The 45,065-nt window shown below is 71.2% G+C and carries 40 protein-coding genes, 1 tRNA gene and 2 pseudogenes (1 of these 43 running past the window's edge); 23 read left to right on the plus strand and 20 right to left on the minus strand.

The window, feature by feature from the left end:
- The 11 genes from prmC to ABT034_RS15735 form a co-directional block, all read right to left on the minus strand.
- Positions 1–57, minus strand: the 5' end (the start) of a protein-coding gene (gene prmC / locus ABT034_RS15685) for a peptide chain release factor N(5)-glutamine methyltransferase (protein ID WP_211270406.1). 825 nt of this gene lie to the left of the window's left edge; the window shows 57 of its 882 coding nt (coding positions 1–57); the start codon lies at positions 55–57; its stop codon lies beyond the left edge, outside the window.
- A 46-nt stretch (positions 58–103) separates the two neighbouring features.
- A complete protein-coding gene (gene prfA / locus ABT034_RS15690) occupies positions 104–1,180 on the minus strand; it encodes a peptide chain release factor 1 (protein ID WP_351215328.1) in 1,077 nt (358 codons plus the stop codon).
- Between the two features lie 99 nt (positions 1,181–1,279).
- Positions 1,280–1,501 (minus strand): 50S ribosomal protein L31, encoded by a 222-nt coding sequence (gene rpmE, locus ABT034_RS15695; RefSeq protein WP_030210647.1) that lies wholly within the window; start codon positions 1,499–1,501, stop codon positions 1,280–1,282.
- A gap of 136 nt (positions 1,502–1,637) precedes the next feature.
- Positions 1,638–2,744, minus strand: coding sequence for an LCP family protein (locus ABT034_RS15700; RefSeq protein ID WP_351215331.1), 1,107 nt, complete (start codon positions 2,742–2,744; stop codon positions 1,638–1,640).
- A gap of 204 nt (positions 2,745–2,948) precedes the next feature.
- Entirely contained in the window at positions 2,949–5,045 is a 2,097-nt protein-coding gene (gene rho, locus ABT034_RS15705) for a transcription termination factor Rho (protein ID WP_351215333.1), read from the minus strand.
- Between the two features lie 414 nt (positions 5,046–5,459).
- Entirely contained in the window at positions 5,460–6,377 is a 918-nt protein-coding gene (thrB, locus tag ABT034_RS15710) for a homoserine kinase (RefSeq protein WP_351215335.1), read from the minus strand.
- Positions 6,378–6,673: 296 nt separating this feature from the next.
- Positions 6,674–7,744: a threonine synthase gene (gene thrC, locus ABT034_RS15715; protein ID WP_351215337.1), complete on the minus strand. Its 1,071-nt coding sequence runs from the start codon at positions 7,742–7,744 to the stop codon at positions 6,674–6,676.
- 7 nt (positions 7,745–7,751) lie between these two features.
- Positions 7,752–9,050, minus strand: coding sequence for a homoserine dehydrogenase (locus ABT034_RS15720; protein ID WP_351215404.1), 1,299 nt, complete (start codon positions 9,048–9,050; stop codon positions 7,752–7,754).
- A 168-nt stretch (positions 9,051–9,218) separates the two neighbouring features.
- Positions 9,219–10,610, minus strand: coding sequence for a diaminopimelate decarboxylase (gene lysA / locus ABT034_RS15725; protein WP_351215339.1), 1,392 nt, complete (start codon positions 10,608–10,610; stop codon positions 9,219–9,221).
- A gap of 15 nt (positions 10,611–10,625) precedes the next feature.
- On the minus strand, positions 10,626–11,588 hold the full coding sequence (gene nrtL, locus ABT034_RS15730) for an ArgS-related anticodon-binding protein NrtL (protein WP_351215341.1): 963 nt from the start codon (positions 11,586–11,588) through the stop codon (positions 10,626–10,628).
- A gap of 137 nt (positions 11,589–11,725) precedes the next feature.
- Complete coding sequence (locus ABT034_RS15735; protein WP_351215343.1) at positions 11,726–12,241, minus strand: response regulator; 516 nt, start codon at positions 12,239–12,241, stop codon at positions 11,726–11,728.
- A gap of 159 nt (positions 12,242–12,400) precedes the next feature.
- Between ABT034_RS15735 and ABT034_RS15740 the strand changes: the two genes are divergently transcribed.
- Positions 12,401–12,472: transfer RNA gene (locus ABT034_RS15740), tRNA-Arg, on the plus strand.
- A 794-nt stretch (positions 12,473–13,266) separates the two neighbouring features.
- Here ABT034_RS15740 and ABT034_RS15745 read toward each other — a convergent pair.
- The 4 genes from ABT034_RS15745 to ABT034_RS15760 form a co-directional block, all read right to left on the minus strand.
- Positions 13,267–13,536, minus strand: coding sequence for a hypothetical protein (locus ABT034_RS15745; RefSeq protein WP_351215345.1), 270 nt, complete (start codon positions 13,534–13,536; stop codon positions 13,267–13,269).
- Between the two features lie 202 nt (positions 13,537–13,738).
- Positions 13,739–13,894, minus strand: a complete 156-nt coding sequence (locus ABT034_RS15750) for a DUF6131 family protein (protein WP_351215347.1) — start codon at positions 13,892–13,894, stop codon at positions 13,739–13,741.
- A gap of 361 nt (positions 13,895–14,255) precedes the next feature.
- Entirely contained in the window at positions 14,256–14,465 is a 210-nt protein-coding gene (locus tag ABT034_RS15755) for a hypothetical protein (protein ID WP_351215349.1), read from the minus strand.
- A 4-nt stretch (positions 14,466–14,469) separates the two neighbouring features.
- Positions 14,470–14,850 carry a DUF5994 family protein gene (locus ABT034_RS15760; RefSeq protein WP_502972931.1) on the minus strand — a complete coding sequence of 127 codons (381 nt, stop codon included), beginning with the start codon at positions 14,848–14,850 and terminating at the stop codon, positions 14,470–14,472.
- Positions 14,851–14,897: 47 nt separating this feature from the next.
- Here ABT034_RS15760 and ABT034_RS15770 point away from each other — a divergent pair, with 47 nt between their 5' ends.
- The 3 genes from ABT034_RS15770 (at position 14,898) to ABT034_RS15780 (ending at position 23,033) form a co-directional block, all read left to right on the plus strand.
- Complete coding sequence (locus ABT034_RS15770) at positions 14,898–15,962, plus strand: S8 family serine peptidase (RefSeq protein WP_502972932.1); 1,065 nt, start codon at positions 14,898–14,900, stop codon at positions 15,960–15,962.
- Between the two features lie 346 nt (positions 15,963–16,308).
- On the plus strand, positions 16,309–22,524 hold the full coding sequence (locus tag ABT034_RS15775) for a DNRLRE domain-containing protein (protein WP_351215408.1): 6,216 nt from the start codon (positions 16,309–16,311) through the stop codon (positions 22,522–22,524).
- A complete protein-coding gene (locus ABT034_RS15780) occupies positions 22,518–23,033 on the plus strand; it encodes a hypothetical protein (protein ID WP_351215351.1) in 516 nt (171 codons plus the stop codon). Before ABT034_RS15775 ends, ABT034_RS15780 begins: the two co-directional genes overlap by 7 nt.
- 192 nt (positions 23,034–23,225) lie before the next feature.
- On the opposite strand, the gene ABT034_RS15785 is transcribed toward ABT034_RS15780, so the two are convergent.
- Complete coding sequence (locus tag ABT034_RS15785; protein WP_351215353.1) at positions 23,226–23,621, minus strand: hypothetical protein; 396 nt, start codon at positions 23,619–23,621, stop codon at positions 23,226–23,228.
- 461 nt (positions 23,622–24,082) lie between these two features.
- Here ABT034_RS15785 and ABT034_RS15790 point away from each other — a divergent pair, with 461 nt between their 5' ends.
- Together ABT034_RS15790 and ABT034_RS15795 are read left to right on the plus strand one after the other, a co-directional pair.
- Positions 24,083–24,385, plus strand: a complete 303-nt coding sequence (locus ABT034_RS15790) for a hypothetical protein (RefSeq protein WP_351215355.1) — start codon at positions 24,083–24,085, stop codon at positions 24,383–24,385.
- A gap of 30 nt (positions 24,386–24,415) precedes the next feature.
- Complete coding sequence (locus ABT034_RS15795; protein ID WP_502972933.1) at positions 24,416–25,048, plus strand: HalD/BesD family halogenase; 633 nt, start codon at positions 24,416–24,418, stop codon at positions 25,046–25,048.
- Between the two features lie 82 nt (positions 25,049–25,130).
- On the opposite strand, the gene ABT034_RS15800 is transcribed toward ABT034_RS15795, so the two are convergent.
- Positions 25,131–25,922, minus strand: a complete 792-nt coding sequence (locus ABT034_RS15800; RefSeq protein ID WP_351215359.1) for a bestrophin-like domain — start codon at positions 25,920–25,922, stop codon at positions 25,131–25,133.
- A 377-nt stretch (positions 25,923–26,299) separates the two neighbouring features.
- Here ABT034_RS15800 and ABT034_RS15805 point away from each other — a divergent pair, with 377 nt between their 5' ends.
- From ABT034_RS15805 to ABT034_RS15815, 3 genes are read left to right on the plus strand one after another with little or no spacing between them, the layout of a single operon-like run.
- The gene (locus ABT034_RS15805; protein WP_351215361.1) at positions 26,300–26,764 is read left to right on the plus strand and encodes a hypothetical protein; all 465 of its coding nucleotides are present in this window, start codon (positions 26,300–26,302) and stop codon (positions 26,762–26,764) included.
- A gap of 47 nt (positions 26,765–26,811) precedes the next feature.
- On the plus strand, positions 26,812–27,357 hold the full coding sequence (locus ABT034_RS15810) for an RNA polymerase sigma factor (RefSeq protein WP_351215363.1): 546 nt from the start codon (positions 26,812–26,814) through the stop codon (positions 27,355–27,357).
- Positions 27,354–28,169, plus strand: a complete 816-nt coding sequence (locus ABT034_RS15815; RefSeq protein WP_351215365.1) for a hypothetical protein — start codon at positions 27,354–27,356, stop codon at positions 28,167–28,169. Before ABT034_RS15810 ends, ABT034_RS15815 begins: the two co-directional genes overlap by 4 nt.
- Here the strand turns inward: ABT034_RS15815 and ABT034_RS15820 are convergent.
- On the minus strand, positions 28,163–28,327 hold the full coding sequence (locus ABT034_RS15820) for a hypothetical protein (RefSeq protein WP_351215367.1): 165 nt from the start codon (positions 28,325–28,327) through the stop codon (positions 28,163–28,165). The genes ABT034_RS15815 and ABT034_RS15820 overlap by 7 nt on opposite strands.
- 251 nt (positions 28,328–28,578) lie before the next feature.
- Here ABT034_RS15820 and ABT034_RS15825 point away from each other — a divergent pair, with 251 nt between their 5' ends.
- Positions 28,579–29,097 carry a hypothetical protein gene (locus ABT034_RS15825; protein ID WP_351215369.1) on the plus strand — a complete coding sequence of 173 codons (519 nt, stop codon included), beginning with the start codon at positions 28,579–28,581 and terminating at the stop codon, positions 29,095–29,097.
- Positions 29,098–29,129: 32 nt separating this feature from the next.
- Here ABT034_RS15825 and ku read toward each other — a convergent pair whose 3' ends face one another.
- The gene (gene ku, locus ABT034_RS15830) at positions 29,130–30,215 is read right to left on the minus strand and encodes a non-homologous end joining protein Ku (RefSeq protein WP_351215371.1); all 1,086 of its coding nucleotides are present in this window, start codon (positions 30,213–30,215) and stop codon (positions 29,130–29,132) included.
- Positions 30,216–30,266: 51 nt separating this feature from the next.
- On the opposite strand from ku, the gene ligD reads away from it, so the two are divergent.
- From ligD to ABT034_RS15865, 7 genes are all read left to right on the plus strand, one after another.
- The gene (ligD, locus tag ABT034_RS15835) at positions 30,267–31,166 is read left to right on the plus strand and encodes a non-homologous end-joining DNA ligase (protein ID WP_351215373.1); all 900 of its coding nucleotides are present in this window, start codon (positions 30,267–30,269) and stop codon (positions 31,164–31,166) included.
- Positions 31,167–31,342: 176 nt separating this feature from the next.
- Positions 31,343–32,227, plus strand: a complete 885-nt coding sequence (locus ABT034_RS15840; RefSeq protein WP_351215375.1) for an ATP-dependent DNA ligase — start codon at positions 31,343–31,345, stop codon at positions 32,225–32,227.
- Positions 32,228–32,434: 207 nt separating this feature from the next.
- Positions 32,435–34,606, plus strand: a complete 2,172-nt coding sequence (locus ABT034_RS15845) for a PBS lyase (protein WP_351215377.1) — start codon at positions 32,435–32,437, stop codon at positions 34,604–34,606.
- A 223-nt stretch (positions 34,607–34,829) separates the two neighbouring features.
- The gene (locus ABT034_RS15850) at positions 34,830–35,570 is read left to right on the plus strand and encodes a hypothetical protein (RefSeq protein WP_351215379.1); all 741 of its coding nucleotides are present in this window, start codon (positions 34,830–34,832) and stop codon (positions 35,568–35,570) included.
- Positions 35,567–36,835, plus strand: coding sequence for an ATP-binding protein (locus tag ABT034_RS15855; RefSeq protein ID WP_351215381.1), 1,269 nt, complete (start codon positions 35,567–35,569; stop codon positions 36,833–36,835). Before ABT034_RS15850 ends, ABT034_RS15855 begins: the two co-directional genes overlap by 4 nt.
- A 60-nt stretch (positions 36,836–36,895) precedes the next feature.
- On the plus strand, positions 36,896–38,275 hold the full coding sequence (locus tag ABT034_RS15860) for an FtsW/RodA/SpoVE family cell cycle protein (protein WP_351215382.1): 1,380 nt from the start codon (positions 36,896–36,898) through the stop codon (positions 38,273–38,275).
- Positions 38,272–39,750: a penicillin-binding transpeptidase domain-containing protein gene (locus ABT034_RS15865; RefSeq protein ID WP_351215384.1), complete on the plus strand. Its 1,479-nt coding sequence runs from the start codon at positions 38,272–38,274 to the stop codon at positions 39,748–39,750. Before ABT034_RS15860 ends, ABT034_RS15865 begins: the two co-directional genes overlap by 4 nt.
- Before the next feature lie 67 nt (positions 39,751–39,817).
- Here ABT034_RS15865 and ABT034_RS15870 read toward each other — a convergent pair whose 3' ends face one another.
- The gene (locus tag ABT034_RS15870; protein ID WP_351215386.1) at positions 39,818–40,939 is read right to left on the minus strand and encodes a ferritin-like domain-containing protein; all 1,122 of its coding nucleotides are present in this window, start codon (positions 40,937–40,939) and stop codon (positions 39,818–39,820) included.
- 146 nt (positions 40,940–41,085) lie between these two features.
- Between ABT034_RS15870 and ABT034_RS15875 the strand changes: the two are divergent.
- The 6 genes and pseudogenes from ABT034_RS15875 to ABT034_RS15900 all read left to right on the plus strand — a co-directional run.
- Positions 41,086–41,430 (plus strand): annotated as a pseudogene (locus ABT034_RS15875) (diiron oxygenase); the annotation flags it as partial.
- A 70-nt stretch (positions 41,431–41,500) separates the two neighbouring features.
- Positions 41,501–42,223, plus strand: coding sequence for a TetR/AcrR family transcriptional regulator (locus tag ABT034_RS15880; protein ID WP_351215388.1), 723 nt, complete (start codon positions 41,501–41,503; stop codon positions 42,221–42,223).
- 25 nt (positions 42,224–42,248) lie between these two features.
- Positions 42,249–42,557: a DUF8847 domain-containing protein gene (locus ABT034_RS15885; protein WP_351215390.1), complete on the plus strand. Its 309-nt coding sequence runs from the start codon at positions 42,249–42,251 to the stop codon at positions 42,555–42,557.
- Positions 42,558–42,631: 74 nt separating this feature from the next.
- Positions 42,632–44,035, plus strand: a complete 1,404-nt coding sequence (locus tag ABT034_RS15890; RefSeq protein WP_502972936.1) for a C40 family peptidase — start codon at positions 42,632–42,634, stop codon at positions 44,033–44,035.
- 193 nt (positions 44,036–44,228) lie between these two features.
- Positions 44,229–44,900 (plus strand): DUF4097 family beta strand repeat-containing protein, encoded by a 672-nt coding sequence (locus ABT034_RS15895; protein WP_351215392.1) that lies wholly within the window; start codon positions 44,229–44,231, stop codon positions 44,898–44,900.
- Between the two features lie 44 nt (positions 44,901–44,944).
- A pseudogene (locus tag ABT034_RS15900) lies at positions 44,945–45,065 on the plus strand (ABC transporter); the annotation flags it as partial.

Below are 45,065 nucleotides of genomic sequence, written 5' to 3' on the forward strand. Positions count from 1 at the left end.
CTCGGCGAGCAGCAGACTTCGGGGGCCTGGGGGTCGCCCCCCAGAAAGTGACTGCACGCTGGTCCTCCGTGGTGCGGGGTGGGGCTTACGGAACTTACGCCACTTACGCCGCGGCGAGCTTGGCGGCGGAGTCGGCGTCGACGCACGCCTGGATCATGGAGTCCAGGTCGCCGTCGAGCACCTGGTCCAGGTTGTACGCCTTGAAGCCGACGCGGTGGTCGGAGATCCGGTTCTCCGGGAAGTTGTACGTACGGATCTTCTCGGACCGGTCGACGGTGCGGACCTGGCTGCGGCGGGCGTCGGCGGCCTTGGACTCGGCCTCCTCCTGCGCGGCGGCGAGCAGCCGGGACCGCAGGATGCGCATGGCCTGCTCCTTGTTCTGGAGCTGGCTCTTCTCGTTCTGGCAGGAGGCGACGATGCCGGTCGGCAGGTGGGTGATGCGGACGGCGGAGTCGGTGGTGTTGACCGACTGGCCGCCGGGGCCCGACGAACGGTAGACGTCGATGCGCAGGTCGTTGGCGTGGACCTCGACCTCGACCTCCTCGGCCTCGGGCGTGACGAGCACACCGGCGGCGGAGGTGTGGATGCGGCCGGCGGACTCGGTCGCGGGCACGCGCTGCACGCGGTGCACCCCGCCCTCGTACTTGAGGCGGGCCCAGACGCCCTGGCCGGGCTCGGTGGCGCCGTTGCCGCCCTTGGTCTTCACGGCGACCTGGACGTCCTTGTAGCCGCCGAGCTCGGACTCGGTGGCGTCGATGATCTCGGTCTTCCAGCCGACGCGCTCGGCGTACCGGAGGTACATGCGGAGCAGGTCGCCGGCGAAGAGGGCGGACTCGTCGCCGCCCGCGCCCGCCTTGATCTCCAGGATGACGTCCTTGTCGTCGCTGGGGTCGCGCGGGACGAGGAGCAGGCGGAGCTTCTCGGTGAGCCCTTCCCTGTCCTTCTCCAGCTGCTTGACCTCGGCGGCGAAGTCGGGGTCGTCCTGGGCCAGCTCGCGGGCGGTCTCGATGTCGTCACCGGTCTGCTTCCAGGCCCGGTAGGTGGCGACGATCGGGGTCAGCTCGGCGTAGCGCTTGTTGAGCTTGCGCGCGTTTGCCTGGTCGGCGTGGACCGAGGGGTCCGCGAGCTTCGTCTCCAGGCCGGCGTGCTCGCCGACCAGTTCCTCGACCGCCTCGAACATCGGGGGGCTCCTGGTCTGTTTCGTCAGTTGCTACGGGGACGGCAAAGCGCCGGTCCCGGCCACCCGCGCGGGGCGACCGTGGACCGGCGCAGGGGCTCGCTACTTCGCGGCGGAGCCGGCCTTGCCGAAGCGGGCCTCGAAGCGGGCCACGCGGCCGCCGGTGTCGAGGATCTTCTGCTTGCCCGTGTAGAACGGGTGGCACTCGGAGCAGACCTCGGCACGGATGGTGCCCTCGGTCAGGGTGCTCCGGGTGGTGAACGACGCGCCGCAGGTGCAGCTGACCTGGGTCTCGACGTACTCGGGGTGGATCTCGCGCTTCAAGGTGTCTCCTAGTTTCGGGAGGGCTCCGGGTCGCCGCCGCGGGTTGCAGGCAACGTGAACCGGGGCCGACGTACCAGTCTGCCAGGACCGGCCGTATCTCCCAAAACCGGGGTCGGGCCGGAAGTATTCCTGAGGCCTACCGGGGCTGCTGCACGACGCCGCCGGCCTTGCCGGTGGCCGCGTCCTTCGTCGCCGTGGCGGGAATCGGCCGGTCGTTCTTCAGCGCCGTCCAGACCTGCCGTGCCTGGGCTTCCAGGGGTATGACGCGGTTGCGGTCCCGGGGGTCGTACTCGACGGGCAGGGTGGCCATGTGGACGTCCTGGGCGCCGATGCCGGAGAGGCCCTTCGCGAAGCCCATCAGCTCCTGGACCGAGTCGAGTTCGGAGTCGGGGGTGATGGCCTTGGTGGCGGCGTCGGCGAGGTCGAGGAGCTTCTTCGGGTTGGTGAGGACGCCGACGTCCTTGACCTGCTCGACGAAGGCCTTCATGAAGGCCTGCTGGAGCTGGATGCGGCCGAGGTCGCTGCCGTCGCCGACGCTCTTGCGGGTGCGGACGAGGCCGAGGGACTGCTCGCCGTCGAGGGTGTGGGTGCCCGGGGCGAGGTCGAGGTGGCTCTTGTCGTCCTTGATGGGCGCGGTGGTGGTGATCTCCACCCCGCCGAGTTCGTCGATGAGCTTCTTGAAGCCGGTGAAGTCGACCTCGACGTAGTGGTCCATGCGGATGCCGGACATCGTCTCGACGGTCTTGACGGCGCAGGCGGGGCCGCCGACCTCGTACGCCGTGTTGAACATGGCGCGCTGCTCGCCGGCGACGGTGGCGCCCTGGTCGCCGGTGCACGTGGGCCGGGTGACGAGGGTGTCGCGCGGTATGGAGACGACGCTCGCCTTCTTGCGGCCCTCGTGGACGTGGACGACCATCGCGGTGTCGGAGCGGGCGCCGCCCTCGTCCTTGCCGTAGGTGTCGTTGTCGCCGGAGCGCGAGTCGGAGCCGAGGACGAGGATGTCCATGGAGCCGTCGTCGACGTCGTCGGGGCGGTCGTTGCCCAGCTGGGCGTTGATGTCGACGGCGTCGATGTTGCCGTCGAGGGAGAGGTACACGTATCCGAGTCCCGCGCCCCCGAGGACGAGGACCGCGGCGGCCCCCGCGACGAGGATCGCCGGGCCCCGGCGTCGCTTGGCGGGCGGCTTGCGGCGGCTGCCGCTTCCCGCGCCGCCTATTCGGCCGCTCTTGCTCTGCTCGGTCATCGTCTTCCTTCGGCCCTCGGTTCACCATGTGTGACGGCGAAGCACCCGAAAGAGTTGCATAGGGACCTGTGAGGTTTCGGTGAGCGGCGGCGGAGACAGCACTGCGCCCACCGTGCGGGGCACGGTGGGCGCAGTGGTTCACGCAGGTCACGGCGGGGGCACGGGCACGGGGCCCGGGTCTCGTCGTGTGACGCAGGTCTCGCGTCAGTCGTCGTTCTTGCCGCCAGGCGTCGTCTTCTGGATCTGGAGCAGGAACTCGCCGTTCGACTTCGTCTGCTTCATCTTGTCGAGCAGCAGCTCGATCGCCTGCTGCTGGTCGAGCGCGTGCAGCACGCGACGCAGCTTCCAGGTGACGGCGAGCTCGTCGGCGCCGAGCAGGATCTCTTCCTTACGGGTACCGGACGCGTCGACGTCCACCGCCGGGAAGATGCGCTTGTCGGCGAGCTTCCGGTCGAGCTTGAGCTCCATGTTGCCGGTGCCCTTGAACTCCTCGAAGATCACCTCGTCCATGCGCGAACCGGTGTCGACCAGCGCGGTCGCGAGGATGGTCAGCGAGCCGCCGTCCTCGATGTTGCGCGCGGCACCGAAGAAGCGCTTCGGCGGGTAGAGCGCGGTCGAGTCGACACCACCGGACAGGATGCGGCCGGAGGCCGGCGCCGCGAGGTTGTACGCGCGGCCCAGGCGGGTGATCGAGTCGAGCAGGACGACCACGTCGTGACCCAGCTCCACGAGACGCTTGGCGCGCTCGATGGCCAGCTCGGCAACCGTGGTGTGGTCCTCGGCCGGACGGTCGAAGGTCGAGGAGATGACCTCGCCCTTGACCGACCGCTGCATGTCGGTGACCTCTTCCGGACGCTCGTCGACCAGGACGACCATCAGGTGGCACTCGGGGTTGTTGGTGGTGATCGCGTTGGCGATCGCCTGCATGATCATGGTCTTGCCGGTCTTCGGCGGAGCCACGATCAGACCGCGCTGGCCCTTGCCGATCGGCGACACGAGGTCGATGATCCGCGTGGTCAGCACGCCCGGGTCGGTCTCCAGACGGAGCCGGTCCTGGGGGTAGAGCGGGGTCAACTTGTTGAACTCGGGGCGGCCGCGGCCGGAGTCGGCCGCCATGCCGTTCGCGGAGTCCAGGCGGACCAGCGCGTTGAACTTCTCGCGGCGCTCGCCCTCCTTCGGCTGCCGCACGGCGCCGGTGACGTGGTCACCCTTGCGCAGACCGTTCTTGCGGACCTGGGCGAGGGAGACGTACACGTCGTTCGGACCGGGCAGGTAGCCCGAGGTCCGGATGAACGCGTAGTTGTCGAGGATGTCCAGGATGCCCGCGACGGGGATCAGGACGTCGTCGTCCGCGACCTGCGGCTCGCCGGCCTGGAAGTCGTCACGCCCGCGGCGTCCGCGGCGGTCGCGGTAACGACCGCGGCGCCCGCGACGGCCGCCCTCGTCGTCGTAGTCGTCCTGCGGACCGGCCTGCTGGCCGCCGCCCTGCTGACCCTGGCCCTGGACCTGCTGGCCCTGGCCGCCGCCCTGCTGGCCCTGGCCCTGGCCGCCCTGGCGCTGACGCTGGCCGCCCTGGCCACCGCCCTGCTGCTCGTCGCCCTTGCCGCGGTCGCGCTGACGGTCACGGCGGTCACGGCGCTCGCCGCGCTCCCCGCGCTCGCCCCGCTCGCCGCGGTCACGGCGGCCACGGCCCTCGGCGCCGTCGACGGCGGCCTCGGCCTTGGTGTCCGTCCCCGCGTCGGCCTTGGCCTCGGTACGGGTCTCGGTGCGGGCCTCGGTACGGGCCTCGGTCTTCACGGCCTGCGCGGCCTCGGCCTTGGCCTCGCCGTCCGGCGAACCGGCCGGGGCGGTGGCCCGACGACGACGGCGCTCACCGGCCGGCTGGTCGTCGGACGCCGGCTGGCCCGGGATGTCGATCTGCTGCTGGGCGACGGCCTTCTCGGCCTTGTCCACCTTGGGCTCGGTGGCCTCGGCAGCGGTCTCGCCCGTACGGGTCTTGGCGGTGGCGCGGCGCTTCGGCTTGGTCTCGGCGGCGTCGGCGGCCTTGGCGGGGGCGGCGGAACCGCCACCGGCCTGCGCCTCCTTGATGACCTCGATCAGCTGGCTCTTGCGCATCCGCGCGGTGCCCCTGATGCCGAGGCCGGACGCGACCTGCTGCAGCTCGGCCAGGACCATGCCGTCGAGGCCGGTGCCGGAGCGGCGGCGCCGTGCGGTGCCGCCGGTGGCAGCACCTGCGGCGGGCGCGGCGGTGTCGACACTGCTGTCGGCAGTCACGCCCATCAGATCGGTGGTGTCGCTCACGAAGGGTCCTTCCCTGGAGCGGACGTCGGCCATCTGGCTCGGCGACCGGTTGTGCTGTCCGGCAGCGGTCCCATGTGGGTGGACCGTGTCCGGGGCGGTGGTCCCGCCGGGTACGGCGGAGAGAGAAACGTGCTGGGGTCCGGCCCGAGCGCCCCCTGCTCGGCCCTCACTGCAGAAGAGCGAGGGGTGTCGTGCCGGTTCCGGAGCGTGCTCGAAACTGCTCAGGCAGGCTGCTCAGGCAGTCGGGGAGGCTCCCGGAAGAAAGGGTGGTCCCTGAGGGGACACTCCGCACCGCTCCACAAAGAGGTCAGGTGCAGACTTGAGGTTAACACTACCGGCTCCAACAAACATTCCCCCTCTCCCTCACCGGCAATCTCCTGTCCCGGACGCTGCCCGGCGTCCGGTCCGCGGCGCCTAGGGCGCCAGCGGCAGGACGGCCGCTCCGGCGGCGTCGAGGTCGAGCCGGTTCGCGGCCCAGCCCTCGCCCGCCAGTCGGGAGACCTTGTCGGCCGTACCGTGTTCGGCCAGCGCGAGCACCGTGGGGCCCGCGCCGGAGATGACCGCGGGGACGCCGTCCGCCCGCAGCCGGTTCACGAGGGCGAGGCTCTCCGGCATCGCGGGTCCCCGGTACTCCTGGTGCAGCCGGTCCTCGGTGGCCGCGAGCAGCAGCTCGGGGCGGCGGGTCAGGGCCTCGACGAGGAGAGCGGCACGCCCGGCGTTGGCCGCGGCGTCCACGTGCGGGACGGTACGCGGAAGAAGGCCGCGGGCGGTCTCGGTGAGCACCGGCTTCCCGGGGACGAAAACCACCGGAACGATGGAATCGGAGGGGTCCATCCTGATCGCCCGCGCGGCGCCGGACTCGGTCCAGGCGAGCGTGAATCCGCCGAGCAGACAGGCGGCGACGTTGTCGGGGTGGCCCTCGATCTCGGTGGCGAGTTCGAGCAGGGCGGCCTCGTCGAGCTTGGCGTCCCCGCCTATCGTCACGGCGCGGGCGGCGACGATACCGGCGCAGATGGCGGCGGAGGAGGAGCCGAGGCCGCGGCCGTGCGGGATGCGGTTGGCGCAGACGACCTCGAGGCCGCGCGGCTGTCCGCCGAGCAGGTCGAAGGCCGTGCGCAGGGAGCGTACGAGCAGGTGGCTCTCGTCGCGCGGGAGCGTCTCGGCACCCTCGCCGGCGATGTCGACGTGCAGCCCGGAGTCGGCGACACGGACGACGACGTCGTCGTAGAGGCCCAGCGACAGGCCGAAGGCGTCGAAGCCCGGCCCGAGATTGGCGCTGGTGGCGGGGACGCGCACCCGTACGGCGGCGGCGCGGAACGCTGGACCGGCCATCTCTCGATGACTCTCCTTGATTGCGGCAACGGGTATGTCAAGCAGGTGTTTCAGACGGGCACTTCACAAGAAGTACACGGGAACCCGGGGGACCGTTTCGGCCTCGGAGGCGACAACGGCGACGACACCGCGCATATGCGTGGGGGCGGGTTCGGTACAGCCTATCGAAGGAAGGTTCTGTGGCGACATAGGGCGCACAGGAGGCGCACGATGCGTGTCGCGGGCCAACCTGTGCGCCTATGTACGTTCCTGATCGGGTTTCGATCAGGGCATTTCCCTGAGCGGGAGGGGTGGGATCAGGCCAGACCGAGGCGCTCGGCGGCGGCGGCCGCGTCGACCGGGACGGTGACCGGCTGCGGCGCGCCGGCGACGGCCCAGTCGGGGTCCTTGAGCCCGTTGCCGGTGACCGTGCACACGATCTTCTGGCCGGGGTCGACCTTGCCCTGCTCGGCGGCCTTCAGCAGACCGGCGACCGAAGCGGCCGACGCGGGCTCGACGAAGACGCCCTCCTGAGCGGCCAACAGGCGGTAGGCGCGCAGGATCTCACGGTCCGTCACCTCGTCGATGAAGCCGCCCGACTCGTCGCGCGCGGCGATCGCGTAGTCCCACGAGGCCGGGTTGCCGATACGGATCGCGGTGGCGATCGTCGACGGGTCCTTGACGACCTCGCCGCGCACGAGTGGGGCGGAACCGGAGGCCTGGAAGCCCCACATGCGCGGGCGGTGCGTGGAGAGCCCGTCCTTGGCGTACTCGGAGTACCCCTTCCAGTACGCCGTGATGTTGCCGGCGTTGCCGACGGGCAGGACGTGGATGTCGGGGGCGTCGCCGAGCATGTCCACGATCTCGAAGGCGGCGGTCTTCTGGCCCTCGATACGGACCGGGTTGACCGAATTGACCAGCGCCACCGGGTAGTTCTCGGAGAGGCCGCGGGCCAGGGTCAGGCAGTCGTCGAAGTTGCCGTCGACCTGGAGGATCTTCGCGCCGTGCACGAGGGCCTGGCCCATCTTGCCGAGCGCGATCTTGCCCTGCGGCACGAGCACGGCGCAGACCATGCCGGCGCGTACCGCGTAGGCCGCCGCCGAGGCGGAGGTGTTGCCGGTGGAGGCGCAGATCACGGCCTGCGCGCCCTCCTCCTTGGCCCTGGTGATGGCCATGGTCATGCCCCGGTCCTTGAAGGAGCCGGTGGGGTTGGCGCCCTCGACCTTGAGGTGCACCTCGCAGCCCGTGCGCTCGGAGAGGACCTGAGCGGGAACGAGCGGCGTACCGCCCTCACGGAGCGTGACGACCGGCGTCGTGTCCGTGACCGGAAGGCGGTCCCGGTACTCCTCGATGATGCCGCGCCACTGGTGGGTGCCCTTGCTGGTCATGGGTCCTTTACTCCCCTTCAACACGCATGATGCTGGCGACACCGCGCACGGTGTCGAGCTTGCGCAGCGCCTCGACGGTCCCGGAAAGGGCGGCGTCGGGCGCGCGGTGGGTGACGACGACGAGAGAGGCCTCGCCGTCTCCGTCCTGTCGAACGTGCTGGCGCACCGTGTCGATGGACACTCCGTGCTCGGCGAAGACCGTCGCCACCTGGGCGAGGACGCCCGGCTTGTCGGCCACGTCGAGGCTGATGTGGTACCGCGTCACGACCTCGCCCATGGAGCTCACGGGCAGCTGGGTGTACGCGGACTCACCGGGGCCGTTGGCCTCGTTGAGCTTGTTGCGGCACACGGCGACGAGGTCGCCGAGGACGGCGGAGGCGGTCGGAGCGCCGCCGGCGCCGGGGCCGTAGAACATGAGCTGCCCGGCCGCGTCCGCCTCGACGAAGACCGCGTTGTACGCCTCGCGCACGGAGGCGAGCGGGTGGCTGAGCGGGATCATCGCGGGGTGCACGCGCGCGGTGACGGAGCCGCCGTCGGCGGCCCGCTCGCAGATGGCGAGCAGCTTGATGGTGCAACCCATCTGCCGGGCGGAGGCGAAGTCGGCGGCGGTGACCTCGGTCATGCCCTCGCGGTAGACGTCGTCGAGGCGTACGCGCGTGTGGAAGGCGATTCCGGCGAGGATGGCGGCCTTGGCGGCGGCGTCGAAGCCCTCGACGTCGGCGGTCGGGTCGGCCTCGGCGTAACCGAGGGCGGTGGCCTCGTCGAGCGCCTCGCTGTACCCGGCGCCCGAGGTGTCCATCTTGTCGAGGATGAAGTTCGTCGTCCCGTTGACGATGCCCATGACCCGGTTGATCTTGTCGCCGGCGAGGGACTCGCGCAGCGGCCGGATCAGCGGGATGGCGCCGGCGACGGCGGCCTCGTAGTAGAGGTCCTGGCCGTGCTTCTCGGCGGCTGCGTAGAGGTTCGCGCCGTCCTGGGCGAGCAGCGCCTTGTTCGCCGAGACGACGGAGGCGCCGTGCTCGAAGGCGGTGGTGATGAGGGTGCGGGCCGGCTCGACCCCGCCGATGACCTCGACGACGACGTCGACGTCGTCCCGTTTGACCAGGGCGGTGGCGTCGGTGGTGATCAGCTCCGCGGGGATGCCCTCGCGGACCTTGTCCGGGCGGCGGACCGCCACGCCGGCGAGCTCGACCGGGGCGCCGATGCGCGCGGCGAGGTCGTCGGCGTGCGTCGTCATGATGCGCGCCACCTCTGAGCCGACCACTCCACAGCCCAGCAGCGCCACCTTCAGCGGACGCGTACGCATCATCCGACCTCTTTCTCGTCCTACTTCGTATCTCTACGGTCGTATCTCTACGGTTCTCCGCGGCTTACCACCGGTGGAACCAGTCTCACTCACCGGACGGGGGTTTCCGCCCTCCGTCCGGATCCTGAGACATCTATTTCATCACTCGGCCATCTCTGGACTATTTCATCATCCGACGTCGAGACGCAGGAGATCTTCCTCCGTCTCGCGCCGCACGATCACCCGTGCCTCGCCGTCCCGGACGGCGACGACGGGCGGCCGGAGCGCGTGGTTGTAGTTGCTGGCCATGGAGCGGCAGTACGCGCCGGTGGCCGGCACGGCGACGAGGTCGCCGGGCGCCAGGTCCGAGGGCAGGAAGGCGTCCCGTACGACGATGTCGCCGCTCTCGCAGTGCTTGCCGACGACCCGGGTGAGCATCGGGGCGGCGTCAGTCGTGCGCGAGACGAGGCTGACGCTGTACTCGGCGTCGTAGAGGGCGGTACGGATGTTGTCCGACATACCGCCGTCGACGCTCACGTACGTCCGCAGCCCTTCGAGCGGCTTGATGGTGCCGACCCGGTAGAGGGTGAAGGCGGTCGGTCCGACGATGGCCCGGCCGGGCTCGACGGAGATCCGGGGCGTACGGAGGCCGGCGGCCTCGCACTCCCTGCTCACGATCTCGTTGAGGGCCTTGGCGATCTCGTGCGGCTCGCGCGGGTCGTCCTCGGAGGTGTACGCGATGCCGAGGCCGCCGCCGAGGTCGATCTCGGGCAGCTCGACGCCGTGCTCGTCGCGCACCTCGGCGAGCAGCTGGACGACGCGGCGCGCGGAGACCTCGAAGCCGGCCATGTCGAAGATCTGCGAGCCGATGTGCGAGTGGATCCCGATGAGCTCGAGCCCGTCGAGCTTGAGGGCCCTGCGCACCGCCTCCGCGGCCTGCCCGCCGGCGAGGGCGAGGCCGAACTTCTGGTCCTCGTGGGCGGTGGCGATGAACTCGTGGGTGTGCGCCTCGACGCCGACCGTCACCCGGATCTGCACGGGCTGGCGCTTGCCGAGGGACTGGGCGATGTGGGCGACGCGGGCGATCTCCTGGAAGGAGTCGAGGACGATGCGCCCCACACCGGCCTCGACGGCCCGGTGGATCTCGTCCTCGCTCTTGTTGTTGCCGTGGAAGGCGATGCGCTCGGCGGGCATGCCGGCGGACAGGGCCGTGACGAGCTCGCCGCCGGAGCACACGTCGAGGTTCAGCCCCTCTTCCTTGAGCCACCGCACGACGGCCCGGGAGAGGAACGCCTTGCCCGCGTAGAAGACGTCGGCGTCCGCGCCGAAGGCCTCGGCCCAGGCGCGGCAGCGGGCGCGGAAGTCGGTCTCGTCGAGGAAGTAGGCGGGCGTGCCGAACTCCTCGGCGAGCGCGTCGACCCCGATGCCGCCGACGGTGGCGACCCCGCGCTCGTCCCTGGCGACGGTCCGGGACCACACCTTCGGGTCGAGGGCGTTGAGGTCGGCGGGGGGCGCCGAGTAGTGGCCCTCGGGGAGGACGTCGGCGTGACGGGGCCCTGCGGGGTGGGCGGAACGGCTCATGTCTGCTCTGCTCTTTCAGATCCGGTCGGGTGCGCTGATGCCGAGCACGGAGAGGCCACCGGCGAGCACCGTCCCGGCGGCTTCGGCGAGCGCCAGCCGGGAACGGTGGGCGGCCGAGGGTTTCTCGTCGCCGAGCGGCAGGACGGTGTGCTGGAACGCGAGCAGCGCGTCGGCGGTGGCTTCCAGGTGCCGGGCGACCCGGTCGGGGGCGCGGTGGCGGGCGGCGGCGAGGAGGACGGCGGGGTGGTCGCCGAGGGCGCCGAGGAGTGCGGGTGCGTCGATGTCGGTCTCGTACGCGGGTGTGACCCGGAGTTGTTCTCCGTTGACGAGCAGCCTACGCACCCGCGAGTGGGCGTACCGCACCCGGAAGAGGGGGTTGCGCTCGTGCTGGACGAGGAGCGGCGGCCCGTCGAGGGGCCGGTCCTGGGGCGCGGGCCGGAGCAGAGCCCAGCGGGCGGCGTCGCTGCCGAGGAAGTCCTCCTGACACTCCCCCGCCCGCACATGAATCCGCTCGTCGCCGCCGAAGCCGGCGTCGGCCCCCTGCGCCCTCAGGAGCCGGACCACGGTGCGGGTCACGAGCGAGGCGCGTGACTCGGCCGGCTCGGCGAACCGCACGACGGTCCCGGCGAGGTCGGTGCCGCTCCCGTACGCGTCCCCGGCGGCACGGATCGCCCGCACGAGCTCGGCACCGGCGTCGCGGCGCAGACTGAAGTTCAGGAAACCGGGCCCGGTGATCTCGACCCCGCGGAGCCCGGGCGCGTCACGGAGCCGTTCCTCCAGGATCCCGGCGACGTCGAGGGCGCTGCGACCGGCGGACCGGGCGAGCACGAGGGCGACATTGGAGGCGTACTCCCCCGCACCACCGGGCCGGGCCCGCTCGACCTTCACCAACGGGGGCACGTCGACCCGCAGCGCACCGTCGTCGACCGCGCGGCGCACGGCGTGCAGCACGGTGAGGGAGAGGTCCGCGGGGGTCACGGGTCAAGCCTAGGGGAGGAGGGGGGTCGAAACGCGAACCGGTTTCGGCATGCGGGCAGGGGGGTGGGTGTGAAGGGGCGTGCTGTGGGTCACGGGGGCCACCGGCGAGGGAGTGGTCACCTCGCTCCGCGTCCGACTCAGCGCAGCCCGCGCGCGCTCCTCGCGCGTCGGATCTCCTGCTCCTGCTGTTCCTGCAATTCCTGCCGTTGCTGCCGTACGTCGACTGCGGCCGGTTCCTCTCCCGCGTCGGGCCCGGCCCCCTCCGGCCGCTCACGCCGCTCGCGGTGCATCAGCTGGCGGACCACGCGGACGAGCTCGGCGGGCTCGAAGGGCTTGGCGAGGAAGGCGTCGACCCGGGGCACGGACCCACCGGCGACCTCGTGCTCACCGCAGGCGCTGATGATCGCGACCGGCAGATCACTGGTCCGCGGATCGGCCCGCAGCCGCTCGGCCGTCCTGATCCCGTCCAGTCGGGGCATGACGACGTCCAGGGTGACGACATCAGGACGAACCCGATGTACGACATCCAGACACTCGGCACCATCGGCCGCGGTCACGACCTCGAACCCCTCGAGTTCGAGATTGACCCTGATCAACTGCCGGATCACCTTGTTGTCGTCGACAACGAGCACCCGACCGGACACGCCTGACACACGAACGAGAGTAGGCCGCCCCGAACGGCCGCGTCCGGGTTTTACCCACTTCTTACCCGTGCGAGGGACCCACCCCCTGGTGACACCCCGGAAATACCTGTTCACAGCCACTCCCAGAGAGCTGGTAGGGTTCTACCCGTCGCCGCCAAACGCGACAACGCCCCCGTAGCTCAGGGGATAGAGCAACGGCCTCCGGAGCCGTGTGCGCAGGTTCGAATCCTGCCGGGGGCACTTCCGGACAGAGGGTCTGATCAGCGGAAACGCTGGTCAGGCCCTTTCTCGTACATGCCGAAACGTAAACGGTCTTTCGGCCGTTGATTCCTGCTGGCGCGTCGTGGCACGACCAGGTCAGCCGCGCCACTCGACCAGGACAAGTGTGGCGTCGTCGGAGGTGGTCTCGCCGTGACGGCCAGGACTCCGGCCTGGTCGCCACCGTCGAGCAGTGGTACGTGGACGCGTACTCGGTCGGCCGTCGCGAGCTCGACTGGACGCGAGGTGAGGAAGCACCGGCCGGCGTCCGAGTGGTCGATGAGCTGTGGCTCGCCGCCCGCCAGCCCTGCGCCGGGCAGGGGGATCAGCCTCTGCTCCCGTAGTCCCGGAGCAGGATCTCGGGGTCGCGGCCCCCCAGACGGCCAAGCGTGTCGGCGACGGCAGGTCCGACCAGGTGGGGTGGCATCTCGTGCGCGTGGTTCAGGATCGCGCCGAGGACCCTCTCCCCGAAGCTCTCCGAGCGATCCGGAGCCCCGGCCGATCAGGGTCCCCGAACCGTCCGACGGTCATCCCGTTGCCTCCGACCGGGCGGCGTGACCTCGTCCGGCGCCGCCGTTTGGATCCGGTGTCGAGGACGCACGGCGAGCGAGTACCGGCGGGACGCACCAGCGATGTGACCTCCAGGATGCTCTTGCGCCGAAGATCACGCCACGCGGTCACTCCTGGTCAGGGCCGGCCCCTGGGGACCGGTCGGTGGTGCCTCTGCCGCTCGTGGAGCGTCGCCACGACCGCGTCGCGCGGTGCGACCGACCGGATCAGAATTCCTCGGCGTGCGGTCCCGTGCCGGTCGAAGCCCTGCTGGTGGCGAGCCAGGAGCGGACCGGCCCGGCGATGGTCTCGGTATCGACGGTGAGGTGGAGCCGTGTGCCGCCGCCCGGGAGGGGATAGCTGCGCTGCTCCGTCCCTGCGAAGCACCGGCGGACCACTTCGGCGACCGCGCGGGCGGCCTCGGGGGTGGCCGCGACGATACGGACTTCGGCGTGCCCCGCCTGCGGCAGGGGGGTCTCATTCTCGGCGGGGTCCAAGGCGGCGTGTTCCCTTCGGGGCGGAGCGAGAGGCCGGCGGGCGGGTCGCCCCGGGTGTTACGAGCGCGCCGGATGCCGCGGGGTGGGGGGTGCGGTCCGCCGTTCCGCCGGGGCGGTGGTCATGGTCCGGCGGCCTGCGGTGCTGTGCGCGTCCTCGGCACCGGAGGGAGGCGACAGGGGTTCCCGCGCGGGGCGGGAACGGCTACCAGTAGTGCCGGCGTCCGCCGACCTGGCGTCCGACGGATCCCAGGATCCACAGGACGACGCCGATGACGATCAGGATGATCCCGATGGTCCACAGAATGGTCAGACTGGCCACGTATCCGATGACCAGCAGGATGATTCCGATGACGATCATGATGTCCACCGATTTCCCGGAGTGGTTCCAGGCGTCTGATGACAGGATAGATCCGCCGTGGGCCTCGGGCGACGGCTCCCGGGGCGGGACGGCCCCGCCATGGACGAGGAGAAGGACCTGCTCGTGGTCGGCCGGGCGCAGGAAACGGCCGGTGCCTGGGCGGCAGCATGGCGTCGAAGACGAGAAAGTCGTCACGGCGGTCGTCACAACGGCCCCGGCGCATTCACTCCACCAGGGCCGCCCTTCCGGATCGCCGCACGTGAGAGTGCTCGACCCTGATTCCACCGTACGACTTCGGGACGGTTGGGACCAGCAGGAAGAGCGGGTTGCCGAGTCGAACGCTCCGGGCGACGGCCGAGGGTCAGGTCCGGATGCTCGTGCGCCTGCGGCCGGGGGCCTGCCCCGACGAACTGCCGGGACCGTGGCCGGGTGGGCGGGCCGTGGCCGGGTAGGGGTCGCTGAAGTGGTGGGCCGCGATGCGTGCGCCGTGCTGGGCATTGAGCCGGTGGATCAGGAACAGGCCGAGCACGATCAGGAAGGCGCCCGCCGCGAGCGTGATCAGGATCTCCATGACGTCACCTCCGCCTGTTTCCCGGCAGGGGGATCATCCGTGCCCCGACGGCCGGGTGCCGTACGGGCGGCTGGCCGGCCCCGCCGTCGGTCTCCCAGGAGTCCTCGCGGCTTCGGGCGTCCCGCGTACGGCGGCTGGTCGCGGTGTCGCCGGACATCAGTACGCCGACGGTGAGGGCGCCGCCGGGGACGGCGGCAGCGGCCATGAGCCGTGCTGCCGCGGCGGGTTCGGTCCCGGGCGGGATCACCAGCAGGTCGCAGCGGCCGACGGTGTAGGAGAGCAGGATCATCTTGTCGGGATCCTGTTCGGTGAACCAACCCACGTGCACGGTGTGCCCGGTGACGGGAACCTTGTGCGGGACGACGGGCCAGCGAGTGGGGTTCACCGTGACGCGTGTGATGCGTCCGAAGCGGCCCTCCAACGCGTCGACCAGTGACGGGCACCCGGCGCACGTACCGCTTCGTCAACAACAACGACACCGTCGCCCAGCTCCCCCCGGAACCGGTTTTCCACCACGTCGATGCCCTGCGCTACATCGACTCCAGCGGCACCGTCCGCGACAAGATGCCGGTGGTCGGGGGACTTCCGGACCGAGCGAAGGGCGCCACCGCCGACATGCTCGCTCCCGCCTCCGACGGCGTACGCGAGAAGCCGCGGTCGCCGTACTGGCCGCAGTACTCGCCGGTGACGACCACGATCCGGCCGCTCTCGATGATGGCGATCCGGACCTGGTCGGCGCACCGGACGCAGGCGTCGCGGCTGACCATCTTCAGCGCCGGCAATATCCGCGGGCATCTCCCCCAGCAGATGCGCGACGGCAACGGCCGGCTCGACCACCTGCCGCTCTGCGACCTGTCCGGGATCGAGGAACCCGAGTCTCCGTTCAGCCGGACCTCGGTGGCCCTGACCAACCCTGCCGTCACCAAGCCCGACATCGTCCTGGAAGGCGGCAACCTGCTCGTCGCCACGGACGGCAGCTTCCTGGACCCGCACGAGCTGCTGAGGGTGCCGACGACCCACCACGACGCCGCGCACCAGCTGGCCTGGACCAACGCAACGAGCGCCGCGACCGCCCAGGCAGCGGCCCTCGCCGCCACCGCCATGAGCACCTACCCGGGACTGCGAGCCGAGACGGTCAGCGCCCTGCTCGTCCACGAGGCCCAGTGGACCCCGGCCATGGTCGAGCCCGGCCTGTTCAAGAAGACCGGCTCCCCCAAGCTCGCCAAGGGCGAAGTCGTGCGGCAGGTGATCCGCCGTTACGGATGGGGAGTCCCCACCGCCGACAGGATCCGAAGCAGCGCCTCCCATGCCGTCACGATGATCATCCAGAACACCCTGGTGCCGCTGAAGCGAGCCAAGGGACAGGTTCGGCCGACCGAGCTGAAGCCGCACGAACCGCCCTGGCCGCTTGAGGAGCTGCGCGACCTGACTGAGACCACCGTGGACCTGCGCGTTGGGCGACCTCGGCCGGGTCCGCGCCCGCACCCAGTCAGGTGAACAGGGCCGAGATCGTAGAGGCATGCGGCGAGCGGTACCCCCGGTCCGTCCAACAGCCGGGCGGGGCTGATCAACTCCGCCCCGCACCGAACTTCGAGCACGAGCCGCCCCTGGTGACGCGGGTCACAAATGAACGGCAACCAAACCAAGTGGATCTTGCGGCTTCCTGTGCCGGTTAGCGCTCTTTTTCACCTCGATACGTTCACATCGGTACCACAGGAGTGGTGCCGATACGAACGTATGAAGTGACCTAAGGAATCGAATGATTCACATCCCCCCCTTGAGCGGGCACCGGACCCGGCTCAGACGGGGCCACGGTTACATAGCCAGTGCTCTGTCCCTCGCGCTGGCCATCACCCTGCTGGACGGCACGAGTTCGGCTGTGGCAGAGCCACTGCGTCAGACGCCCACTGCGCCGAGGACTGCGGTTACTCAAGCAGCGGACATTCAGTCGGCGCGAGTCGCGGCGCGGCTCTCGGGCGAGCGGGTGGAGGCGCTGTCGGAGCGGACGGAGACCTCAACGACCTGGGTGAACAAGGATGGCTCGCTCACCACGGAGCTGGCCGCCGGCCCGATCCGCTTCCAGGACTCCGCCACCGGCGACTGGCGGGCAGTCGATGTCGAACTCGCTGCCGCAACGGACGGCTCGGTGGTCTCGAAGGCCCACCCCCGCGGGTTGAGGCTGGCAGGCAAGTCCGGCACCAAGGCCACATCGTTGCAGGCGGCTCAGGCAGCTCCGGCCACGGACCTGGTGACTTTGGGTGAAGGGGATGAGCAGATCACGCTGCAGTGGCGTGGTGGTCTGCCGACGCCGCAGCTGGACGGCACCCGAGCCACCTATGTGAACGCGGTGCCCGGCGCGGACGTGGTGGTAGAGGCCACCCGTACCGGCTTCGAGCAGTTCGTCGAGCTCAAGCAGAGGCCCTCCACCGACGGCTTCTCCTACACGCTGCCGCTGAGGACCAAGGGCCTGAAGGTCACCCAGCAGGCCGACGGCAGTGTGCTGTTCACTGACAAGAAGTCGAAGAAGACCGCGACGATGCCGGCCCCGGTGATGTGGGACGCCACCGTCGACAAGGTGTCCGGTGAGCACACCCACCGTTCCAAGGTCGCGATGAAGGTCGTCAAGACCAAGGGCGGTGTCGACCTGGTCATCACTCCGGACACGGCGTTCCTCGCCGACCCGGCCACCAAGTACCCGGTCACCGTCGACCCGTCCACCTCGGCTCTGGGCAACCTGTTCGACACCTACGTCCAGCAGGGCGAGACCGTCGACTGGTCCAACGACGTCGAGCTCGACCTGGGCAACCCCGGCACGAAGAACGCCGACGGCACCTTCCGCATCGCCCAGTCCTACATCACCTGGAACACCGCGCCGGTCTCCGACGCCATGGTCTCCAGCGCCACCCTGAGCCTGTGGAACTTCCACTCCGGCAACACCGACTGCACCGCGCAGCCGTGGGAGGTGTGGACGGCGAACAACGCCTCCACCGCCTCCCGCTGGACGAACCGCCCGGCCATGGTGACCAAGATGGCCACCTCCACCCAGACCAAGGGAAACGCGGGCTGCTCCACGCAGCCCGACGGGTGGATCAACGCCGATGTCACCGACCTGGTCCAGCACTGGGCGAACAACAAGTGGTCCCACGCCGGCATGGGGCTGAAGGCCACGGACGAGAACGACATCAAGGAGTGGAAGCGGGTCAACTCCGCCAACGCCGCCTCGAACGTTCCGAAACTGACCGTCACCTACAACTACCGGCCGCGCACGGGAACGAAGCAGGAGGCGGGCCCTCCTTACTTCTCCTACAGCGGCGCCTACGTGGTCAACACCGTCACGCCGACGCTGCGGGACACCTTCGTCGACGCCAACGGTGACAAGGTCAACGGCACCTTCCAGATCTTCGACAACGCCACCAACACGCAGGTCGGCGATGTCATCGTCTCGCCGTGGGTGAACTCCGGTCAGGTCGCTTCCGTGACCGTCCCGGCCGGTGTGCTGACAGGCGGCAAGACGTACAAGTTCCGCACCTCCCCCTACGACGGAGCCCACTACAACCTGGGCTGGTCGGCGTGGAAGACCTTCACGGTCGACACCGCCCCGCCGTCCGCCGCCACCGGCATCACCTCGACGGACTACCCGTCCACCGCGTGGGTCAAGGGGGCGGGACAGGCCGGAACCTTCACCGTCACACCGAACGGCACGGACCACAACTGGCTGGAGTGGTCACTGGACGGCGTGACCTGGACCAAGGCCGCCACCGCAGGCTCCACTACCGCCAAGGCCATCTCGGTCGCCCCGCCCAAGGACGGCACCCACACCCTCCAGGTGCGGCAAGTGGACAAGGCCGACAACAAGTCCGAGCCGATCGCGTACACCTTCCACGCCGGTCCCGGGGGGTTCGTCCAGCCGAGCGAAGGCGAACGCACTGCCCGTCGCCTCCCGCTGGTCGCTGAGGCTGATGCCGGCAAGTACGACAAGGTCTCCTTCTCCTGGCGCCGGTCCGAGGCCGACTCCTGGGTGCAGATTCCCGCAGGCCAGGTGACCTCCGGCGGAACGCCGCTGACCGCGTGGCCCGTCCCGGTGACGGGCGGCAGGAATGCGCCTCTGGTCTGGAACGCCACTGACACCGTCAACCCCGACGGCACCGTCGAGATCAAGGCCGACTTCACGGGCCCCGACAACGCCGGCGGCAGCACGCTGCCTCTGACCGTGGTCGTGGACCGCAACGCATCGGACGCTGCTTCCAGCCAAGCCGGTCCCGGATCAGTCAACCTACTGACCGGTGATTACACCCTGTCCGCCTCCGACGCCTCAGCCTTCGACCTTTCCGTGTCCCGCACCGCGTCCTCGCGCACCCCGGACAAGGGCGCTACGCAGGAGGGACAGGCGCCGATCTTCGGCAGGGAATGGGTGGCCGGCACGGCTGCCGAGCTCACGGACACCGATTTCTTCCACATCCGTAAGGTGTCCGACACAGCCGTGGCCGTGGTGGATGCCCAGGGTGAGGAGGTGTACTTCACGGCGAACGCCGCAAGGAACGGGTGGATCGTGGAACCCGGCGCGGAGACCCTGACGTTGAAGGGCAGCACCACCGGCTCGTTCACCCTCTCCGACACAGAGGGCACAGTGACGGAGTTCACCAAGCCTGACGCGACGGCAGCCACCTGGCAGGTGTCCAGCACACTGATCGACGGACTGTCGAACTCCACCACGACGGTGGTCTCCGAGACCGTGACCGTGGGCAGCGAGAAGCTGGCGCGTCCGAAGCGGGTCATCGCTCCGACGTCGGCCGCCACCCCGGCGGCGTGCACGACGGCCCCGGCCACCAAGGGCTGCCGTGTGATGGAGTACGTCTACGCAGCAAGCACCACGGCGACCACCACCACATACGGTGACTTCGCCGGTCAGGTCAAGGAGATCCGGCTGTGGTCCACCCAACCCGGTGCGGCTGCCGCGACCTACAAGCCGGTACAGACGTACGTGTACGACACCGACGGCCGCCTGCGTCAGACGTGGAACCCGCAGATCACGCCGTCCTTGAAGACGGAGTACGCCTATGATGACGCGGGGCGTGTCACGCAGCTGACCTCACCGGGCGAACTGCCGTGGACGTTCACCTACGGCCAGGCCGGCAACGCCGCCACCGCCGGTGACGGCATGCTGCTCAAGGCGTCCCGGCCGGGCCTCCAACAGGGCACGACGGGAACCGAGTCCGGCACCGCTGCTACCAGCATCGTCTATGACGTCCCGCTCTCGGGCACCACCGCGCCGTACAAGATGGGCCCGGGCGAAGTGAAGGTCTGGGGCCAGCTGGACGCCCCCACGGACGCCGCCGCCGTCTTCCCCGCCGACGTCGTTCCGGCCTCGCACTCCGGCACCATGCTGACCGCCGCCGACTACAAGCGTGCCGACGTGCACTACCTCGGGGTCTCAGGCCGCCAGGTCAACACTGCCACGCCCGGCGGTCACATCTCCACCACGGAGTACGACCGCTTCGGCCACGTCGTCCGCGCTCTGTCGGCAGGCAACCGCTCGGTCGCCCTCGGTCTGACCGCCGACGACAGGTCGGCCCAAGCCGACCTCGGTATCGCCCAGCTGACCGCAGCGGGGCGTGCCGACCTGCTCACCTCCAGGTCGGTGTACGACGAGACCGGCACGCGGAAACTGGAGGAGATCGGTCCGTTGCGTCGGATCGAACTTACGGCGGACCTGAAGTCGGGTGCCACGACCTTGGTCCCGGCCTCCACATCGGTCACTGCCCGTTCCCGGACGGTGAACGAATACGATGCGGGCCGCCCGACAGACGGCACCGCGAAGGTCAAGGACCAGATCACCAAGGTAACCACCGGCGCGGAGGTGCGCGAGCATCCGTCCGTCATGGGCGAGCCCCAGGTCACCCAGCTCGTTTACGACTGGGCAAGGGGACTGCTGACCAAGACTGTCAAGGACCCCGGTGGCCTGGCTGTCACCCAGACCATTGAGCACGACGCCCAGGGCCGCATCAGCAAAGAGATACCGCCCGGCGCCACCGGCACGGACGCGGCCACACGCGTGACGACATACTGGTCCGCCACGGGCACGGGCACCTGTCAGGGCCGCCCCGAATGGGCCGACCTGGTCTGCTCCACGGGGCCCGCGAGCGCCATCACAGGAGGTGGAACCAACCCGACCCAGCTGCCGACCATCACCACCGAGTACGACTGGTGGGGCAACGCCGCCAAGGTCTCCGACACCGCCAACGGCGTCACTCGCACCACCACCACCTCGTATGACGGTGCCGGCCGTCTCCTCACGGCGAAGGTGACCGGCGGCATCGGCCAGGCCGTCCCCGAGGCCACCACCGAGTACGACGCCACGACCGGCCGAATCGTCAAGACCGTGTCGCCGACCGGAGGCACGATCACGAGGGAGTACGACAAACTCGGCCGCCTCGTGACCTACACCGACGCCGACGGCGGTACGACAACGACCCGGTACGACCTGCTGAACCGGCCGGTCAGCGTGACCGACTCGGTCCCGTCCACGGTCACCTACACCTACGACCACGCGGACGAGCCGCGTGGAATGCCGACGAAGACGACCGACTCCGTCGCAGGCGCCTTCGAGGCCACGTACGACGCGGACGGCTCTGTGGTGAGCGAGAAGCTGCCCGGCGGCTACTCGGTCAAGCAGACCGAGGGCACCACCGGTGCCGCCGTCGACCGCACGTATACCCGCGACAGCGACGGCACGGTCGTCTACTCCGACACCGTGACCGAGTCCGTCCACGGCCAGGTCACCAGCCACGCCGGCTGGTCGGACCAGAAGTACCGGTACGACGCGACCGGACGCCTGAGCACGGTCGAGGACACGTACGACACGGTCTGCACCAAGCGCACCTACACCTTCGACAGCCGAAGCAACCGCACGTCCCTGGCCAGGGCGACCGGCACTCCCGGCGCCGACTGCCCCACCACCGCGGGTACGAGCACCAGCCACACCTACGACAGCGCCGACCGCCTCGTCGACTCCGGCTACACGTACGATGCGTTCGGCCGCACCACGGCTCTGCCGGGCAGCACCATCGGCTACTACGCCAATGACCTCGCCCACCAGCAGATCGCCGGCGGCAAGCGTCAGACCTGGCAGCTGGACGCCGTCCACCGCTTCCGCTCCTGGAAGGTGGAGACCGGCAGTGGTACGAACTGGACGCAGACGGGGGCCAAACTCAACCACTACGACAGCGATGGCGACAGCCCTCGTTGGATCGTCGAGGACACGGCCACCGGTGCCGTCACCCGTAACGTCGGATCGGCGTCCGGAGTCCTGGCTGCGACGACCGGCAAGACGGGGGACACCGTCCTTCAGATCACGACGATCCACGGTGACGTGGCGCTCCAACTCCCGCTCACGGCGGGCAACGCACCCGTCGCCTTGGACAGCGACGAGTACGGCAACCCGCGTGCGGGCCAGCCTGCTACCCGCTACAACTGGCTCGGTGCCAAGCAGCGCTCCACCGAGACTCTGACGGGCCTCACCCTCATGGGCGTCCGGCTCTACAATCCTGCGACGGGCCGCTTCCTGTCCAAGGACCCCGTCTATGGCGGAAGCGCCAACGCGTACGAATACGGCAACGCGGACCCCGTGAACCAGCAGGACCTGGACGGCCACGCTTCGAAGAGCAAGAAGAAGGCCATCGAGGCCAAGGCCTGCTGGAGCCTCGGCTACTACGGCTGTGTCCTCGCCTCGACCATCTCCGTGATGGCACTGCAAATGACGGGCCGCGGCGCACGGAACAACGCCATCCGCCACTTCATATGGCAGGCGAGCCTGACGTTCTTCTTCGGTGCGAGAGCCGCCAAGCGCCTTGGTGACGCACACGAGTGGGGCGAGACGTGCAAGCGCTGGGATCGCTCCTGCGACACCTACAAGGACCAGCACAACAACCGCCAGGCGCGTACCTTCGCTTCCAGTTGGTGGAACAGCCACGAGATGGCGAGGTTCAACCGTCGCGGCCAACTCCTCGGGTACCTCTACGCCGCCGGAGACTGGCTCTACCGAAACAAGTACCTGTGGTGACGCATCCGACGAAGAGCCGTGCCGCGCGAAAGCTGGGACTGGTACTGCTCGCGCTGGCGGTGGCGGGCGTCGGCCTGTTCGCGACGGTCACATGGCTGGAGGGGTCCGACGGCTGCGCGGACAGCTCCGCCAGGCAACGCCAGATCGCTGCCCTGAAGGTCCTCGGTACGCCTCCTGCCGGATCGCGTCCCGCGCTGGGCATCGAAGGCGTGCAGACCGAATGCATGGACGACAGCGGGGACCCCTGGCTGGCCGCCACCTCGGGCTACGGGTCCGACGCCGACCAGCAGACAGTCCTCGACCACTACCGGAAGGTGACGAAGCAAGACGGCTGGACATCGCTACGACCAGAAGTCGATGCCGGTGGTGCTCAAGGAGCTCCGGCTGACTCCTGTTACAGCAAGGACATCGCGGGCGGGCCGGTCCTGCTGCGGATCCACTACGCCACCCTCACCGAGTACCTCGTCAGCGTCGAGTCCTCATTGGACGGCACACTGATCGAGTGCTGAGACTGAACCAGGCTGTCCTCGATCTTCGGGTCGGGGACAGCCTGACGTTTTCGACGCACATGCCATAAAACGCGTCAGCGCAAGCCACCAGTGGCTTTCCCTGCTGGCGGACCTCGACGCTGTTGCCGGCGCGGTGGGCGACCTCGGCCGGATCCGCCCCGGCGCACAGCCAGGTGGACAGGGCCGAGTGCCTCAGGTCGTAAGGGCGCTTGGCGAGCGGGGTGGCGGCGAGGGCAGGTGGCAGGGCGAGGGCGCGGGCTTCGCGCCAGACGTGGTGGTAGGCGGTGTAGCCGAGGATGTTGCCGCGTCGCTGAATAACAGCCGGCCGTCGTCAGCCGTGCCGAACGTGGTGACGCTCTCACGCCACATCGCCACGAGATGCGGTGGCAGCGGCACCATCCGCGTGTCCCCCGGCCTGCGGTTCTTCAGCCCGCGCTCGTCGTGGTTGAGGCCGGTGTCGGCCCACCGCTTGCCGGCCTGCGGCAGCGTGCGGTGCAGAACCAGCCGACCCCACCCGGCGCTCGGCAGACGGCAGTCCGCCAGCGTCACCGCGATCGCCTCCTCCGGGCGCAGGCCCGCGTAGTACATGCCTGCGAACAGCCCGACGAGCCGGCGACCATGAGCCCGTCGGTATCCGCCGACGCAGTCAAGGGATCAGAGCTGGCCGAGGGCATGCAGATCGGCGCGTGGAACACGACCCCGTGCCTGCTGCTGTCCACCGAGCTCAGGGGCCAGGGCGGAATCGTCGTCAACACCCTGCACTCCCCCGGCGAAGCCCAGCTCCCTCTCCGTGGACCGGGAACGCCCGGGAACGCCGACGAGGAGATCACCGGCAAGTCCGGCATCCCCTACCCCAACGCCATCCGCATCCCGGCCCACGAGGGCCGGCGGGCAGGGCACGCCGACGGCTTCCAGGTCGGCGAGGACGGCCTCCCCTGGTTCGGCCGGCTCCTGGCCCGCACCGGGGCCGCCGGGCTGCCGCCTTCGCCGGCGGAGGTCAGAAGACGGCCCAGTACCTCACCAAACACCAGGGCCGCGAGCACTACAACGTGCCCACCTTCGCCGCCACCTCCAGCTCCCACGACCCCGAGATCACCGTCGCCGGCAGGAAATTCGTCGGCACCGGCCACGTCTTCCGCATGGAGACCGTCCGCATCGAGGCATTCTCCGGAATGGACGCGAAGCTCTATGGCCGACCGGGCGCAGCCCGCGTCGTCGAGCCGGGCCTGTACCTGCCAGAGGTACGGCGCCGTCGCCTGCAGCCGCAGGTCCAACGGGACGCGCGCCGCACTGCTGGACGCACCGATAGGTGCTGCGGCTATCCGTGTGCGGACGGGCTCGTACGAGCGTGATCAGGGGTACGGCCGGGTACGGAGGGTCCCGTGCTGCCATCGCTGCGTCTGCCCGGTCTGATTCCGCCGGCCGCGCTGGCGGTCCTGGCGGGCGAGGTCCGGCGCCTGGCGCGGCTAGCGGTGCGGCGGGATTGCGCCATGGAGTGCATGGACGGATCACCCCGACACATGACCACGCTCGGCGGTCAGGTCATCGCCGAGGAGTCCACCCTGATCCCGCAGTTGTACGCGCACGAGGAACTGCTCGCTCTGCTCGGCGCGATCGCGGGCCTGGACGCCGTACCGGTGCGAGACCCGCTGGAGCGCCACGTCATCAACGTGCTCCACAAGCCGGGAGACACCCACGGCGCGCACACCGACGACTACCCGCTGGCCCTCGTCCTCTTCGTGCATGCCCTGGCGGACCCCGCCGACGGCGGACTCCTCGAGTACGCCTCGCGCGCCCACCACCTGAGCGCACTGCGCCGCAGCGGGACACCCCGCCGAGCCCACCGCACGCCGGGCGACGGCTACCTCCTGGCCAGCGACACCACGCCCCACCGGGTCACCCCGCTGCGGCGTGTCGGCCTGCGCCGTACGGTTCTCAACTGCGCCTATACGACGCCGGACCGACAGCAGGCCGTCACGCCGTCCGCGGCGCGGCTGTACCGACGTGACCCGTGAGGCCCGGCCTGCCGCGTGGTGGGGTGGTGATCCCGCCCGCCGCGAGCCCGCCGGGCTTCGAACGCTTCGGCCTCCAGGCAGCTCACGGGCTCCAGTACCGCGCGAGTGCTCCCTCCTGGTACGGGGCTGGGGTCACGCTCAGTTCGCCGGCGAAGGGGCGGTCGAGGACGAGGACCAGGAGCAGGCTGAAGCCGATGAGGGCGGCGACGGAGGCGACGAAGAGGATCTGGATCCGCAGTTTGCGCATGCCGTAGAGGAAGGTGAGAGGGATCAGGACGAGCGCGCCGCCGAAGGCCAGGATCTGGAGGAGTGGGGGAAGTTCCTGTTCTGCCATGGTCAGGCGGGCGCGGCGCTGGGAGGCGACGTCGTTGAGGCGGGCGACGGCCTCTCCGTAGAAGACCTCTTCGCGGGCGGTCTTCGGCTCGTAGGTCTGCAGCACGTCGAAGACCGTCTGGAGCTTGTCGGCGGTGGCTCCGTAGCTGGGCCGCCCCTCGCGCATCCGGGGCCACTGGTCTTCCACGACCGCGTGGACGTACCCGCTGAGCGCGGCGTCGACCTGGGCGCGGACCGGGTCGGGGAAGGCGGCGGCGTCACGGGCGATCATGGCGACGTCGGTGGCCTCGGTCGCGACGATGGTCTGCGTGTTGTCCAGTTGGGTCCAGAGGGTGACGATGACGAACGCGAGGATGATGCCGTAGATCGCGCCGAACATCCCCAGCGTCACCCCGACCATGTCGTTGTGCTCACCCTCGGCCAGCGACGGGTACCTGCGGCGGAGCAGCACGCTGCCGGCCACCGCCAGACCGATGGTCCCGCCGACGGTGAGCATGGCCAGGGTGAAGGTGCTGAAGTGGTTGAGCAGCCAGAGCGCCATGTGCGGGGAGTGTAGGGAGCATCCGATCGCCGGCGGCGCCCCTTGAGCGACGGTGCCGGGTCATTGCTCGCCTCACCGCCCCGCACCCCACACCATCGAGTGAGAGTACGAAAAGCCCTGCCACCCGGCGTCGCCTCACCCTTCGGACGCGCGGTCGAACGCGAGAGCGGGCGAGTCCTCGGTACGGCCGGCGAACGCACTGCCCGCCGCTCCGCCCGTCGGCCCCTTGGCGTGTGGTGTTGATCACAGCGCGAACCCGTGATGGTCCGGCCTCCGGTTGCGCTGGATTCTGGGGAGGGCACGGAGACCGGCGGCCTTCCCGAGGACCACGAGTACCGGGAAGAGCCGCACGGGTTCGTGCAGTGAGGGTGGAAGCGATGGACCACGTCAGCCGCACGCTGCGGGCCGCCGACATGAGCCGGTACGCCTCCGCGTTCGCCTCCCGCGTGACCGCGAAGGCACGGCTCCCCCTCGACTTCTCCGTAGCCAGCCTGCGGATCGTCGATCGCGTGGTCGACGGGCTGCGGCAGGGGACCGCCGACCCGGTGGCCGCCGCGCCCGTACTCCGCGAACTCGGCGCGTATCTCGGCGAGGTGATTGTCCGTCAAGCCTGCGCCCGCTGGGTGGACTTCGACGAGGCGACGTCCGAGCTGTTCCGGCAGCCGGTCGGCGTCCGGATGCCCGACGGGCGGGCGTGGAACCCCCTCGGCAAGGTCGTCAACCGCTTCGAGCTGGGCCCCGAGGAATCCGCCCACACCTTCTTCCTGCTGCTCCCCGGTCGTGTGCGGCGCCCGCCGCTGCCACGGCGTACGGCCGACGGCCGGCACCCGGCGGCCGCGTAGGGTGATGCGCCGGACAGCATGACGCGGGAATACCGAAGGAAGATCACTTGGGGGCGAACGACGCCGCTCTGCAGCATGCGGTGGAGCGTGCTCAGGACGGTGACGACGAAGCGTTCGCCGACGTGTACCGGATCGTGCAACCCGGGCTGCTGGGGTACCTGCGAGGGCTCGTCGGTGAGTCCGCCGAGGACGTGGCCTCCGACGCCTGGCTCGAGATAGCCCGCGACCTGGCACGGTTCCGCGGGGACGGTGCGGGGTTCCGCGGCTGGACCGCGACCATCGCCCGCCACCGCGCACTGGACCACCTGCGGCGCCTGCGCTCCCGGCCGTTAACGGCCCCGTTCGGACAGGACGTGCTCGATCTGCCCGCCCCGCGGGAAACGGCGGGCGAGGCCCTGGAGGCGCTGTCCACCGCGGAGGCACTGGCCCTGGTCGCCGGGCTCCCCCGGGACCAGGCCGAGGCGGTGCTGCTGCGGGTGGTCGTCGGGCTGGACGGGCCTACGGCGGCCCGGGTCCTGGGCAAGCGGGTCGGGGCGGTACGGTCCGCCGCGCACCGCGGGCTGAAGCGGCTCGCGAAGGAGATGAAGGGATGAGAGGTGAAGACGGTATGCGGGAACACGACGACATCGAGGCGGCACTGGCCGCTGCCCTGCGGCCCACGGACGTGGACGACGCCTCGGCCCGGGCAGCCGTCGCCGCGTTCCGTACGGCCCGCGACACGGGCCTGCACTCGCCTCGGCCCACCAGACGCCGCGAGGACTGGCGCCCCGCACCGGAACGCCGTACCGGACGTTCGCTCAAGACCGCGCTCGCGGCCCTGGTCGCAAGCCTGACCCTGGGCGGGATCGCGCTCGCCACAGCCGTTCCGCACGATCCCTCCGACGAAACCGAGACCCGCGACCCCGAGCCCCGCCGCACCGCATCCGCTCCTCCGCCGCTGGAGGGACCCGCCAGTTCGATGTCGTCCGAGTTTCCGCACCCGCCCCCGCCCTCGAGTTCGCCCTCGCCCTCGCCCTCGAGTTCGGCGTCCCCGCGCCCGGCCCCCGCCACCCATCCCCTGCCCCATGTCCCCGTCCATCCGGCGCCGACGCATGAATCCCTCTGCCGCGCGTACGAGAAGGCCCTCGGCAACGGCAAGGCCATGGACGCCCCGGCGTGGGAGCGTCTGGTCGCCGCGGCCGACGGCGAGGACATCCCGACGTACTGCGAATCCCTCCTGCCCCCCGGAGCCCCGCCCGCCTCTGGGAAGGGGCATCCCGATCCCCCCGCCAAGGGTCACTCCGACACTCACGCGACGCCCAAGGCAGGCGATTCGGTCCGCCATCCCCATGCGCCTGCCGGAGACGCGGCTGTCGGGGACGCGCCTGCCTCGGATGCGCCGGCTGTCGGGCGGCGCGGTCACTGACAGCGGGACTCGTGGTGCGAGGTCGTGGGCGTGTCGTGGCAGGCTCGCGGGGGCGCGGCGAGGCGGGTGATACCGACGGTGCCGGTGCCGAGTTGCGGCCGGGGCAGCAGCGCCCACAGGGTCGTGAGTGCGACGAGGGTCGCCAGGAGGGCCGCCATGCCGGTACGGCCCCGGGCCAGCTGTTCGACATCGCCTTCGACGGCTTCGGCAGCCCGGTGGTGGTGGGCGAAACCATGGACCCCGCCGTCAACCCGGCCGGGAACTACGTCCTGACCCCCGGTCCCCAGGGCTCCCTCACCCGTACCGAGGAACCGCCCGGCGCCGGCTTCCTGTATCCGCCGCTGAGCGGCGCGAACAGGAGTTCTGTAGGGTCGGCTGATCGTCGATCAGTCGATCCAGGGGGAGTTCCTTGTTCAAGTCCTCGATGCCGGGTGCGGTGGTCGTCGCCGTCGCCCTGGCCGCGCTCAGCGTTTCCTGCGGTGCGAGCGGTACGGGCAGTACGGCTGGTTCGGGCGGTTCCAGCGCCACCAGCAGCGCCGCGACGCCTGTCGCCACCGACTCTCCGGCCGGACAGGAGGGGGAGGGCGTGGAGAGTTCGTCGCCTGGGCCCCGAACCGCGTCGGCCGAGCGGGTTCGGGACGCGTTCGCCGGGCTGCAGGCGACGCTGAACGAGTCGTGCACGCCGGGCAACTGTGCCTACTTCCTCGGGCGGGTCTACGACGAACTCCAGCGTATGGACCGGGCCATGAAGGCCGACCCGAAGGGGCCCGGGCACTTCCCCGAGCCGATCGCGCTCATCGAGAAGCTCAACGGCGAACTCGGCGGCGACCGTTCCTTCGAGAACCTGAAGAAGCACCAGAGCCTGCTGGTCGGCACGCGCGACGAGATCAACACGTGGATGCAGGACCACCCCGACGACTACCGCTGACTCGGGGCGGCGGCGGGGCACGACCCAGGGCGTTACGCCGTGCGTTTGCGGGGGGTCGTCTTCTTCGCCGCCGCCTTCGTCGCTTCCTTCGTCGCCGTCTTCTTCGTCGTCGCCTTCGTCGTCGTCTTCTTCGCCGGCGTCTTCTTCGCCGGCGCCTTCTTGGTCGCGGCCTTCTTCGGTGCCTCCTCCGCCGCGCCCGCCGCTCCGTCCGCCGTCGACGTCGACTTGCGGGCCGGCGTCGCCGTCTTCTTCGCGGGCGTCCGGGACGTGGACTTCTTGCCCCCCGTCTCCTTCGGCGTCCCGCGCGGCTTGAGCTCCGTCACCACGGCGTCCTCGCCGCGAGCCTCCTTCGCCGCCCTGACGCTGCTCTCCAGCGCCGCCATCAGGTCGATCACCCGGCCACCCGGCGCCTCCCCCGGGGACGGGGGCGCGACGGCCTCGCCGCCCTCCGCCTTCGCCGCGATCATCTCCTCGACCGCGGTCCGGTAGTCGTCGTGCAGGCTGTTGATGTCGACCTCGCCCAGCGTGGCCATCAGGGCGTCCGCCAGGTCGAGTTCGGCGTCCCGTACGGCGACCGGGGTCTCCGGGGCCACGCCCTCGGGGGCGCGGATCTCGTCCGGCCAGAGCAACCCGTGCATCGCGATCACGTCGTCCACGACCCGCAGCATGCCGAGCCGCTCCCGCCCCCTGAGCGCGTACTTGGCCACCGCCACCTTGTCGCTGCGCTTGAGCGCCTCACGGAGCAGCGTGTACGGCTTGGCCGCCGGCACGCCGTTCGCCGAGAGGTAGTACGCGGCGTCCATCTGGAGCGGATCGATCTCACCGGCCGGCACGAAGGCCACGATCTCGATCGTCTTCGCCGTCGGGAGCGGCAGGGCGGCCAGGTCCTCGTCGGTGATCGGGATCATGGTCCCGTCGGCGTCCTCGTACGCCTTGCCGATCTCCGGCGTGGAGAGTTCCTCGCCGTCGAGCTCGCACACCTTCTTGTAGCGGACGCGGCCGCCGTCCTCGGTATGGATCTGGCGGAAGGAGACCGAATGGCTCTCGGTGGCGTTCACCAGCTTGATCGGGATGCTGACAAGCCCGAAAGAGATGGCGCCGTTCCAGATGGATCGCACGTTTCTTACCTTTCGAGCCTAAAAAAGATGATTCGGGGGGATTGTCATCGTATGACGCCTCTCACGGAGGTGGAGGGGCGGCGCCTGGCGCTCAGCAACCTGGACAAGGTGCTCCACCCGGTCACCGGCACCACCAAGGGCGAGCTGCTCCACTACTACGCGACCGTCGGGGCCGCGATCCTGCCGCATCTGCGGGACCGGCCCGTGTCCTTCCTGCGCTATCCGGACGGCCCGGACGGGCAGCTCTTCTTCACGAAGAATCCTCCGCCCGGCACACCCTCCTGGGTGAGGACCACCCCCGTACCCCGCTCCGAGGACCCCCGCGCCCGGCAGGTGGTGATCGACGACCTCGCCTCGCTGATGTGGGCGGCGAACCTCGTCGTGGAGTTCCACACCCCGCAGTGGCGGGCCTCCTCCCCCGCCGTCGCCGACCGGCTCGTGTTCGACCTCGACCCCGGGCCGCCCGCGACGGTCGTCGAGTGCTGCCGGGTCGCGCTGCACCTGCGCGAGCGGCTCGCCGCGGACGGCCTCCACGCCTACGCCAAGACCTCCGGCTCCAAGGGGCTGCACCTCCTCGTGCCGGTGGTGCCGACGCCGTCCTCGCGCGTCTCCGCGTACGCCCGACAGCTCGCCGTCGAAGCGGAGGCGGCGCTGCCGAAACTCGTCGTGCACCGGATGGCCAAGGCCCTGCGGACCGGGAAGGTCTTCGTCGACCACAGCCAGAACGCCGCCGCCAAGACCACCGCCACCCCCTACACCCTGCGGGCGCGGGCCCTGCCCGCCGTGTCCGCGCCCGTCACGTGGGAGGAGGTGGAGGAGAACGCGGGGCCGCGCGCCGCGGATCCGGAAGCCCTCGTTCTCCTCATGGACGACATCACGCCACGTCTGGAGCGGTACGGGGAGCTCCTGGCACCGCTTTTCGCACCCGAGCGGGCGGGAGAGCTGCCTTGAGCCGGGACGGGGGCCGCCTGACCGGCGGGGGTGGGACCGGTGCCGGCGGGGGTGGGCCCGGTGCCGGCGGAGGTGGGCTCGGTGCCGGCGGGGGTGGGACCGGTGCCGGCGGGGGTGGGACCGGTGCCGGCGGGGGTGGGCCCGGTGCCGGTGGGGGCGGGGCGCTCGGGCCCGTCGTGCTGGTTCCGCCCGTCGACGTCATGCGGCCCCGGGCCGCCGACGAGATCCCCGTACAGGCCCCGCCGCCCCGGCAGCTCCAGTACTCGCTCAAGCTCGACGGGTTCCGTGCGCTCGCCTTCGTCCTCGGCGGCGGCAAGGTCGTCCTCCAGTCCCGCTCCCGCCGCGACCTCGCCCCCGAGTTCCCCGAGACCGCCGCCCACCTGCGGGAACAGCTACCGCCCGGGATCGTCCTCGACGGCGAGCTGTGCGCCTACCGGGAGGGCCGGCTCAGCTTCACCGACCTGCTCCGCTCCCCCGCGGACCGGGCCCGGACCGGCGTACCCGTCTCGTACATCGCCTTCGACCTCCTCGCCGTACCCGGGCAGGACGTGCGGAGCCTGCCGCTCCGCGACCGGTGGGAGCTGCTCGGTACGGCCCTGCGGGACGCCGAACCGCCGCTCCAGCGCGTCCTCGCCACCCTGGACGAGGAGACCGCGCGCGACTGGTTCCGGGACCTGCGGGACGCCGGGGTCGAGGGGATCGTCGCGAAGACCCTCGGCTCCACCTACCGGGCGGGGCCCACCTGGGCCTGGCGCAAGGTCCGGCACGCGGAGACGAGCGACGGCCTGCTGCTCGGCGTCCTCGGCCCCGCCGACCGGCCCCGCGCCCTCGTCGTACGGCTCGCCGACGGCCGTACCGTGACCACCTCGCCCCGGCTCTCCCCCGCCCAGTCGCGCGAGGTCGGCGCGCTTGTCGGCGACCGCGCCGGGCCCCTCGCCCCGCACCCGGAGCACGGACCGGTGCGGTGGGTGGACCCGCCGGTCCCGGTCGAACTGCGGCAGCTCGCGGGGCGCCAGCGGCAGGAGAACGCGACGTTCGTCCGGGTCCGGTCGGAGGGTTGAACGGGCGGCCCTCCCCGGCCCCGACGCCCTCGGCGCTTTTCACGGTCGATACCCTGCGCAACTGCCCTACTCCGTAGCGTACATGGCGCAAAGAGGCCGCAACTCGGGCCCTCCGCAGGCCGCGTGCTGTCAGCAAGGCCTTGCTTTCCGTCCCGTGGTGCACACTTGCTGCCTGATACAGGGCTCACGGGGAAGGCGGCCTGGCACATGCTGACGGGGATCGAGGAGGTCGACTGGGCCTCACTGGGGCACGCCTACGGCCCCGCGGACGACGTGCCGGAGCTCCTCCGCGGACTCGCCTCCGCCGATCCCGCGGAGCGGGAGACCGCCCTCGACGGCATGTACGGCGCCGTGCACCACCAGGGCGACGTCTACGACTCCACGCTCGCCTGCATCCCCTTCCTCCTCGAACTCGTCGCCGACCCCGCCGTCCAGGACCGCGGCTGCCTCGTCGAGCTCCTCACCAGCATCGGGGGGATCGAGCTCGACGACGACGATGAACTGGACGAACTCGGCTCGGAGGGCGACGACTTCATACCCGCCGCCAACTACGCCATGGCCGCCGCCGCCATCGCCGCCGGCTCCGACGTCTTCCTCGGGCTCGCCTCCGACCCCGACCCCGAGGTACGGCTCGCCGCGCCCTGCGCGCTCGCCTCGCTGCACCCCGAGCCCGCCCGGGTGCTGACCCTGCTGCGGGAACGGCTCACCGTCGAGCGGGACACCGAGGTGCGGCTCGCCCTCGTCGCCGCCCTCGGGCGGATCGCCCTGAGGCACGCGTCGCTGCGCGCCGAGATCGTCGACTGGCTCGGCTGGCTCGCCCGCGCCGCCCACGACCCCGGGCTCCGGCTCGCGGCCCTCGCCCAGCGGGCGCGCTGCGCGCCCGGCGACATCCCGGACGACGTCGTGCCGCGGGTGACGGGGCTCCTGGAGGAGATCAGGACCACTGCGCACACCGCGGCCGCCCCCGGCACCGACGGGTCCCGGCACGCCGCGCCCACCCTCATCGGGCAGGTCCGCGAGCTCCTGGAGGAGCACGCCGCCGGCCGCCCCGCCCCCTGGACCGAGGAGCTGCTCCGGACCCTGCACGCCGCCCTCGACGACCGCGTCGACGACCGCATCGCGCTGATCCTCGCGCAGCTGCGCAGCCCCGACTGGGGGCAGCGGTCGGACGCCATCTGGCTGTGCGGCGGGTTGATACGGATCTGGCGCGGGCGGTACGAGGAAGTCGTCCGGCTCGTCGGCGCGCAGCTCCACGACCCCGAACCGCGGCTCCGCGAGGCCGCCACCTCGTTCCTGGAGCGGCTCTTCGAGCTGGGCGCACCCGCCGCCGACGCGCTCACCGAGCGTCTGACCACGGGGCCGGGGTCTGGGACGGGGTTGGGGTCCGGGTCGGGGCCTGGGTCGGGGTCTGGGGCTGGGGCGTGGTCAGGGGGCGGTGGGCGTGGTCATCACGCCTTCGTCGGGCGGTCCGGGCGGGACGGGGCGCTCCTCGCGCTCGCCCGCGCCGGGGACACCCGTGCCGTGCCGCTGCTCGCCCGCGCCCTCGAGGAGGGGGGCGAGGTGCGGCGGGAGCTCCTGTACGCCATGGACGGCCTCGGGCCCTCGGCGGCGATGCTCGCCCCCCTACTGCGGCGCCGGCTCGCCGACGTCGAGCTCGACGAGCGGCTGTACGACCGGGCCGCGCCCCTGCTGTACGCCCTCGCGGCCGTACGCGGCGGCCAGGCCGTACCGGAGGTCCTGCGGGTCCTTCGCGGGGCGCCGCCGAACCGGCGCGACTGGGTGCGGGAGGCCGCCCTGCGGACCCTGGCGGCCTTCGGGCCTGCCGCCCGGCAGGCCGTACCGGACATGCGAAGACTCCTGGCCGCCGAGTCGGCCACCGTCTCCACGGCGGCGGCGCGGGCCCTGTGGGCGGCCGAAGGTGACATGGGAGAGGTCCTGGCGGCCCTGGGCCGGTGGCTGCGGCCGGGCGTCTCGGGCGCGGAGCGGTGCGCCGCCGCGCAGGTGCTCGGCGAGATCGGCCCGGCCGCCGCCTCGGCCGCGCCCGCGCTCCGGCCCGGTCTGGCCTCACGGGACCTGTGGGTGCGGGTCCGCAGCGCGGCCGCCCTGTGGCGGGTTTCCGGGGACACGGCGGCGGCCCTGCCGGTGCTACTCGCGGCCTGGGAGGAGAACCGGCACGCGCGCGTGGACGTCGCCGAGTGCCTGGCGGAGATGGGGCCCGCGGCGTCGGAGGCGCAGTTGGTCATCCTCACCGAGCTGACCCGGCGGCGGCGCCACAACGCCCGGGAGGGCGCCTCGGGCAGTCATGACGTCCACCTCGACGAGAAGCTCCTGACCTTGTGCCGGGCCGCGTTGGCCCGGATGGAGCGGGGGGTTTTCTAGCGGGGGGCGGTGGTTCGGGGCTGGTCCTGCGCCCCTGGCCGCCGGGCCGTGGGATGCCGCCCGCCGTGGGGCTGCCGTGGGGGCCGTCTACGTCCCGAACACGGCCCCCTCCACGTCCCCCACTCCTGTCCGTCGGGCGCCCTCGCCTCGTGGGTTGTCGGTGAGCAGGTGGGGCTTTCCTCCGTTTAGGGTCTCCTTGGGTGTTCCGTGGTGAGGAGGTCGCATGAGGCCGCGCGGTGTGGTCATCGCCGTCTGCTGTGTCCTCCTCGCCCTCGGTGGGTGTGCTGACGAAGGGGCGCTCAGGAGTGCCGGGGCCACGCCCGGCGCTGTGGGACCCGTACGGCTCTGGCCCGATCTGCCGCCCGCCACCGATCCGCCCCTCGACTACGGGGAGTCCGACAGCTCTCGTGTTCCCGGCGTCCGGGTGTCCGACAACGACGTGCGTTCCGTCGAGGCCTTGGATGTCGTTCGTGCGGAGGTACGGGCTCGGGGCGATGTGTTCAGCGGGGGTGACGGGATGTACGAGGAGACCGCGCGTGCGATCGTCGCCTGCGGCACCGCGGCTGTCGCCTGTCCCGTCATGCGGCCGTACTACCGCGACCTCACCGGCAACGGTCAGGACGAGCTGATCGTCGGGATCCGCATGCCCGAGCAGCAGGTCGGGATCCGGGTCTACCTCGCCGAGAACGGCGGGCTCACCCGGATCATGTCCACCGTCGAACAGGTCATCAGCGTGGAGGTGGCGGGCAGGGATCTGATCACGCGGGTCGCGTCGGCGGGCATCCCCGGGTACGAGTACCGCACCGCCTGGTCCTGGGACGAGCAGCAGCACAGCATGCTGCCCACGCGGGACGAGATCGTGCGGGTGAAACCCTCCGCGTCCGGCGTGCCCGTGCCCCGGCTCGTGAGCCCGGCTCCCACCGTCGCACCCGCGCCCGTGCCGCTGCCCGCGGAGAGCCCGTGACGCCCCGGCTGCCCGCCTGGACCGCGACCCTCACCTGGAAGGCTGCCGTCTTCATCGCGGTGATGTGCTGCGCCCTCGCCGCGCTGCTCGGCATCCTCGTCCATGTGTCGGTGGCCGGGCAGACCACGGCCGACTCCCGGGAGAAGGCCCTCGCCCGGCTCGTCGACGTCACCCGGCTGTACGAGGCCGGTGAGCCGCTTCCCCGGTTCGCCGGGATCGACCCGGCCGGGCTGCCGGCGTCCCTGCGCGCCCTCGCCGTCCGGGGCGAGCGCGGCACGATGGTCGGTGACGACCGGGGCCGCCCGGCCATGTGGGCGGCGGGTCCCGCGGACGGCCGCGCCCTCGCCGTACGCGTCGACCACAGCCAGAGCGCCGAGACGATCGACGCGCTCGACCGTTCGATCCTCGGCTCCTCCGTGCTCGCGATCGGTGCGACGCTGCTCGTGGGCGCCTTCGCCGTCACCCGGGTCACCCGCCGGTTGCACCTCACCGCCCAGGTGGCCCGCCGGATCAGCGCCGGCGATCTCGACGCGCGCGTGGACGATCCCCGTACGAAGGACCCCTCGCGCCCGCAGGACGAGGTGGCGACGGTCTCGGGCGCGCTCGACACGATGGCCTCCTCGCTCCAGCGCAAGCTGCAGAGCGAGCAGCGGTTCACCGCCGATGTGGCGCATGAGCTGCGTACGCCCCTGACCGGGTTGTCGGCGGCCGCCGAGCTGCTGCCGGAGGGGCGGCCTTCGGAGCTCGTACGGGACCGGGTGCGGGCGATGCGGGGGCTCACCGAGGACCTGCTGGAGATCTCGCGGCTCGACGCCCGCAACGAGACCGTGGACCTGGCCGTGCACGAACTCGGGCCGCTCGCCGAGCGGGTGGTGCGCGCCTCCGGCACGGAGACGGAAGTACGGGTGGTGCGGGACGCGACGGTGGAGACCGACCGGCGGCGCCTGGAGCGGGTCCTCGGGAACCTGATCGCCAACGCGCACAAGCACGGGGCGCCTCCGGTGGTGGTGACGGTGGACGGGCCCGTGGTGTCCGTACGGGACCACGGGCCTGGATACCCGGGGTATCTGATCGAGTCAGGGCCGCAGCGCTTCCGGACCGAGAGCGGCGGCAAGGGGCACGGCCTCGGGCTGACGATCGCGGTCGGGCAGGCCGAGGTGATCGGGGCCGCGCTCGTGTTCGCCGGGGCCCCCGGGGGCGGCGCCGAGGCCCTGCTGCGGCTGCCCGAGTACGTCCGCCTCTCGGACGGCGCGCCGGAGGACTGACCGCACGGCACACCGTCACACAAAAGGGACATAGGGCATACCGCTTGCTACGTTGCGGCCATGACCACACCGCGAACGGACGCACCCCCGCCCGGGGTACGCATCCCGAAGCGCCGCGGCGTGGAACTCTCCCTCCTCGTCTGCGCCGTCCTCATCTCCGTCTACGGCTACGCCGAGGTCGGCCTCGCCCGCAGCGGAGCCGTACCGCCGGACGCCGCCCGCTACGGGGCCGGGCTCGGGCTGCTCGCGCTCGTCGCCCATCTCGCCGTCCGCTTCCGTGCCCCGTACGCCGATCCGCTGCTGCTGCCGATCGCCGTCCTGCTCAACGGGCTCGGGCTCGTGTTCATCTACCGGCTCGACCTGGAGACGCCGAACGACCAGGCCGCGGCCACCCAGCTGGTCTGGTCGACGCTGGGGGTCGGCCTCTTCATCGTGGTCGTGCTGCTGCTGCGCGACCACCGCTCGCTCCAGGGCTACGCGTACGTCTCGGTGGCCGCCGCGCTCGCCCTGATGATCCTGCCGATCTTCTTCCCCGCCGTGAACGGCGCCAAGATCTGGATCCGGATCGGCGGTCTCTCGTTCCAGCCGGGCGAGTTCGCGAAGATCCTGCTCGCGGTCTTCTTCGCCGCCTATCTCGCCGCCAACCGCCACGCGCTCACGCACACCGGCCGCCGGATCTGGAAGTTCCAGTTCCCGGCCGGGCGGGTCCTCGGGCCTGTCGTGGCGATCTGGCTGCTGAGCGTCGGCGTGCTGGTCGTGGAGCGGGACCTGGGTACGTCACTGCTCTTCTTCGGCCTCTTCGTGATCATGCTGTACGTGGCCACCGGCCGGATCGGCTGGATCGCCATCGGTGTCGTGCTCGCCGCCGCCGGCGCCTTCCTCGTCGGCTCGCTCGAACCGCACGTGCACAGCCGGGTCGAGGACTGGCTCGATCCCTTCGCCTCGATCCGTGCGGGCGACGGGCCGGGGCAGCTCGCCCAGTCGCTGTTCTCGTTCGCGGCCGGCGGGATGCTCGGCTCGGGGCTGGGGCTCGGCCATTCCGTCCTCATCGGCTTCGCCACCAAGTCCGACTTCATCCTCGCCACGGCGGGCGAGGAACTGGGGCTCGTGGGGCTGACCGCGCTCTTCCTGCTGTACGCGCTGCTCGTCGCCCGGGGGTACCGCGCCGGCCTCTCGCTGCGCGATCCCTTCGGGCGGCTCCTCGCGATCGGGCTCGCGTCGATCGTGGCCCTCCAGGTCTTCGTCATCGCGGGCGGGGTCATGGGCCTGATCCCGCTGACGGGCATGGCGATGCCGTTCCTGGCCCAGGGAGGTTCGTCGGTCGTCACCAACTGGGTCATCGTCGCCCTGCTCATCCGCGTGAGCGACTCGGCGCGCGCCCCGCAGCCGGACGACGCCGACACGGGGGCGCTCGTGCCCGTCAAGGAGGGCGCCTCGTGATCCGGTACGCACGGCGGGCCGCCGCACTCTGCCTCCTGCTGCTCGTGGCCCTCCTCGTCAACTCCGCCCGCGTGATGGTGTTCGAGGCCGAATCCCTCGACGACGACCCGGCCAACCGGCGCATCGCGATCAACCGGTACGCGCAGCCGCGCGGCGAGATCGTCGTCGACGGGAAGCCCGTCACGGGCTCCCGGGACAGCGGGCAGCAGCTCCGCTGGGAACGGACCTACCGCCAGGGGCCGTTGTACGCGCCGCTGACCGGCTACTCCTCGCAGACGTACGGCACCACCCTCGTCGAGCACGCCGAGGACGCGGTCCTGGCCGGCACCGAGCCGATGCTGGCGCCGCTCCCCCTCTGGAACGACCTCACCCGGGGCCGGCAGCCCGGCGGTGACGTCGTGACGACGATCCGCTCCTCGATGCAGGAGGCCGCCTTCCGGGGGCTCGGCGGGAAGCGCGGGGCGGTCGTGGCGGTGGAGCCGCACAGCGGCCGGATCCTGGCGCTCGTCAGCTCGCCCTCGTACGACCCCGGCGTCCTCTCCGGTACCGACCCCGGGGTCAAGGACGCCTGGAAGCGGCTCACCACCTCGCCGAACCAGCCCATGCTGAACCGGGCGCTGCGGCAGACCTACCCGCCGGGCTCCACGTTCAAGATCGTGACGGCAGCGGCGGCCCTGGACGCCGGGGCCGTACGGGACGTGGACGCGCCGACGGACACCCCCGACCCGTTCGTGCTGCCCGGCACCCGGCAGGTGCTGCCCAACGAGGCGAAGGGATGCGCGGACGCCTCCCTCGCGTACGCCATCCAGTGGTCCTGCAACACGGTGATGGCCGGGCTCGGGGTGAAGGTGGGCCTGACCGGGATGGTCGACGCGGTGGAGGCGTTCGGCTTCAACGACACGCGGCTCCGGGTGCCGTCCTGGGTGGCCAAGTCCAACTTCGACCAGGAGATGAGCCCCGACCAGCTGGCCCTCTCGTCGATCGGGCAGTTCGACACGACGGCCACGCCGCTCCAGATGGCGCTGGTGGCGTCGGCCGTCGCCAACAACGGGGAGATCGCCCACCCGTACCTCGTCGACCGCACGACCACCTCCGGCGGCACGACCGTGGACCGGACGGGCCGCCGCAGCTACCGGCAGGCCATGAACCCCTCGACCGCGATGCAGCTCCAGCGGCTGATGGTGAAGGCGGTCGAGGAGGGCACGGGGACGAACGCGGCGATCCCCGGCGCCCGGGTCGGCGGCAAGACCGGCACCGCCCAGCACGGCTTCGGCAACACGGGGACCCCGTACGCCTGGTTCATCGCCTGGGCCCAGGCCGGGGACTCGGCCCAGCCGGCCGTCGCCGTCGCGGTCGTCGTCGAGGACGCGGAGGCGGCCCGGACGGACATCAGCGGGGGCGGCAGCGCGGCTCCGATCGCCAAGGCGGTGATGACGGAGGCGCTGCGGTTGGAGGCGGAGACGCGGAAACCGTAGCTCGGATGTTGGATTCAAAATCCCGGATCCTGGAGGTTGGATTCTGGAGCTTGGATCCAATGTCCGGTCACTGCGACGCCGCTTCCCCCTCCGCGACCGCCTCGGCCACCTCGGCGATCCGTTCCCGCTCCTCCGCCGCGAACCGCTCGCGGTCCAGCGCCTCCGCGATCTCCTCGTCCTGGGTCATCAGCTGGTCCAGGTTCGAGTCGCCGAGGTCGAAGACGCCCATGTCGAGGTACGCCTTCTGGAGGCGTTCGCCCCAGAGGCCGATGTCCTTGACGCAGGGGACGATCCGGCTGAAGAGGAGCTTGCGGAAGAGGTGCAGGAACTCGCTCTGCTCGCTCAGTTCCTCCGCTTCCTTCCTCGGGATGCCGAAGTTCTCCAGGACCTCGACCCCGCGCAGGCGGTCGCGCATGAGGTAGCAGCCCTCGATGACGAACTCCTCGCGCTCGCGGAGTTCGGCGTCCGAGAGTTGGCGGTAGTAGTCGCGCAGGGCCATCCGGCCGAAGGCCACGTGCCGGGCCTCGTCCTGCATCACGTACGCGAGGATCTGCTTCGGGAGCGGTTTGTCGGTGGTGTCGCGGATCATGCCGAAGGCGGCGAGGGCGAGGCCTTCGATGAGGACCTGCATGCCGAGGTACGGCATGTCCCAGCGGGAGTCCCGCAGGGTGTCGTCGAGCAGGCCCTTGAGGTTGTCGTTGATCGGGTAGAGCATGCCGATCTTGTCGTGGAGGAAGCGGCCGTAGATCTCGGCGTGGCGGGCCTCGTCCATGGTCTGGGTGGCCGAGTAGAACTTGGCGTCCAGGTCGGGGACGGACTCGACGATCCGGGCGGCGCAGATCATGGCGCCCTGTTCGCCGTGGAGGAACTGGCTGAACTGCCAGGAGGCGTAGTGCCGTCGCAGGTCGCCCTTGTCCTTCTCGGTCATCTTCGCCCAGTGGCGGGTGCCGTGGAGGGTGAGGACCTCGTCGGGGGTGCCGAGCGGGTCGTACGGGTCGACCTCCACGTCCCAGTCGATCCGGGTGGCGCCGTCCCACTGCTTGTCCTTGCCCTTCTGGTAGAGGGCGAGGAGGCGCTCGCGGCCGGAAGCGCCCATGTCGTATTCCCACGAGAAGCGCGCCGAGCCGGTGGCGGGGACCTGCCAGGTGGGGGTGGACGGGGCCGTGGTGTAGAGGTCGCGCGTCGACACTGACGCCTCCTTCGGGGTCGGGCCGTTCCCGTGGTGCGAGTCCACCCGTCAGGCTCACACGGTGGTAGACGGATCGTCAACAAGTCGCGCGCAAGGGATTGACGGTGTCACTGACGAGCAGTCCGATAAGGGGTGACCCCCGGTAACGTGTTGGCGAGCGCCTTGTGGAGTCCTCCCGCAGACACTCCTACGACCCGGACACCGTGCTCGACTGGGACACGCCGTTCGAGGACGGCACGTGGTTCTGGCCGCCGGAGCTCGTCTCGTCTCCACGACCCCCGGCTCCTTCGCCGCCACCCTGCTCGGCGAGGAGATCCTCGACCGGATGCAGCGGCTGACCTTCCCGGACGAGCGGGTGCAGACCCTCGTCCGCGGGGTGACCCGCATTCACGCAGGCCGGGGCCAGGCGGCTCACGGACTTCCTCGACGACATCGGCGCCCTGCGGGGGCCGGGGCGGCGGCTCTGGAAGTCCTCGGGGCTGCCGGCCTGAAGCCGCGAGGCCCGCCGCCGCGGCCGGTTCCGGATGCCTGGCCCGCCCGCCCCGGGGCTACGCTGCGGGCATGACGAGCGCCGCCACTCCCGCGTACCGCAGACTCAGTGTCGAGGAGCGGCGCGGGCAGCTCCTCGACGCCGCCCTCGGGCTCTTCGCCCACCGGACGCCCGAGGACGTCTCGCTCGACGACGTCGCCGAGGCCGCCGGTGTCTCGCGGCCCCTCGTCTACCGCTACTTCCCCGGCGGCAAGCAGCAGCTGTACGAGGCGGCCCTGCGCTCCTCCGCCGACGCCCTCAACCGCTGCTTCACCGAGCCGCCGGAAGGGCCGCCCACGGAGCGGCTCGGGCGGGTGCTCGACCGGTATCTGGCCTTCGTCGACGAGCACGACGCCGGGTTCAGCGCCCTGCTGCGGGGCGGCAGCGTCGCCGAGACCTCCCGGACCACCGCGATCGTCGACGAGGTGCGGCGGGCCGCCGCCGAGCAGATCCTCGTCCACCTGGGGGTGGAGCGGCCGGGGCCCCGGCTCGGCATGCTGGTGCGGACGTGGATCGCCGCCGTGGAGGCCACCTCGCTGATCTGGCTCGACGAGGACAAGCAGCCCCCGGCCCGGGAGCTGCGGGCCTGGCTCGTCGACCATCTCGTCGCCCTGCTCGCCGCGACCACGGCGAGCGACGGGGAGACGGCGCGGGTCGTCGGGCTGCTCCTCGCCCAGGAGACGCCGGCGGGGCCGGTGGCGCGGCTCGCGCGGCGGGTGATGCCGGTGGTGGGCGAGGCGGCCCACCTGCTGTGAGCCCGGGGCGGGGGACACTGGAGGGGTGAGAAGCGAGAACACCCCCTTCCGTGGCGGCCCCCTCGACGGCCGGGTCCTGCCGATCCTGCTCGGCCCGACCGGCCACCCGCCGAAGTGGTACGAGGTTCCGGTCCCGGCGCACGACGGAAACCCGCCGACCGTGTACGCGTACCGGCGCGAGCCCGCGGGCTACACGAAGCGGCTCGGGCTCCAGCGCGGCTGGGTGTACGCGTACGCCCCCGGGGGCCGCGAGCGGCGCGAGCTGAAGTGGCCGTGGTCGAAGCCGGGCGGCGGTACGCCCCCGTCGGCGAAGGACGCTGAGCCGAACGGGTGAGGCCGCCGGACGCACCCCCATTTGTACGGTAATCAGTTGAACTGACACGTCATCATCCCCGTGGAGGTGGTGAGGTGTACGTGTCGCGAAGGCTGCTGCGCACGGTCTGCACGGGGGCGCTGGCCGCGGCGACGGCGTTCACGGGGATGCTGCTGCCGGGGGGCGCCACCGCCGCGCCGGACCCGCCGACCGACCCCCCGGTGGAGGCCCCGATCGCCTGGGCCGACCCCGCGGCGGAACCGGTGGGGCCCGTCGACCCGGACGCCTCGGCCCAGCCCGCGGACCCCGACACCCCCAGCGTCCCCGAGGCACCCGCAGCGCCTGACCCACCCAGCGCCCCTGACACACCCACCGCCTCCGACACCCCCACCATCCCTGACACCCCCACCGCCCCCGCCTCCCCCGCAGCCTCGCCCCCCGCCCCCCTCGACGACGGCGCCGCGCTCCCCCCTCCCGGTGGCGACTCCGTCAGCGCCCTGCTCGCCCGGATGCGCACGCTCTACCAGCGGGCCGAGGAGGCCGCCGAGCGGTTCAACGCCGCCGACGAGGCCCTGAAGCTCCAGGCCGCCGACACCAAGAAGGTGACCGCCCGGCTCACCGCCGCGCGGACCGCCCTCGCCCAGGGGCGCGCCGTGGTAGGCCGGATCGCCCGGGAGCAGTACCAGGGCAGGACCGAACTCCCCTCGTACCTGCGGATGCTGCTCGCGCCGGACCCGCGGTCGGCCCTGGACCAGGGGCATCTGATCGCCCGGGTCGCACGCGACCGTGCCGCGGCCGTCTCACGGCTGGAGAAGACCGCGCGCCAGGCGGACTCCCTGGCGAGCGCCTCCCGGAAGGCCCTCGACCGGCAGCAGCGCCTCGCCGTCGCGCAGCGCACCCGGCGTGACGAGGCGCGGGCCCGGCTCGCGGAGGTCGAGAAGCTGCTCGCCGCGCTCTCCCCCGGGCAACTGGCCCGGCTCACCGAGCTCGAACGCGTCCAGACGGCGGGCGCGCAGCGTGAACTCCTCGGCTCCGGCGTCCTGGACGGCCGGCGCACCCCGTCCCGGGCGGGCGCCGAGGCGCTGCGGTTCGCGGTGGGCCAGATCGGCAAGCCGTACGAGTGGGGGGCGGAGGGCCCTGAGACGTACGACTGCTCGGGGCTCAGCCAGCGGGCGTGGGCGGCGGCGGGCCGGAAGCTGCCGCGTACCAGCCAGGAGCAATGGGCGACGCTGCCCCGGGTGCCGCTCTCCGAGCTGCGCCCCGGGGACCTGGTCGTGTACTTCCCCGGCGCCACCCATGTGGCGGTCTACCTCGGCGAGGGCCTGGTGGTGCAGGCCCCGCGTCCGGGCGCGAAGGTGAAGGTCTCCCCGATCGCGGCGAACCCGCTGCTCGGGGCCGTACGCCCCGACCCGGACGGGGAGGCCCTGGCCACGTACGCGCCGCCCGCGCTTCCCGCGGGGGCCAGGGACGGCGGGGACGCGGGGTACGACCGCGGCTGACGCCATAGCGTTCATCTTCAGTTCATTGCAACAGGGTAACGCCTGACGTTGCATTATCCCGCAGGACCGTTGCAATGAAATTGCGGCTCTGACCTGCATTGATCGCGTCCCTACGCAACAAGCTTGTTGCTAGCTACGTGAATGCAACGTAGCGTTTCTCTTGTCAGAAACGACGAGCCGAAAGAAGAAGACCATGCAGAAGTTCCTCACCTCCGCCCCGATCTCCACCGTCCTCGACATCCCCGCCGGACGTATCCGGTTCATCGCCGCCGACCGGGCCGACACCACCGTCGAGGTCCTGCCCGCCGACGCCTCCAAGGGCCGCGACGTGAAGGCGGCGGAGCGGATCACGGTCGCCTACGGTGACGGTGTCCTGCGGATCGAGGCCCCCGACGCGAAGAACCGGGTCCTCGGGAACTCCGGCTCCGTCGAGGTCACCGTCCAGCTGCCCGCCGGCTCCCGCGTCGAGGCGAAGGCGGCCACCGCCGAACTCCGCGGCGTCGGACGGCTCGGCGACGTGGCCTTCGAGAGCGCGCACGGCACGGTCAAGCTCGACGAGACCGGAGGCGCCCGCATCACCCTCGCCGCGGGTGACATCGCGGTCGGCCGGCTGGGCGGCCCGGCGGAGATCAGCAGCCAGAAGGGCGACCTGACCATCGCCGAGGCCGTGCGCGGCTCGGTCACGCTGCGCACCGAGCACGGCGCGATCGCGGTCGGCGCCGCCCGCGGGGTCTCCGCCACCCTGCACGCCGGCACCGCCTACGGCCGGATCTCCAACTCGCTCCAGAACTCCGAGGGCGCCGCCGCGCAGCTCGACATCCACGCGACCACCGCCTACGGCGACATCACCGCCCGCAGCCTCTGACCCGCGACCCGCACCCTCCGATCCGTAACTGAGGAGTACTCACCATGACCGAAACGGCCATCGCGGCGAACGGGCTGCGCAAGTCCTACGGCGACAAGACCGTGCTCGACGGCATCGATCTGCGGATCCCGGCCGGGACGGTCTTCGCCCTCCTCGGTCCGAACG

This window comes from Streptomyces sp. NPDC002773, assembly GCF_040295605.1.
Taxonomy (GTDB): domain Bacteria; phylum Actinomycetota; class Actinomycetes; order Streptomycetales; family Streptomycetaceae; genus Streptomyces.

Bases quoted from the DNA above. Each gene is read 5' to 3' on its own strand.
- prfA (WP_351215328.1), bottom strand. From the start codon at position 1,180: ATGTTCGAGGCGGTCGAGGAACTGGTCGGCGAGCACGCCGGCCTGGAG.
- ABT034_RS15700 (WP_351215331.1), bottom strand. From the start codon at position 2,744: ATGACCGAGCAGAGCAAGAGCGGCCGAATAGGCGGCGCGGGAAGCGGC.
- thrB (WP_351215335.1), bottom strand. From the start codon at position 6,377: ATGGCCGGTCCAGCGTTCCGCGCCGCCGCCGTACGGGTGCGCGTCCCC.
- thrC (WP_351215337.1), bottom strand. From the start codon at position 7,744: ATGACCAGCAAGGGCACCCACCAGTGGCGCGGCATCATCGAGGAGTAC.
- ABT034_RS15720 (WP_351215404.1), bottom strand. From the start codon at position 9,050: ATGCGTACGCGTCCGCTGAAGGTGGCGCTGCTGGGCTGTGGAGTGGTC.
- lysA (WP_351215339.1), bottom strand. From the start codon at position 10,610: ATGAGCCGTTCCGCCCACCCCGCAGGGCCCCGTCACGCCGACGTCCTC.
- ABT034_RS15750 (WP_351215347.1), bottom strand. From the start codon at position 13,894: ATGATCGTCATCGGAATCATCCTGCTGGTCATCGGATACGTGGCCAGT.
- ABT034_RS15755 (WP_351215349.1), bottom strand. From the start codon at position 14,465: ATGGAGATCCTGATCACGCTCGCGGCGGGCGCCTTCCTGATCGTGCTC.
- ABT034_RS15785 (WP_351215353.1), bottom strand. From the start codon at position 23,621: ATGTACTACGCGGGCCTGCGCCCGGAGGAGGCGATCGCGGTGACGCTG.
- ABT034_RS15800 (WP_351215359.1), bottom strand. From the start codon at position 25,922: ATGGCGCTCTGGCTGCTCAACCACTTCAGCACCTTCACCCTGGCCATG.
- ABT034_RS15805 (WP_351215361.1), top strand. From the start codon at position 26,300: ATGGACCACGTCAGCCGCACGCTGCGGGCCGCCGACATGAGCCGGTAC.
- ABT034_RS15815 (WP_351215365.1), top strand. From the start codon at position 27,354: ATGAGAGGTGAAGACGGTATGCGGGAACACGACGACATCGAGGCGGCA.
- ABT034_RS15820 (WP_351215367.1), bottom strand. From the start codon at position 28,327: ATGGCGGCCCTCCTGGCGACCCTCGTCGCACTCACGACCCTGTGGGCG.
- ligD (WP_351215373.1), top strand. From the start codon at position 30,267: ATGACGCCTCTCACGGAGGTGGAGGGGCGGCGCCTGGCGCTCAGCAAC.
- ABT034_RS15845 (WP_351215377.1), top strand. From the start codon at position 32,435: ATGCTGACGGGGATCGAGGAGGTCGACTGGGCCTCACTGGGGCACGCC.
- ABT034_RS15850 (WP_351215379.1), top strand. From the start codon at position 34,830: ATGAGGCCGCGCGGTGTGGTCATCGCCGTCTGCTGTGTCCTCCTCGCC.
- ABT034_RS15860 (WP_351215382.1), top strand. From the start codon at position 36,896: ATGACCACACCGCGAACGGACGCACCCCCGCCCGGGGTACGCATCCCG.
- ABT034_RS15880 (WP_351215388.1), top strand. From the start codon at position 41,501: ATGACGAGCGCCGCCACTCCCGCGTACCGCAGACTCAGTGTCGAGGAG.
- ABT034_RS15895 (WP_351215392.1), top strand. From the start codon at position 44,229: ATGCAGAAGTTCCTCACCTCCGCCCCGATCTCCACCGTCCTCGACATC.